Below are 57,671 nucleotides of genomic sequence, written 5' to 3'. Positions count from 1 at the left end.
CGCCGACACTATCACCAAGGGCACCGGATAGTGCGCCGACCAATGGAAGGCCAGAGAACCCGGAGCCATCCAATCCGGTAATCATTCCGACTAAAAGAATGCCAAAGCCTGCGATAAACGCATTCTCAGGAATATAGGATTGGCCTGCAAGAATCAGGTCGAACAAGAAAGAAGGTGTTTCTTCTGCCGGTGTTCCAAATATTCTTCCTGCCAATTCCCCGCTGCCGATGAAGAAAAAGCCTGCAATCGGGATGACCGGCCCCATCGCTTTAAATGCGAAGACAAAGCCTTTGACGAGATGGTCGCTCACGTTTGTAAGGGAGGTTCTCGCCTGTTTGAAGAAAGTCGCCCCGATCAGAAGGATGACGGATGCTCCCCCGATCAGTGCAGCCCCTGCGCCGCCTTCCAATGATGGCAGGACATCGGAGAATTTCGCAAGGATCATATAGATGATGATGGTTAGGAAGGTTCCAGGAACAAGGATGGCAAAAATGGTGCTGTACTTGCTTCTGGTTACCTGGGAGGCTTCGGAATCATCCCCTGCTCCTTCTGCCGTGCTTGCAATGCTGTTCCATTTAATAAGAAGGTCATTGGAAGGACGAGCTATCAACTTCCGCAATGCCAGATAGGCGAGGACGATGGCGGTCAAGCCTGTTATGAGTGATAGTATAAAAGCTTTGTCTGCAACGCTTGCAAGGTCGACCCCCGCTGCTGTAGCGGTTAAGGATGGAGCAATCTGAATGATATAGTCCGAAGAAAGTGCCATACCCTGGCCGGCCAGTGAAATTGCCACTGCCGCCCCGATTGGAGGAAGTCCGGCACGTACCGCGACCGGAATCAGCAAGGCACCAACAAGTGGCACTGCTGGTGTCGGCCAGAAAAACAGGGAGATGGAATAGGTGACGAAAACAATCACCCAGAACGATATATGTCCATTTTTCATAACACGCTGAAATGGTGTGATCATCATTTCATCTGTTCCAAGGGATTTTAATGAATGAAGCAGGGCGGTCATGATGGTGATGATGAGGAAGATGTTGAACAGTTCTCCTGCCGCTATCAAACTTGCATTAAATATAGTCTGAAGTCCGAATGTGAAAGAACCGCTAAAAATCCAACCTACCAAAAATGTGACAAGGATAGCCGGGACTACAACATTTTGCCTAAAGAGCATCGTGAGTATGATAATGACGGTGCCTGCGAGATACATCCAATGTGCAGCAGTTAAATCCATCTATGCATACCCCTTCCTTTATTATGATTTCCAAGGCTGAAAACAGGGATCTTGGTATAGTAGGGTATGCTTTGGGATGGGCACTGGTGTTGATGGTTTTAATGAATGAGGAAAAAATCTATCATACAGGGGCTTGTCCTCGTAAACTTTAGAATTCCGAGTGAAAATGTCATACTTGAACTCGTTTTAGTAAAAAGAAGGGTTAGGTCTTTCCCCTACAGAATATTATGTAAGGGAGGTGAGATACATGAAGGTAGAGGAATATGTAAGCTATGATGGCTTAGGCCTTGCCGAACTTGTAAAAGCAAAAAAAGTGTCCCCCGAAGAACTTGTCAATCTGGCTATCTCGCAAATCGATAAGTGCAACCCGTCTCTCAACGCAGTTATCCACACGATATATGATCGGGCAAAAACTTCCGCAAAAGATAATATAGAAGGTCCTTTTGCAGGTGTGCCCATGCTTCTGAAAGACTTCTCGCAGGAACTAAAAGGAGAACCTATCTCAGGCGGTTCCCGAGCACTCCGTACCTATAGATCCACTTCAGATTCCGAATATGTTACCAGATTAAGAAAAAGCGGCTTTCTTTTTCTGGGACAAACCAATGTTCCGGAGCTTGCCATCCTTGCATATACTGAACCGGTTGAATACGGGCCTACCCGCAACCCATGGAATCGTGATCATACACCCGGGGGATCTAGCGGAGGTTCTGGTGCTGCAGTGGCTTCCGGAATGGTCCCGATAGCGGGAGCCAATGATGGAGGAGGCTCCATTCGCATCCCTGCAGCGTACTGTGGATTGTTCGGGCTGAAGCCTACAAGAGGCAGAACCCCTGTCGGCCCGCAAAACGGAAGATTCTTGCACGGAGCAGCTGTGGAGCATGTGCTGACCAGGACTGTTCGTGACAGTGCGGCCGTACTGGATGAACTGAATGGTTTTGAAAAGGGTGCGGCATTTACTGTGCTTCCGTTTGATGAAAGCTATCTGCAAACCATGGAAAGGCCCCTTGATAAAAAAAGGAAGATTGCATTTTCCATCAAATCACCAATCGGTACGGAAGTGAATGCAGCGTGTATAGAAGCGGTGATGAAAACCGTGCACTTTCTGGAATCATCCGGTTTTCATGTGGAAGATGTGGATGCGCCGGTGGACGGAAAGAAAGTTGCCAAAGGCTTTCTGACCACGTATTTTGCCGAAATAAGTGCCAGTATTGCAAGAATGGAGGAAGTGTTGGGAAGGAAAGCCTCCTATCGTGATATGGAGCCCCAGACGTGGCTGATGGGGTTGATGGGCAAGGAAATCACAGCACAGGAATTCGTATTGAGTATGAGGGAATGGGATATTGCCGCATATGCAATGGAGTCCTTCCATGAAGACTATGATTTCTATATAACGCCCACCACTGCGTTTACTCCTGCCAGAATTGGGGAGCATGAACTAAAGAGAGTGGAGAAGCTGGCCCTTCAAATAACAGGGAAAATGGGCAAGGCAGGCTTCCTGAAGAAAATGGGGCTTGTCGATCAGATGGTGGAAGATGCCTTTAAAAGGGTGCCCTTTACTCAATTGGCGAATCTTACCGGTCAGCCCGCAATGTCAGTGCCGCTTCATGTCACAGAAGATGGCCTGCCTGTAGGTGTGCAATTCATGGCAGCACGGGGAAGGGAAGACCTTCTGCTGCAAATGGCGAGCTTCCTCGAGAAATCGGATTTATGGGAAAGTGTACCTAAAAAGTGTATGATTTAATATGGCAGTGTTTATTAGGGGCCTGACCCCCACTGCTTTAAAGCGGTGGGGGTCAAGCCCCTTAATCAAGATCGAAAGGTGTGAAATAGCTTTGCCTCATACTCAACAAAAGAAATCAAAGTGGAAGCAAGCTGCAAAGATTGTGAAGAATTATGTTCTTATTACGCTTGGGGCTTTGCTGTTGGCAGTAGCCATTGAAAAATTCCTGATCCCAAATCAGATGGTGGACGGGGGAATCGTTGGGGTTTCCATCATGCTCTCGGAAATCACAAATATTAAGCTTGCCATATTCCTGGTATTATTGAATCTTCCTTTTATTTTCTTAGGGTACAAGCAGATAGGAAAGACATTTGCTTTTCAAAGTGCTTATGGAATAGTTGCGGCGTCCATTTTCACTGTAGTGTTTCACCATTCCACCCCGGCAACAACAGATCCGCTCCTGGCGGCTGTCTTCGGTGGAATCATTATCGGTATTGGCGTAGGAATCGTGCTGCGCAACTCGGGAAGCTTGGATGGAACAGAGATCCTTTCTATCCTGATCAGCTCCAAAACGCCATTTTCAGTAGGGAACATTGTGATGTTCATCAACCTGTTCATACTATCAAGCGCAGGGTTTGTCTTCGGTTGGACTTCGGCGATGTACTCGCTTATCACCTATTACATAGCTTCCAAAACAATCGATGTGGTGGTGCAGGGTATGAGTGAAACCAAATCTGTACTTATCATCAGTGATGAATATGAAGAAATTGCACAGGCAATCATGGATCGACTTGGACGGGCCGTCACGTTTCTCGATGGTCAAGGTGCCTATTCCCAGGAAGACCGGAGAGTGATTTTTTCTATTATCACAAGGCTCGAGGAAGCTAAATTGAAAAGTATTGTAGACGGAATTGACGAAAATGCCTTTCTTGCCATTGCAAATGTCAACGATGTAAAGGGTGGTCAGTTCAAGAAGCGGAATATCCACTAGGGAAAAACGGCCCGGACTTGAAATGGACAAGTCTGGGCCTATTTGTAATTATTTACCCCTCTTCTCGGACACCATTTCACATACCGCATCATACATGACCGCCATCCCCGTCTCTGTCGCTTCGAAGTTATAGGCCATCTCTTTGCTGATCCCAAGGTTCCCGGCTTCCCTTTCGGAGTCGATGTTTGCTCCCATGAAAATGAACTCCCAGCTGTATTTCTCTTGTTGATGGTGAATAAGATCCCTTACCTTTGCAATAGTAAATTCTCGACTTGAATTTTCCTCACCGTCAGTAGTGATGACAAAGATTACATTATTTGGTCGATCTTCCGCTTTAGTATTGGCAAGGCGGTGGCCTACATCAAGTATGGTTTTCCCGATAGCATCGAGCAGTGCGGTCGAACCCCTGACGAAATAATCTTTATCTTTCAGGGTGACACTTTTTGCATCCACTCCATTCCAAAGGATCTCATATTGGCTGTCAAAAAGTACGGTAGTCAAAAGTGTGTCCCCTTCATGCTCGCACTGTTTTTTTATGAATGTGTTGAACCCGCCGATGGTATCCTGTTCAAGGCATGACATCGACCCGCTTCTGTCCAGTAAGAAAATAATCTCTGTTAAATTGTTTTTCATCATCTTCATCCTCCTAATATCCTTCATGCTATAATAATAGCGTGATATATCCATAATTTGGTCGCCTGCAAAGCGACATTTTGGAGGGGCAGAAAATGATCGACCATAAGCTGCTGGAGGAACTGAAGGAATACATTGATTTTCATTTGCATCTCGTAGTATATGAATCTAGCTTCAAGCTTTCGGAGCCGATATTAGAGGAATGCCATTCGTTTGAAATAGATGATTTTATCAAAAAGAATAAAAAGCCATCCTTGCAGGAGCTCCTTTTTCAATATATCGACGAAAGGGAGCTGAACGATGCGGCAGTTTATAAAAAAGCGGGGATGGACCGGAGGCACTTCTCGAAAATCCGATCCAACCCAGACTATAAACCTCGTAAAACGACAGTCATTGCACTTGCTTTGGCATTGGAGCTTGATTCCGATTGTGCGGAGGAATTCCTGAACGCAGGAGGCTACTCGCTTTCTGGAAGTGAAAGATATGACCTGGCAATCCGCTTCTTTTTGGAAAGAGGCATCTATGATATGCAAAGCATCAATGAGACTTTGGATTATTTGAGCTTGAAGACATTTTAAAAAGGTCCTGACCCCCATTGCTTTAAAGCGGTGGGGGTCAGGCACCTTTCATGTTTTGTACCCCATTGCCCGAACGGGCCCCATCAGTGTGATAGTGACTAATACTTCCGCCATTTTTTCTGGCGGGTTATTCCTGCCTTCTGCCAGCCATTGCTGCATCAGGCCGACGTTGGCACTGGTGGCGTAGGCCATGAGGTAGTCAAATGGGATCGAAAGGGTGGATGGGTCGAATTCTTCCTTTTGGGCACGAAGAAAATTACCCCGAATTAGATCTTTTAGTTTGTTAGGAAACATAGGGCTGACAGAATCAAGGAGGAGCATACTGAAAACCTCTGCTTCTTTATCCACATAGCGAAAGAGCTCAGTTGCAAACTGAAGCAAAAATTCAGGATGGCCGACGAAATGTTCCATTTTGTTTGCCAATCTTTTTGACATCAGTTCCTTTAAGGTATCAAGGAGCTCCTGCTCGATGCGTTGAAGTAAATCAAACTTATCCTGATAGTGAAGATAGAAGGTGCCCCGATTAATTTCTGCATAGGCGCAAAGGTCGCTTACACTTACCTTCGCGAAATCCTTTTCTTTTACCAGCTTAAGGAGTGCCTCCCGAATCGCCCGCTTAGTTTTTATTACTCTTAGATCCTGTTTTTCCTCCATGTTTGATCCACCTTTAATGAACAGTATTGTATCTAATGTCTATTAATCAACACATCTTTTAAATCTACATATTGAAGGACTTTTCATTCCCTATCTATAATAATAATGAACAGAGTGTTCAATAGGCAAGAGATCTGTTGGTAGAAGGTGAGGGAGTAAATTGGATGTTATTCAGATAAATGATGTCGGAAAATCCTTTGGCAAAACAGAGGTGCTCCACGATGTTTCTTTTCAAATAAAGAAAGGGGAGATTGTTGGGCTGATCGGGCCCTCGGGGTCTGGCAAAACGACGCTAGTCAAGGCGATCATCGGCATGGAGAAAGTAGATTCCGGGAATGTCTCCGTGTTTGATAAAGGGATGCCAAACCGTGAAATTCTGAGCAGGATCGGCTATATGGCCCAATCCGATGCGTTATACCTGGAGTTGAGTGCGGAGCAGCAGATGATGTTTTTTGCGAAGCTTTACAAGGTTCCAAAGAACGAAAGGAAGGAGCGAATCCTTGCTGCGATGAAACTCGTGGATTTGGAAAAGGAAATGAAAAAGCGCGTGATGAACTACTCCGGTGGGATGAAACGCCGGCTTAGTCTTGCCATGGCACTTTTGCAGAATCCGGATTTGCTTGTGCTCGATGAACCTACCGTCGGCATTGATCCAAGACTGCGAAAAGAAATCTGGGGAGAGCTGACATCGTTAAAAGAGCAGGGGAAGTCCATTCTAGTTACGACTCATGTGATGGATGAAGCGGAACGATGTGACCGGCTTGTGCTTTTGCTAGATGGAACAGTTTTAGCTTCTGGCTCACCATCTGAGTTGAAGGAAAGATTTCAAACGGATTCCATTGAGGCGATTTTCCTGCAAAAGAAAGGAAGTGAAGGCTGATGAGGACTTTTGCCATCGGAGGAAGGATCATTCAGCAGCTGATCCGCGATAAACGAACCCTTGCCCTGATGCTATTGGCACCTCTATTGATTCTGACGCTCGTCTATTTCCTTTTTCAAACGAACGCTGACAATGAAGCGGTCGTTGGTGTGACTTCTATGCCAGAGTCACTTGTAGATAGAATGGAAGAAGCGGATTTAAAGGTTGTAGAGTACGAGAATTCAAAGGATATAAAAGAAAGGATCATAGAGGATGAACTCAATGCTTTCCTCGTGTGGGACGGATCGAAGTTAATTGTCACTTATGATGCAACTGCCACCACCACTGTCGGGACAATCAAGGCAAAGCTTCGCGGCATTCAGCAACAGGGATTCATGATTGAGGTGAAGGGAGTGCTGGGAAAGGCTGCTGCAGGGGGGGCGTTAAAGCCCGGTGATATCCCAACACCCTTTGAAGTGGATGAATCTTACCTTCATGGGTCGGAGGATACCACTTATTTTGACACGATCAGCCCGTTTCTCATTGGATTCTTTGTCTTTTTCTTTGTCTTTCTGATCTCAGGCATCTCACTATTACGTGAGCGGACAACAGGGACCCTGGACCGGCTGCTTGCCACCCCGATCAAGCGTTATGAAATCGTACTCGGATATCTGCTTGGCTACGGGATTTTTGCCATCCTGCAGACATTGCTTGTTGTCACATACTGTACGTATGTGCTCGATATTCAGATAGCCGGAAGCATCTGGTATGTATTTTTGACAAATGGTCTTATTGCTTTTGTCGCGTTATCATTTGGACTACTGCTCTCCACATTTGCTGATTCCGAACTGCAGATGGTGCAGTTCATTCCGGTTGTAGTGGTCCCGCAAATTTTCTTTGCCGGCTTATTGCCGGTGGATGCCCTAAATGAGTGGCTCCAGGCCATTGCGAAAGTCATGCCGCTGTACTATGGCGGAGATGCCTTGAAGGCGGTTATGATCCGCGGCCAGGGAATGGATGCAATCCAGTTGGATTTGCTCATATTAGCAGCAATCGCGGTTGTATTGTGCGTTGTGAATGTAGCTGCTTTGAAAAAGTATCGAAAGATTTAAAAGGACTAAAGTGCCATTTCCCCACCAACCCCTAAACAGAACAAATGTTTTGGTATAGAATGGATAGGTAAATATTCTATTAAAGGTGGACACAAACGTGAATGGTACAGCACATACAGCAATTGGGGCGGCAGCGGGGTTTGTGGTAGCCAATACCTATCAGTTCGAACCGACTTCCATGGAAACCATCATTCTGGTGGGACTTGGAGGAGTAGCAGGTTTGATCCCTGATTTGGACATCGACGGGACACTGCGTGGCAGGATTACGTTATCTCATAAGGTGACGAGGACAGTGGCACAGGTAATAGGAGTACTTATGATACTATATAGTCTGTACGAAGGAACCTATATGGAGCGCTTGAGGGGAATCGGGATCGGTGCATTGATGCTGATCGTCTCTTCTTTTATCAAACAAAAGCACATGCTCACCATCTCCGGGATCGGTGTACTGATAGGGGGAGTATCCCTGCAGGAGCTATGGATGATCCTGTTTGGGGCATACATCATCATCGCCTCTTTTGTTTCGCATCGAAGCTATACACATTCTATAGTCGGCATCATTTTCTTCGGCTTCATCGCCTTTCATTTGGAGTCTTCACTGCAATACGAAGGAGTCTTCTATACATGCTTGGCAGCCTATATCAGTCATCTGGTGGCAGACCTGAGAATCTTGCCTTTCAATAAACGGGGAATCAAGCTGTTTCTCCCGATTTCATCGAAAGAATTATAGAAAAAGAGAAAGTGAGGCACGTTGCTCACTTTCTCTTTTTTAATGTGTCTATTAAACAATGCATCTGGGCAACCAGGTAGGAGAAAAACATAATAAGAAAAGAGCCTATTGATATAAAATGATTCCCTCTGAACCTTCTCCTCCTTCAAATACGATGCCCAGTGTGAAAAATAAAGTGATGCTGACTACGATTGCCAAGAAGAAATTACTGATCTACCTGGACATGGGTTCCTTCTGCTATTAAGACTTCTTTCTTTTTACCACACTATTCACTATCACATATCCCAACAATACTCCGATGATGGTATCAAAAGAGGTGGAAACTACTGTGCCGAAATACCCTCCTAAAAGAAAAGAGGCGAATGGCAGATTAGCGCTAGGTGCCGACTCAGTAATATATAGCAGTGGAACGATCCAAGCATAGAATAAAGGCAAGCCGAATACAGTGAGCTTCAGCCAATCAAAGCTCCAGCTTCCGGAGTGGAAATGTGTTCTTATGAGGTGGGGGAGGGCGAGTAGCATGCCAACCGCTACAAAGAAAAAGGTGCGAAATCGATAGAATGGGACTATATCGTAGTACTCCTTAGTTTTGGAATACAAGTACGCTTGGTACCTCAACCCGACAATTAAGATCACAGCAAAGAAAACCAGATAAACCAAGTGCAAACCTATCCGCTGCCATTTATCCATATAATTCCCCCTCAATATCTATATTTATCCATTTTAACATATTTTATTTTCTAATTGATCGGAGGGAGAATTTTCTTGGGCACACACTAAAAAGAAAATTCCTCTCTGTGTTACAATCTTACTAACGACATGTACGAAGGGGCAAGACACTTGAATATTACACTGACGAATAAGATGATCCAGGATCGCTGCGGGACTGTCTCCTTCAAAAGAGGCGAAGCATTTTACCGGGCAGATAAGGTTTCAATTGAATACTACACTCCCGATCGATGTGAAGCGAACGTAAGTGGAGTGGAGGATTTCCATGTAGCAATCGAAGGCAAGGGGGATGGTGCCTTTGTGGCGACATGCAGCTGTCCGACACTTGCTTCGGTAAAAAAGGACTGCCAGCATGTTGCTGCTGTTCTGCTGGCTTTATCTGATCAAGTTCAGGAGGAACCTTTCCTGAATCCCTTGACAGAAGGGGTGTTTACGCTTTTTCAGGATAGACCAAAGCTTAAAAGCGGGCATCAGCGTCATTTTGAAAAAAGGGAAGTCCTGGAGGTGACGTTTGTCTGCAAGCTGGTGGAACAGCGCCTCTTTGCCTTGGAGCTGATACTGGGTGGAACACCTGTAAAGGATATTCACGCCTTTTTACAAAGTGTAGAAAAGGGGCTTCCTTTTTCAGAAGTAAATTATGATCCGAGTAAGCATTGCTTTGATAAAGAAACGGACGCAGTCTTGCAATATCTGATCCAGCTTGCAGCGGATGATAATTGGCAGGGCGGTGATGAGCTTACCATCTCGTCTTCCGCTTGGGAAACGATTCAGCCTCATCTCCTGAAAGCCCCTCATGTAAAGCTGGACCAGGATGGACAGATCTATGATGAACTTTATATATCTGATGAAGCGCTCTCCCTGCAATTCATTTTTGCTGAAAAAAATGGAGGAGGCTATCGACTGTCCGTGACGGGATTAAAGCGGATGGTGGTGCTGCCCGCATACGACATGATCCTTTCTCTTTATGGAAAGCTGATTAAGGTGAAGACAGATGATTGCAGGCGGCTTTTTGAGTTGAAACAGCTACTTGAGGCATCCGGTACCAATCATATCCCGATACATGAGGATCAGCTGAAGATGTTCCTGGAAAAGGTGGTCCCGGGTTTACGCAAGCTTGGCACTGTCGAGTTTTCCGATGGTATTTTACAAAAGCTGACCAAGACGAAACTTGTTGCCAAATTGTATTTGGACCGCGTGAAAAACCGCCTGCTAGCAGGACTCGAGTTTCATTACGACAATATCATCGTCAATCCTTTGGAAAAACGTGATCCGATTGGTGCGGCTAAAATAGTGCGTGATAAGGAGAAAGAAGAGCGGATTCTCCAATTCTTCGAGGACGGCGAGTTTGCAAAGACCGAGGAAGGGTTCTTTTTACATAATGAAGAGCTTGAATATGAATTCCTTTATCATCAACTTCCAAAAGTCCAAAAGCTGGTTCATATCTATGCGACAACGGCAGTCCGGAACAGGATTGCCCGGGAGCCTGCCAGACCAAAGATACGCGTCCGTGTCAAAAAGGAGCGGACGAACTGGCTGGAATTCAAGTTTGATATAGAAGGCATTCCACAGTCGCAAATCAAGGAGCTGCTTCATTCAATTGAAGAAAAGCGGAAGTATTACCGCATGAAGAACGGTTCTCTCATGTCACTTGAAACAAGGGAAATAGAGGAGATCCAGCGTTTCCTTCACGCTGCCCCGGTGCAGGAGGAGGATCTGGAAAGTGGCTTGAATGTTCCGGTTGTCCAAGGCTTGAAACTGCTTGAAACTGTTGATGACCAGAGTATTATTAAAGCGGAATCATCCTTTCGTCAATTCCTGGAAGAAATCCTTAACCCTGGCAGCATGGATTTTGAGGTGCCAACGCAGCTTAGATCTATTTTGAGAGAATATCAGGTACAAGGCTATAAATGGCTGAAAACATTGGCGCACTATGGTTTTGGCGGGATCCTAGCAGATGACATGGGGCTCGGGAAGACCGTCCAGAGCATCACATACATCCAATCAGAGCTTGATGATATCAGGAAAAGTAAGCATCCCGTCCTCATTGTATGCCCGTCCTCGCTTACGTACAACTGGCTGAGTGAGCTGATTAAATTTGCCCCGCAAATCAGAGCGATAGTCATCGACGGCGTGAAAAATGAGCGAGATGAGCTTCTGAAAAAGGTGGAGGAAATGGATGTGGTCATCATTTCCTATCCGGTGCTAAGGAGGGATACGAAGTGGTTTGAGAGCATGAGCTTCCATACGATTTTTTTTGATGAAGCCCAGGCATTCAAGAATCCGGTAACCCAGACGGCGCGTGTTGTGAAAAGGCTGCAGGCGGATCATCGCTTTGCCCTCACAGGGACCCCTGTGGAAAATTCCATCGAGGAACTGTGGTCGATTTTCCATGTCGTTTTCCCGGAGCTGTTCATGGGATTGCGTGAATACAGCAACTTGACCCGGAAGCAGATTGCCAGAAGGATCCGTCCGTTTTTATTGCGACGGTTAAAGGAAGATGTGCTGGCTGAGCTTCCGGAAAAACAGGAGATCATTGAATCTGTGGAACTTCTTCCGGAACAGAAAAAACTGTACGCCGCCTACTTGTCCAAGCTTCGCGAAGATACATTGAAGCATCTGAACAAGGACACGCTCCGAAAGAATAAGATCAGGATCCTGGCAGGTTTGACCAGGCTAAGGCAGATTTGCTGCCATCCAGGTTTGTTTGTGGATGGTTACAATGGGGGGGCGGCAAAGTTTGATATGCTCCTGCGAATCATTGAGGAATCCAAGCTGTCCGGCAGAAGGGTACTGATCTTTTCTCAGTTCACGAAAATGCTGGAGCTGATCGGCAGGGAGCTTACCTATCAAGGGGTTCCGTATTTTTACCTCGATGGTCAGACACCTTCGGAGGAGCGGGTAGAAACGTGCCGGAAATTCAACAAGGGAGAACGGGATTATTTCCTTATCTCCTTGAAAGCGGGCGGGACTGGTCTCAATCTGACAGGTGCCGACACGGTCATCCTTTATGACCTGTGGTGGAACCCTGCCGTTGAGGAACAGGCTGCTGACCGGGCGCACAGGATCGGCCAGACCAATGTAGTGCAGGTCATCAAGCTTGTTTCCCACGGCACGATCGAAGAAAAGATAAACGAACTGCAGGATAAAAAGCGACATCTTGTAGAAGAAATCATCGACCCCGGGGAGAAGGTGTCCTCTACCCTGACAGAAGAGGATATCCGAGAGATTCTTAAGATATAAAAGGTTGGCAGGTGTTTAGAAATGGCAGAAAAGAAAAAACTGTATGAGGCAGACCTCTATAAACCGATCCAAAAGCTTTTTGTCAAAGATGGCTATCAGGTGTATGGGGAAGTGAACGACTGCGATATCGCCATGGTAAAAGGGGATGAGGTCGTGGTGGTGGAACTGAAACTTTCACTGAATGTGAACCTGCTCATCCAGGCGACCAAGCGGCAAAAGCTGACAGACCTTGTCTATATCGCCATCCCAAAGCCGAATATAAACAGAAGAACGAAACGTTGGACGGATCTATGCCACCTTATCCGCCGGCTGGAGCTCGGTTTGATCATCGTCTCCTTCTCCGGTAACCGAAAGACAACGGAAATCGTTTTTCATCCCACGCCTTTTGATCGTGGGAAAAGTATGCGTCAAAATAAAAGGAAAAGAGAAGCGCTCCTCAAGGAAATGGACGGCAGAAGCTCGAATTCGAATATCGGCGGCAGCAACAAGACGAAGATCATGACCGCCTATAAGGAAAACTGCATTAGGATCGCCTGCTATCTTGAACAATATGGTCCCCTGTCACCCAAGAAACTCAAAGAACTGGGCACAGGGGACAAAACCTCTTCCATTCTTACGAAAAATTACTATCGCTGGTTTGAGAGAGTGAAGAGAGGGACGTATAAGATAAGCGAAAAAGGAAGGCTGGAGCTCGAAGAAAATAGAGCGCTCGCGGAATTTTATCTGCAGAAGGTACCCAAAGTGGAACAAATACAAGATTGCTAGTATCAAGTAAATGCTAAGGAAAAGTGATGAATTTTAAGAAAAGATGCCTGCTCCAACCTTGGAGCAGGCATCTTTTCATATAAACAGGCTAATACCGCACAGCCTCCCCGACATTTAATCCCTTTAACTCCTTATTCCCCGTAACGAACCATTTTCCCAAGGTGCTGTCATACTCACAATAGTACATATAGTAGTATTTTTTTTGCTTCAGGGCGGGGTTGGATTGTGCTTTCGGGTCTTTCCAGCCGCTCATATAGGTTTCCACTACAGAGACGCTGGCTTTGAAGTTTTCACCGGATTGCTCCACCTTGAAGGTAGTCCCGTCAAAGGTCATATCCACAAGGTGTCCGACATAATAGACATTCCTTTTCCGCAAGTCGACGACGATATCTGTCGCTTCCTTGAGCTGTGACCCTTTTGCGCTTCGAAGGACTGATGTGTCCAGGGAGGTGATGGCTTCTATATAGGAGGTGTTGTAGTCATAAATGGCATTCAGGACATCAGGCCTTAATGCAGCAGTGTCCGACTCAGGAGATGTATCCTGCTCTGCTTCCTCTTCTTTCGTTTCCTCGTCTTCTTTTTCTGCAACCGTCTCTGGTTCATCAGGAATCTTAAATTCTATCGTATCAGACCCGGCGGCTATCACCTCTTCGGTTAAAACGTCTCTGGAAGGGTAGGTGTACCTTGCTTGGAGCGTGATTGTCTGTTCGTCTGAAAGCGGTCCGATCTCCATCGACTCTTCCGTGAACTTTCCGTATAATTTTCCGTTCACAAAAAGGTCTGCGCCTTTCTTGGAGGAGAGGATTTTTACATAATGTTCATTAAATATCAAAGACAATGGATTCTCTGGTGACTGCCAGATGGTAACGTGCTCCACCTTTTCAAACTCCCCAAATGCACCTTCCTTTGTCACTTTCAGTACATACGCCCCCGGAAGCAGTGAATCAAATGTTCGTGTTGCTTCTCCAGTCGGGGATAACATCTTATCGTTCAAAGTAACCTCTGCGAGTTCATCTGCCTGGATTTCCATGGAAACAGGGCGAAGAACAACAGCAAATTGCTTGATGACCCACCATTTCTTCTCTTCAAGTTCCTCCAGCTCAAAGACGAAGGGAGTGCCTTTGAATGGAATGGATTTCTGCATCGCTTTTTCCTGATCCCTGATATTCAAAAAGACAGTATCAAGGGCCTCTTGGTCCTGATGGAGATCCTGAAGCAACTTCTCCCAATTGGATATGGAAATCGACTCGTACGAACCGCTCAGTTTCACAAGCTTGGAAAGACTGGACGCATCCTGGGATTTTAGGGCAGTGGTGAATTCTTCTACGGTTTTTACTGGAGAAGATTCCTTTTGCACATATAAATAGCCATACCCACAGCCAGCAAGAAGAAGCAAGAATAAAATGGATATGAGGCCTATCCAAATCTTCTTCGGTTTCTTCCGAGATTGTTTTTCATGATTTCCCTTTGGCCTTTCATTACTTGCCTCCTGGCGAGTAAGGGTCGGTACAGGCTTTTCATCCCCATTGGTCGTAGATAGCTGGGTCCCGCAGTTATTGCAAAAGAGCTTTCCCGGTTTTATTTCGGCTCCGCAGGTTCTGCAAAATTTCATTGTATGCCTCCTTTTCGCTTTCATGATCTAGGAAACTAGTATCTATGTAGGAAAGAGTACATGTTAAAATATTCCTGTTGCATAAGAAATATGTCCCTGATTTGAAAGACTTCATGCACCTATTTTCTCTGCTGAAAAACTTTTTAAAAGTTAGCCCATTTAAATTAGCACCTTTTCCCAACTCCTGTTATATTAGGAACATGGATACATATATACATGACTTGAAATAAATGATGAGAGAAGGCGTTTCAGTGAGCTTTAGGAAAAAGCAATTTGTGGGATTGGGGATAACGGTCTTTTTTCTTGTATTTCTATTATCAGTAATTATCATCATGGCCAATTCCATGAAAACAAACATGCTCGAGATAGTGGAGGACCGCTATTATAAGGTAAGCAAGGCAATGGAAATAAGACAGCTATTCTATCAGACTGATAGACAGCTATTGTATGTGATCAATAGGGATGAAAATGAAAATATTGAAGAGAATCTTTCCGCCCTGCAAACCAATAGGGAGGAAGTGAGACGGGAGATTACAGAGCTTGGTACCATTTTGGATAGAAACGACACTAAAGTGCTTCTGGCAGAAATCCAAGCAAGCTATGATTCTTATTGGGAAATGGAACGGAATATTGTTGCACAGATAAATGCAGGTGCACAAAACAGTGAAGTCCAAGCCATTTATAGCGCTCAACTTGAAAACAGGCAAACCCTATTGGAGAATATCTCCGAGTTCAAAGAGCTACAGGAAGGAATAATGGAAGACAATCTGGCAGAAGCGAATTCTACCTATGAAATGCTGATTGGATCGCTACTCCTGACGGTGCTTGTTTCCTTGATAGTGATTGTCGGTACGACACTTTGGGTTATCCGCAGCACAAACAAACGCCTGGATGAAGTGAAATCCGGGATTACAAACATTGACTATGAGGATCTTTCCACTCTTCCAAGATTGGATACCACCATCAAGGATGAAATAGGTGAAATCGCCAATGCATTCAACGCGATGGCATCCTCCATCGAGGACTATCATGTAAAAGAAAAGAAATACACCGAGGAAATCAGCAGGCAGAACTGGGTGCAGACGAATTCGGGTGAGATCATCAATCTATATCACCGAAATGTCTCGATCGATTCGCTCGCAGAAAAGTTCATCAGCACACTGACTCCACTAATGGATGCAAAGCTAGGTGCCTTCTATCTGTCAGACGGGGAGGGCAAGCATTCCACCTTCACTAAAGTGGCAACATATGCAGACGGTGCCGAGGATGTCGGCGGGGAAGCATTCAAGCTGCGTGAAGGCCTGGTAGGACAGTGCGCTTGGGATAAAAAGACCATCCTGATTGAAGACGTTCCGGAAGGCTATTCATTGATTACGACCGGCCTTGGCAATACAAAACCGAAGAGCATCATCATTGCTCCGGTCATCATAAAGGATGAAGTCATTGCGGTCATCGAGATGGCGAGCTTGACTGGGTTCAACGAAACGCATAAGAATCTATTGAAGAAAGTACTTGAAACACTTGGCATCGCCATTACCAACATATTAGGAAGAATGGAAGTGGAGCGCCTTCTCCTTGAATCACAGGCACAGACAGAAGAACTGCAATCCCAGTCCGAGGAGCTTCAGGCACAATCCGAGGAGCTTCAGACACAGGCCGAGGAGCTGCGCATGATCAATGAGCAGCTTGAGGAACGCTCCCGTGATGCCGAACAGAAATCAACCGACCTTCAAAAGGCGAAAACGGAGCTTGAGGAAAAAGCGAAGCAGCTGCAGCTCAGCTCCAAATATAAATCTGAGTTCCTGGCAAATATGTCCCATGAGCTCCGGACGCCACTGAATAGTATTCTTCTGTTATCCGAAATGTTGGCTGAAGACATCGATGAGAATCTGACAGAAGAACAAAAAGAGTTCTCGAGAGTCATCAATTCATCTGGCCAGGATCTGTTGAACTTGATCAATGACATTTTGGATCTTTCCAAAGTGGAAGTGAAGAAGCTTGAGGTCATGTTTGGTGAAGTGAATGTGATGGAATTTGTGAACCGCCTGGAACTTCAGTTCACTCATATCGCGAAGCATAAGAAATTGGATTACGAAATAATCCAAGGGGATAACCTTCCGGAGGTTTTCTATACGGATGAGCAGCGCCTTCAGCAGATTGTTAAGAACCTGTTATCAAATGCCTTCAAGTTCACTGAAAAAGGGAAAGTGACAGTGGAAATCGATAAGGCGAATAGAAGGGACCTGCTTCGTGCAAAAGTTCCGGTCGAAGCAGAGACCTGGTTGAAAATCTCTGTTTCTGATACAGGTATTGGAATTTCAGAGGATAAACTTGGACTGATCTTTGAAGCGTTCCATCAAGGTGATGGGGCCACGATGAGAAAATACGGCGGAACTGGACTGGGATTATCCATCTCCAAGGAATTCTCTACGCTTCTTGGAGGAGCCGTGCAAGTTGAAAGTGAAGAGGACAAGGGCAGTACCTTCACGCTTGTCATTCCGAGCCTGCCAAACGGAATGCCACAAATGAAGGAAGTGGAAGCAGCTTGGCAGGAAGTTGCCGCGGGTAGCGATACCGAACTTTTAGAAGAAGAAAACAGACTCTCGAATATGGCTGCCGGAGCGGAGGAAGTCAAAGCTCAAAGCTACATGCCAATGGAGGAAGACCTGTCTAATATTTTGAAAGGAAAAACGGTTATTGTCGTGGACGATGATCATCGTAATGTCTATGCATTGAACAATGCATTGAATAAGGAGGATATGAACATCCTGACAGCTGAAAACGGATTGCAGTGTCTGGATATCCTTCATGAAACAGAGAATGTGGACATCATCCTGATGGATATCATGATGCCGGTGATGGATGGGTACAAAGCGATCAAGACCATCCGCAACCTGGAAAAACATAAAGACGTTCCAATTATTGCCCTTACTGCCAAAGCGATGAAAGGTGATCGAGAGAAGTGCTTGGAAGTCGGTGCTTCCGACTATATCAGCAAACCGTTGAAATTAGATCAGCTTCTTTCCGCGATGAGGGTTTGGGTTGCGAAAAATTAAGGTATAAATACGAGGGAACGGTTACAAATCTTTGGATGAGGTAGCCGTTTCCTTTTTGCAAGAATTGAGCTTTTTGGAGGAAAAAACGTGAACAAAGAGGATTTAGAACTTGAATTATTTCTGCAGGCCGTCTACAAACTATCAGGCTTCGATTTTAGAAAATATATGCTTTCATCCATCACAAGAAGAGTCGAGAACCGGCTACGCCTTGAAGGATTGGACAATATCAGCCAGCTTACGGAAAAGGTCATCCATCATGATACCTACTTGAACAAAGTGCTTGATGACTTTTCCATCAATGTGACGGAAATGTTCCGCGACCCATCATTCTTTTTGGCATTCCGGGAAAGGGTGATACCGAAACTAAGGGAGCTGACCGAAATCAGGGTGTGGCACGCAGGCTGTTCCTCAGGGGAAGAGGCATATTCCATGGCGATACTCCTACAGGAAGAAGGGCTCGGCCACAAAACAAAAATCTATGCGACGGACATGAACGAGAAAATACTCGATAAGGCCAAAAAGGGTGTCATTCCCCTTTCCAAAATGCAGGCGTATACAAAAAATTATATCCAGGCTGGGGGAAAGAATTCCTTCTCCGAGTATTATCATACCGACCATCAATTTGCCTATTTCCATCCGGAACTGTTAAATAAAATTGTCTTTGCCCAGCACAATCTGGTCACGGATCGCTCTTTTAACGAATTTCATATCATAGTATGCCGCAACGTTCTGATATACTTCAATCTGGACCTGCAGTTTAATGTCATAGAGCTTTTCCGTGACAGCCTGAGTCCGGATGGTTTCCTTGGACTGGGAAGCAAGGAAGTCCTCAGGACCGATGTTCATCCGAGCTTTGAGGAATTTGATACGATGGATAAAATCTATCGCAAAAAAGCTGAGAGCTAAGGGAGTGTTCCCTAGCTCTCAGCTTTTTTGTTATGTAATAAGTCACTTTGCCTGAATGAACACGACACACATATCATCTGCCGCTTCAGCCTGCAGTTCCTCTGAAAGGATTAGATTGATTGGCTCCTGTATATTTGGAAGGTCCCAAAGCTTCGAAGCCGATTTAAGAAATTGCGGATACTGATTGATCCCCACTTTTTCCATGGTTTCGACTACGCCATCCGTATATAGGAGAACCTGAACGGAATCATGATAGGAAATAGTCGTCTTGGTGATATCGACCTTTTCGAAAAAGCCCACAGCACATGTCCGATTGGATAGCTCCACCACTTCATCCTCATCAACGAGGGCGAACCCGGCTGGATGTCCGGCATTTACATATTCCATCGTTTTCTCTTTAGTATCAATCACAAGATAGATGGCGGTGAAATAGTAAGGGATTTGCTGGTTACGAGTGTTTAACGCGTACATCCAACGATTCAGCTCACTCATTACATATTCCGGATCTGCACAATTCCGGATGGAGTCTCGCAGGACAGATGAGATGAACATGCACACAAGGGAAGCAGAAATTCCATGTCCCATCATATCCAAGATCATCACCGCATATCTGGAATCATCAATTTTATACCAATAATACATATCGCCTGCCAACTTATAAGCCGGAACATAGGAGGCTCTGACAGTCAGGTGGTCCTCGAAGATGGGTTCACTCAGCAGGCTGTTTTGAACCTGCATGGAAAGATCCAGCTGGTTTCTGATTTTCTCCGCCTGCTTCTTGTTCTTGTCCTTTTCATGCTTAAGCCGGAGCACCACACGCATTCGTGCCAATAGCTCGGTCTTGTTGATCGGCTTCATGACATAGTCCAATCCCCCGGCATCCAATGCCTCTGCCACTTTATTGGAGTCCTCCAATGCGGTGACAAAAACAACCGGAATGTCTTTAAGGTGGGGGATCTGTTGTAGCCTTCTACATGCCTCGATCCCATCAATCTCAGGCATCATTATATCCATCAAAATGATATCGACCGGCTTTTCCAATGGTCCCGGACTATCAATCTTCAAGTAATTGAACATCTCTTTGGCAGAGGTGAAAGATTGATAGTCCTTGTAGCCGGCTCTTTTTAATATATTTTCTATGACAAACAGATTAACCTGATTGTCATCCACAATTAAAATGCCCATGAATGGTTTCTCCTCTACTATATCTATGTATTCTATTTTTCGAATGGAAGAGCCTTACTATAAATACCCTGTATGCGAAGAATGTAAACCACTATAACAATATAAAATTAGTAAAACTTTCCTCTATTTCATTGTACCTTAAGGGACCGGCTTAATCTAATTTGGAACGGTTAAGGGTGTTTAGCATGTTTTCATATAGGGTATTTCCGTATGTATCTATAAACTATAATCCTGAGGTGATGAAATGGAAGCGGCAGTTCAAGGGACGAAGGGCAAGCTGTTAACAAGAGAGAATATGACAGATCCGGGTCTTGTACCGGATTGGGTCATTCGTGAATATAAAAATTTCCATCAAGTTGTTACAGACAAAACTTTTCCATGTTATTTTGGAATGGCTGGAGAGAAGAAGGGGGAACTTCGATATTCGTATATTACACACGATGATTGGAAGCATCTCCCTGAAACGCTGAAGGATTTTAATGCCTTATTCGATCCGGATAAACCGCTTATCAGGCATGGATTGTTTTTATTTGTGGAGCCTGAGGATGAGGAAAAATCCATTCCGCATTATCGTCAATATTTCTGGGATATCCTGCAATATCTGCATCAACAGGATGACATGCCATGGCCAAAGGACTACCCGACAGATCCTGATCATCATCTGTGGGCCTTCTCGTTCGCTGGTGAGCCTTACTTTGTGTTCGGAAACGCTCCGGCATATAAGCAGCGTAAGACAAGGGACCTTGGCAACAGCTTGGTGCTAGGTTTTCAGCCAAGAAGAATTTTTGAAGGGTTGGAAGGTACATCACAAGGAGGAGCCATGTCCCGTGAAAAAGTCAGGGAGCGCGTGGAAAAGTGGGACAAGCTTCCCAAACACCCGAACATCAGTCACTATGGCGACCCGGAGCATCGGGAATGGAAGATGTACTTCATCGGTGATGACTCTAAGCCGATGGAAGGTAAATGTCCGTTCAATCATGGTGGATAATAATGAGGGGCCAGACCCCCACTGCTTTAAAGCAGTGGGGGTCTGGCCCCTACTTTTATTACACTACTTGCTTGATTTCACCAGAATCTTTCGGCTTTTCCTTCGACAGGAACCAGCCTGTTACACCGATGAGAAGGAGGACAGACCAGAAGGTGATTTTCCAAGGTGCCCCTTTTGCGAACCCATCTGAAAGGATTGCAAGCTCTGGATGGGACATGGCATAGATTCCAAGTTTCACACCAACCCAGCCTACGATGAAGAAGGCTGCCGTCTCGAGTCCAGGCCTCTTATCGAGCAATTCGACGAAAAATCCTGCGGCAAATCTCATAATGACAAGTCCGATGATTCCTCCGGCTAGGATGACAGCGAAATGGCCGCCGTCCAATCCCCCGATAGTAGGAAGGCCGGTTTCAGGAAGCATGACTGCAAGCGCAACTGCAGCCAGAATGGAGTCTATGGCAAACGCGATGTCTGCAAGCTCGACCTTTACAACCGTCATCCAAAAGCCTGACCCTTTATCCTCACCAGCCGCTTTCATGAGCTTTGGCTGAAGAACATGCTTTTTCAAAATGTGATAAATCGCAATCCCTAACAAGTAGATTGCTCCGACCGCCTGAACCTGCCAAATGTGCACCAGGTACGAGATGATGAAGAGAGATCCGAAGCGGAACAGGAAAGCCCCGGCCAAGCCGTAGAACAAAGCTTTTTTCCGTTGTTTCTCAGGCAGGTGCTTTACCATCGTTGCAATGACAAGTGCATTATCTGCAGCAAGTATTCCTTCCAACCCGATCAGGATGAGCAGCACCCATCCATATTCCAATAATAATCCAATGTCCATCTATCTTCCTCCTCATTGTAATTTAGCCAAGAACAATAATCTCATCATGGTCGTTTCTCTTAATATCATCCTCTAACACAAGTCTGGTATTTAATCGATAAGTGAGCCCCTCGGATGTAGGAGTCAGGTCTTCAGGTAGCCTATAGCTAAAAGGATATTCTGTCTTCTCCTTTGCTTCCATAGTCTCAGACATAAGGATGGTCGTGACAGAATCCACGGTTACCACCTTGTTTCCTTGCAATTCCTTCACCAAGTCACATTCCAATCTTTTGATTGCTTGCCTGTTCCATCCGTTTTCTACATGAAAGGCGCCGGAGACGGTTTCTCCAGGCTTCATTTCACTTTTTTTTAAGATCAGATCCACATTCGGGGAACCGCCTTTTATATAGCTCATCATCTTTTTTATCATGTAAAATGTACCTCCGTTTATAGTCGTTTATTTTTGCATATCATGTAAAACAAGATTCATTTAACTAGTAGGCGTCTGTATTGATAGGCTTCTAGGTGGATTATGTGCCTCTAACGTCATCATTGAAACAATGAATAATTTTATCGTTACGATAAATGTCAACCAAACTAGTAATCTTTGTTGCAAATCAAAGGTCAATTGATTCTTTTTCTCCTTTTAAATGTAGATAGAATAATAGTTAGATACCCGGTTTTACTGAATTCTAGATCTTTTTTCTCCTCCTTATAGACGACAAAAAACCTTTACCAAAATGTTGGTAAAGGTTTGAAAAGTTCAGTATTATCCCTTTACCATTATGGCAAAGGTCTCGCAAACAACGTTTAGGTTGCCAGTTAAGCCGGTGACTAGGAAATCACGTATTGTCGACATAACTGTAAGCTACTCCCCTTTGGAGTATTATAGATAGTGCAGAAAATCTTCTGCTATGAATATAGAATAATATATCCTGATTTTATCGTCAAGAATAAAGTTGCAAATTTTACAAAAAATTCATAATGATTCTAAACTCCTGAAATTTGATAAGGTAAAAGGAGTAAGCAACACACAAAAGTCCTATATTTTTTTCGAATTCTGTTATGATGTAAGAAAGAAATTAAAAAAAGGGTGACTGATCGATGAAGGATGCTTCGGAAAAATTAACCTTATTTTTAGAACAAAATGCGAAAGAATTTATATTTAATTGGCGCAAAAAAAGTGTTATTTCCGAAGATGATCCTTATCGGGAAGAAGTGATAAAAAACGGCATTCAAATGTTTCAGCTTGTAAAAATGGCACTTAAAGAGCCTTTGAAAGAGGAGGTAATGAAGCAGCTTGCCTATAAACTGGCAAGGGAACGTGTGGAGGCAAATGTTAATATCAGTGAGTTTGTCTATAACGTCAATATCGGTAAAAGTGAGATTATCAGATGGGTAGGGAATTCCGGGATCGACCTCCACGAATTGCGTCCGCTTTTTGAGAGGATCAATACACTGTTTGATGAATTTTCCTATCATACAGTCAGGAAATATACCGAAATCAAGGAACAGCAGCTTCAGGAAAAGGATTCCTATATCCATCAGACACACAAGGAACGCCTCACCATTTTGGGGCAGATGAGCTCAAGCTTCGTTCATGAATTCCGTAATCCCTTAACGGCCATTATCGGTTTTACCAAGCTGCTTCAGCATGACTATCCACATTTGCCTTACCTGGACATCATGCAGCATGAGCTGGATCAATTGAACTACCGAATCTCCCAATTCCTGCACGTTTCACGTAAAGATTTGATCGGAAGCCGTAAGGAGGAAGTAAACCTGTCCTTTTTGCTGCAGGAGCTGACAGAGTTTTTATATCCCAGTCTATTGAGCGGGGACGTTACGCTTCAGTTGGACGCCGATCCGATGCTGACCATCAACGGCAATAAGGATGAACTCAGACAGGTCTTTTTGAATCTTATCATGAATAGCATCGATGCCCTTCAACAGAAGGAATCTCCAAGGATCATTAGAGTGGAGTGCAAGGAGATAGACAATCAAATCGAACTTAAAATAATCAACAATGGTCCAAAAATCACTGAAGATGTCATTCATGCCATTTTTGAACCGTTTTTTACGACAAAGGACCTTGGAACAGGAATAGGGCTCTATATCTGCAAAAAGCTCATCGAGAAGCATGATGGGGAAATCTATTGCCATTCCACGGAAGAGCAGACAAGCTTCGTTGTAAAGGTACCGGTGTTTGTAGTTATATAATGATGAAAAAGGGCGGATACGTCCTTTTTTTTATGCGGAGAAGACGTGGAACTTTAGCACATTAACGCAGAGCGGGTCAGGCCCCTAATTTATTTTCCCCATTGACAACCCCAGGAATCTATACTATCTTTAAATATATACTTTAACACCTAAAAGCGTTTAAGCGTTTAAGTGTGTTAGTGAACTTTTTTTCAGAGGTTAGTCGAGCCGAGTAGAGTAATGGAATATAGGAAGATAGCGATTGTATTCAGTAGTCTATCATGTGGACAGCAAACAGAGACTAGATGGGGAGTGTGAATCTAGGCCAGTGGTGGATGAATTACCGTACATAGTTTTCATAAGCTATCGATTTTTACTAAAGTGAGCAAATTATTTTTGCTAATTAGGGTGGTACCGCGGAGCTTCTTCGTCCCTTATATTCAAGGGGATGGAGGGGCTATTTTTATTGGGATGATGTGCGAGTGAACTGATAGATACAGGACAAACTATTCTTATACAAACTGGAGGCTACAACATGGAACATCAACATAGAGCATTAAGTATCCGCCCTTTAGAGGCGATCGGAATTATTGCACTGATTTTATTCATCATTGGGTTATCATTATTTACATTTAAAGCGGAGCCGCACATTCCCATTTTTGTGGCGATAGTCGTACTGATGGTATACGCTTTGCTCAAGAAGCAGTCCTGGTCCTTCATTGAAGAGGGATTGAAAAGCGGCCTGAAGGAAGGGCTCATACCGATTTTCCTATTTATACTGATTGGGATATTGATAGGTGTCTGGATGCTGTCCGGAACCATTCCGACATTCATCTTCTATGGCAGCCAGATCATTTCGGTGGATTTCTTCTTACCTAGCGTTTTCATCGTGACAGCCATCATCGGGACCTGTATCGGCAGTGCTTTCACTACGGCATCAACTGTTGGGGTGGCATTCATTGCACTTGGGACAGCTATGGGCTTTAACCCGGCAATCGTGGCAGGGGCCATTATTTCAGGCGCCTTTCTAGGAGATAAAATGTCCCCATTATCTGATACAACTAATATAGCATCAGCGGTATGCAAGGTGGACTTATTCGATCATATCAAGCATATGCTGTGGACGACGGTTCCTGCATTCATCATATGTGTAGTGTTGTTCAGCTTTATCGGGAAGCCAGATGAACTAGGTTCGGTGGGGGCGCTTTCCGAGCTGCCACAAAAACTGAAGGCCGCCGGATTGGTTCATCCGCTTGCCTTGCTGCCGGCAGTGATCATGTTCGCCCTTGCCATGAAAAGGGTCCCGGCAATCTTTGTCATGATTCTTGGTATTCTTGCTGGGATATTAGTGGCATTTATCATCCAACCGGATACAACCGTCAATCAACTCATGAATGTCATGCAAAATGGTTATAAAAGTGATATAGGGGAGGAAAGCATCGATAACATCCTTTCCCGCGGTGGCATCCAAAGCATGATGTGGTCCGTTTCCCTCGTGCTATTGACACTCAGCATGGGCGGACTGATCCAGAAGCTTGGTATCATCAACAAGGTGATGCTGATGCTGCAATCCTTTATCTCATCAACGGGAAAGCTGATCGTTGCAGCTGTTGCGACAGCAATTGGGGTGAATGTCACGATCGGGGAGCAATACATGTCCATCATTTTGACAGGTCATGCTTTTGAAAAGGAATTTGAAAAGCAGGGCATCTCCAAGAAGAATCTGGCCCGGGTGTTAGAGGATGCAGGAACGGTCATCAATCCCCTGATCCCTTATGGTGTCAGCGGCGTATTCATGGCCGGTGTGCTCGGGGTGCCGGTTTTGGAATACCTTCCATTTGCATTCTTCTGTCTGCTCAGTCCGTTGATCAGCGTATTTTATGGGTTCACGGGAATCAGTATCAAAAAGCAGGAGAGAGTTGAAGGAGCATAACAAGGGTTAGGAAAATCGTATCAAACAGTCTCAAGGAGGCGGTTTGATACGATTTTTTTTATAGAATGAAATATGGGCTATACTTTATTGCTGCAATCGATCCAAATCAGCAAACAACGGCTTATTTTTCACATACAACTCCTTGAAAAGGTGGTAATGCTCCTCATAAATGACGATGTTCTTGACTGAAGGTAGAATCTCCTTCTCGATGGGGATGTACTGCTTGATTTCATCCATGGAGTTCACTTTTCCCAGCGCATAGAGACCAAGCCAGGCTGCGCCCCAAGTGATCGCATGGTCGCTCTTTGGCAGAAGCACTGTTTTATGAAAAATATCTGCTGTCATCTGCACCCATAGCGGTGATCGGACAAAGCTCCCGCTTAAGAGCAGCTTTTTTGTCGGGCCTGCTTTCTCTGTCAATGCTTCTTGTATCTCATACATGTTGAAAATCACACTTTCCATAACACTACGGATCATATCTGCACTGTTATGGGATAGAGTCAATCCAATCCATCCGCCTTTTGCTTTGGCATTCCATTTTGGAGCCCGCTCACCGGCAAGATAAGGCATAAAGAAAAGACCATTCGCCCCGGCACTTGATGTGGCTGCGAGTGATTCCAAATCAAACGTCTCTATGGTATCTCTTTTGGTGAGGGTGGAAAATTGCCTTGCCAGCCATTTTAAGGCGACAGTTCCATTGTTGGAGGCACCACCAATAATGTTATGCTCTTTTGTGAAGACATATTGGAAGGTGCGCTGGTGATCATCTGTCGTGCGTTCTGGTGTAAACCTTCTTATCGCACCACTCGAACCGATTGTCAGGGCTGTTTCATCATCATGAATGGCCCCGATTCCGATATTGGCCAGCACCCCGCCGCTGGAACCGATGATTATAGGCGTTTCGGTTGTAAGCATCAGCTCATCAGCGATTTTTGCTGATAAAGGTCCCACCACTTCGGTGCATGGGACGACAGTCGATAGCTGGGTAGGGTGAACTCCTGCAATTGCCAGGGCATCGCTGTCCCATTCTAGAGTATGGATATTAAAAAGTCCGGTTGCAGAAGCAATGGAATAATCTACCTTCCATTGTCCGCACCATTTGTATATAATATATTCTTTGATGGATGCAAATCTGCCAGCCTCATAATATGGCCCATACTGCGTTTCCTTCATCCAGATCAGCTTGACAAAAGGGGACATCGGATGAATGGGGGTGCCGGTATTTTCATAAATGCCTTTACCATAAGTTTCATTCATGATCGCAGCCTGGGGATAGCTTCTGCTGTCAGACCAGATCATCAACGGGGAAATCGGTTCGTTTTGCTCATTCATACATAATAAAGAATGCATGGAACTTGAAATGCTTACCCCGATAATGTCTGTGGCATCAAGCCTGCTCTGGCTCATCGAAGAAGTGATGGCGTCACGTGCCGCCTTTTCCACTTCCAGGGGATTCTGCTCCGACCAGCTTGGCTTCGGGTGATAGGTGGAATAGGCGCATTCATATTCTGAAACAACCTCTCCGTGTGGGGTGAAAATAACTGCGCTTGCTGTGGTTGTTCCAATATCGAGTCCGATCATAAATCTGCTCATAGCTACACTCCGTTTGCAATTTTCAATGAATACATCTATTTTACCTTAAAATGGGCAATCTCTCTCCTGGTTTGATGGATAATTTTATAGTTGGATTGGAAAATAGTTAGAAAATTTATAATTATTGTGAAATAGGTAAAAAGTAGCATGTAAATTCTGGCTTGTGAGAGCAATCATTCCGTTTTTATTAGTTATCAACAAGCAGAAGCGCTGGGAAATAAGATATGCACACGTTTATCCACATTATCAACAGGTTAAAGTGCAATTTTCGACAAATCTTTATTCACAATAATAATTTTAGTATTTATTGATATATTAGCTCTTATCCAATTTATTCACATTATCCACAAGGATGTGGATAAGACTTGTTAACATATATAAATATTTTGAACTATTTGTGAACTGTTGCTCAAACCCATTGTATGTTCTGGTAAAACGGGTTATAGTAAAGATAGAAAGTAAGTGAAAAACTTCACATACTTTCCGGAACAACTATCAGCTAGCCGGCTAATCACCAACTTCATATTTTTTTACAGGTGTTTGTGAAAATATTCACAAAATAATCCTTAGGAGGAATGAGTTATGAAATGGTTAAGAGGACCCCAAATGGCGATTCTATGGACAGTATTAAGAGTTTGGCTAGGTATCCAATGGCTGAAGGCGGGACTTCCGAAAATCGGCAGCTTTGATGCTGAAGGTTTCTTACACGGAGCCATTGCAAAAGCGGAGGGAGCACACCCGGCAGTCCAAGGCTGGTATGCAGGATTCCTTGAAAACGTGGCACTTCCAAACGTAGGACTGATCAATATACTCATACCATGGGGAGAAGTATTAGTCGGAATTGCACTTATCCTTGGCCTGGCGACCTTGCCGGCATTGATAGCAGCAGCATTCATGAATTTGAACTTCCTGCTAGCCGGAACGGTAAGCACAAACCCGATCCTTTACACAGCAGCAATTCTGCTACTGGCAGCAGGTACAGCGGCACACTTCTATGGAATGGATAGATTTGCAATCCGGATCTTGAAGGAGAAATTGGAGCAACGGAAAAATAAAGATATTAACCTTACCCACAAACATGTGACCAACCATTAATCAAAGGCACCACCCAATACTCGATGGGTGGTGCCTTCTTTGTAGTTTATCTGAATGTATCTTTTTTGCTGTTGCGCTTGATACCGGCTGCTGCTGCACGAGCCTGAGCTTCTAAGATCTCATTGTCTGCTCCGTGCTCTTTGGCGAACTCAGCATCTTGATTCTGTGTTTTCATGTTTTTTGGTACTTGAGGAAGGGAAGATTTATTCTTTCCTCCTGATTTGTGTCCACGTGAACGGCCCATTCGAACCCCTCCAGAATCGGTGATGGGCAAAAAGAAATTCCTTCATGCCCTCCCATGTAGCTTCACCAAAAAACGCTGGAGTGATAAGAGGTAGTTACTGGTTCTCCAATCTTATTAACGACGTTTTTGCGAATAGCCGCCAACACGATCAGCCGCTTTGAACTCTTTGGAGTAGGTCACTTCCTGCATGCTGCTTAATGAGTTTTTCACTCTTTCTTGACGTTTCTTTTCAGCCATTTCAAAACCCTCCTTAGAATATGTAATACCTACAGTTTCCTCTAAAGAGTGGGAAAATATACTAAAAAAATGCAAAAAAGGGGCCTGACCCTCATCGCTTTAAAGCGTTGAGGGTCAGGCCCCGTTATGGTCAACTATGCTTCGCGAAGCTGATGTTCTTCGACAACTTCGAACTGTGTGCGCATTTTGTAAAGGGTGTATAGGTCTTTTGAGATTTCGTATAGGTTGTAGATGTCTTCGCCGCCGTTGATTTCGTCAAGGAGGCTTTGGCGTGTTTCGTTTGCCAGGACTACGTAAGGCAGCTTTTCCGCTGCTTTCGTGGAACGGATGTTCACTTTGCGGATACGCATGAAGATCGATTGGATGTCGAGTTCATAGAACAATTCATCAAAGAATTGATCCTTTGCAATTTGGTTGTAGCCTTTGCCATGGTACGGCTTTCCTAGCCAAGTGCCAAGAAATCCTGCTCCGTCCTGTACATCGAAAAGATTGATCGTTCCAATTGGAGTGCCCCATTCATCAAGAATGGTACGTGAAATCAATTCTCCGCGCTCTTCCGCTTCGATTGTCTGCTTTGTCAAGAACACAAACTCATCGTGGGAATACGCTTTTTGACGCACAAAAGGGAAGACTTCAGGGTGCACCATCAAGTCATAAAGAGCCTGAGATTCGTGAGTATCACGTTTTTTAAGCATGTCTTATCCCTCCAATTGAGGGCAGAAATGTCACGTAACGTGAAGACTGGCCCACCCTCGAAATTTTTTAAATTACAAAAAATTTCGGGGTGGGAATCGAACCCACTAGAACCAGATAAAACTGGTGGCGCACCATTTGCCTTCCCTAACATTTTAGAAACAAATTGTTAGTTGATTTAATTTTGTTTACCTACGTATCATACTCTTTTTCTTTTGAAAAAGATACTACTTTTTTGTTAAATTTTTTGGTAAATTATTTCACCTTCAACCATTGTCACGACAGGCTTTGCGAGGAATTGGAAGGGGTGGTGGGACCATAGGACCAAATCGGCATCCTTGCCCTTTTCGATACTCCCGACCCGGTCCGCTACATCTATGTTTTTTGCCGCCGTGATCGTGATTCCTTCCAGTGCTTTTTGCTCATCCAGGCCTTCCCGCACTGCCAAAGCAGCACAGACATTCAGATACTGAACCGGTGTGTATGGATGGTCTGTTGTAATGGAAACTTCGACACCATTTTCTGCAAGACTCTGATAGGTCTTCCAGCTTTTATTTTTCAGCTCGATCTTTGATTTTCGGGTGAGGGTTGGGCCTACACAGACCCTCAAATTTCTATCCTTTAGTTCGTTTACAATCAAATGTCCTTCTGTACAGTGCTCAATCGTAAATTTGAGATCGAACTCCTCCGCAAAACGGATACCTGAGATGATATCATCCGCCCTGTGCGCATGGATCTTTACGGGAATCTTGCGTTCGAGTGCCATGATGATCGGCTTGACGCGCAAGTTATCCGTATTATCATAGTGTCTTGCTTGATGGAAGGCTTCCCGGAGCATGCCCATTATTCCCATCCTTGTGATGGAATCTTTGTTACCGTGGCTATGGATGCGCTTTGGATTTTCCCCGAAGGCGATCTTCAGCCCGGCGGTTTCCCTTACCAGCATCTTTTGGATATTCACCCCGCGGGTTTTGATGACTGAGGTGGTGCCCCCTATTACATTGGCACTCCCCGGCATGATGTGAACGGTCGTCACGCCAGCCTGAATGGCGTCCTGAAAACCTTGATCAAGGGGATGAACGCCGTCCAATGCCCTGATATGCGGGGTAAGGGGCTCGATGGTTTCATTGGCATCATTTCCGGCCCAGCCGGTTCCTTCGTCATACAGTCCAAGATGGGTATGAACATCAATAAAACCAGGGAATAAATACTTCCCTTTACAATCTATAATTACCCCATCAGGCGGGAGGGGTAAACCGATTCCTATCTCCATTATCTTACCGTTTTCGACCCTCACATCACAATCAAATAGTGGCGATGAGGTGATCGGATAGACGGTTGCATGCTTGAATACTACAATACTCATTATAAAGCTCCTAATTTTCTGTCTTTACTTTGATTGTAATATGTCGGACAGAGCATCTTCAAGATGAATATAAAAGAATTTATAGCCATGCTGTTCCAGTTTCTTCGGCAGCACCTTCTGGCCTTCCAACACAAGCTCGCTCATCTCACCCAATGCGATCTTTAAGGCGAAACCGGGTGTAGGGAACCAATGGGGACGGCCCATCACACTACCGAGAGTTTTTCCGAAATCCTTCATTTTCATTGGGGAAGGAGCTGTAACATTGACGGGTCCGGCCAGTTCCTTGTTTTCCAGACAGAAAGCAATGGCACCGACAACATCCATGATGTGCACCCACGACATCCATTGCTCACCGGTTCCGATCTTCCCGCCGACAAGCATCTTATAGGGAAGCAGCATTTTTGGAAGGGCGCCTTCCTCCTTATCCAATACAATCCCAAAGCGGGTAAAGACGGTTCGTACTCCATGCAGCGATGCCTGCTCCGCTTCCTTTTCCCACGCTAGTACAGTTGAGGCCAAAAAACCTGACCCTGGTGTGGTATCATTTTCGGTGAAGGTTTTATCAAGGCTATTGCCGTAAAAGCCGATGGCGCTTGCATTGACAAGAACTTCCGGCTTCTCACTGAGTGAGCCGATGATTCGATTGATTTCCTTGGTGGATGAGATCCTGCTCTCGACAATCCTTCTCTTTTGCTCATCCGTCCAGCGGCCGTTGTTGATCGATTCGCCAGCCAGGTTGACAAAAGCTTCGACACCTTCCAATTCTTTTTCCGGTGTAGTACCATCCTTCAGCCACTCCACAAACTTAACGTGAGGCTTTTGCTTTTTATTCGAGCTGTTTCGCGTTAAAATATATAGATGATGTCCCTTTTCCGCTAAATAGTCAGTCAGGGCTGATCCTACAAGTCCAGTACCGCCTGCAATCGCAATCTTCATCTTATTCATCCTCTCGCTTAAAATATCTTACTTATACTATTAGTTCTTTTCCCTAAATATCCTCTATTCAATACGGGCCAATGTGCTACATACCAAAACGGGGTGAATCTTATGCAAAAAATAACGAAAATATCGGTCCAGCAAAAAAACAAAGAACGCTTTAACATTTTCCTTGATGACGCTTACGCATTTGCGGTATACGAGTCGACCCTGCTGAAGTTTCAGCTTGTAAAAGGAAAGGAACTCGATGAGCTTGATATTGAAGAAATCCTATATAGCGACCAGATCAATAAGGCCTATCTATCTGCCGTTCACTATCTTTCCTTCCGGATGAGAACAGAAAAGGAGATAGAGGTATATTTGAAGGAAAAGGAAATCGAACCGTTTGTCATAAAAGAAATCATTGTCAAGTTGAAGGAGCAGAGCTATTTGAATGATGCAGAGTTTGCGCTGGCCTATGTCCGTACACAAGTACAGACCACTCTAAAGGGGAGACAGGTCATTTCACAGGAGTTGGTGGAAAAAGGTGTGTCGAAAAATACGATTGAAGATGCCTTGATGGAATACAGCCAGGAAGAGGAACTTGAGCATGCGGTAAAATTGGTGCATAAATACAGCCCGAAATATAAAAACGATGCCTTTAAAATTATGATTCAAAAGGTTGAGCAGGCATTAATGAGAAAGGGGTATTCTTTTTCTGTCATCAAGGAGGCCATAGAGGAAGCGGACCTTGCAGAGGATGATTCGGAAGAATGGGACGCGATTAGCAAGCAGGCAGAGAAATACCATCGCAAATACGCGAAGCTTGAGGGGTATGAATATAAGATGAAAATGAAGGGTGCCCTCTATCGCAAGGGCTTCCCGATGGAATTGATAGATCGGTGGCTTGAAGAAAATGAAGCAGTCCCGGAATAGTGGGACTGCTTCATTTTCTTTTAAGGGTCATACATTTATTTCTAATTGTGTGTCATGCTTGATGATAGTATCTGCAACCTGTTGGGGCGATTTCAAGCGGGACTTGTCCTTGATATGATCGGTTTCATCCCAGAACGGTGTGTCCATGCCGCCCATATAAGTGGCAGTAACGGTAACCCTGCCTTCAAGCTCCTTCTGAAGGCTCTCGGTAAAGCCGCGTACAGCAAATTTGCTTGCCACATAAACACTTTCATTGATTTTTCCTTTTTGCCCGGCAGTCGATATGATGTTCATGATCTTCGGCTCTGTCTGTTCCAATAGGTGTGGCAGCAATGCTTTTGTGAGATAGATGGTGCCAAGTACATTGGTCTGCACGGCAAGGTCGATGTCTTCAATTGCCAGGTCAGATAATGGTCCGAAACAGCCGGCACCTGCATTGTTGATAAGATAGGAAACTGAATGGGCATCTGTAATGGTGTCAACCGTCTTTTGAACGGACTCCTGCTTTGTCAGGTCTAGCGTATATACCTCTGCATGCCCACCGTTTTGCCGTATAAGCTCCTGAACCTCTTTTAAGGGAGTCTCGCGTCTGCCTGTAAGTATGATCGTATGCCCTTTTTTTGCATAGGCAAGGGCCAGCTCTTTACCTAAGCCTGTACCTGCACCTGTGATCAGGATGGTTTTCATGGTGTGCAACACTCCTCTATGTAAAATACTTCATGGGCAAATTCTCTTTGTTTTGCCTATTAACCATGCTATTCTTACTTTATATAGAAAACGTAGGGGGAAAGCAAGTGGAACAGGAAAAGCGCTACAGCCAGATGACATCGCACGAATTGCACCTGGAAATTTCAACATTGAAGGAAAAGGCGAGGAAAGCTGAACAGCTTGGAATCGTCAATGAATTTGCCGTATTGGAAAGAAAGATAACGATGGCAAGGGCATATATGCTGAACCCGGATGACTATAAGCCTGGAGAGATGTATGAAATCGAAGGAGACCCTGGTGTTTTCTTTGAGATAGACTATATGAACGGTGTATTTGCATGGGGACACAGAGTTTACGGAAATGTGGTAAGCAGGGAAGAAGAGGGACTGCCGATTTCCCTTTTGATGATAAAAGAGTAGCAGAGAGGGGGATAGCCCCCTTTCTACTCTTTTACTGTTACGATCTTTTGCGGGTCTGCACTTCCAAGATCTGCGTATTTTGGGCCTGTGTAGTCTGGCCGTTCACTTGGTTATACGCGTGCTTCACGCTCGCAAAAGGCTGTGGAAACGGATTTGCTTTTGTTGCGGATTGATTGTTATAAAAGGCTCTACCTGATTGTTTGCCCATGCTAAGTCCCTCCTAGGATAGAAGAAATCTAATAGGTGCCATCTTCCCTTGCGCCTGACGCACGCATTCTCTCTTGAGGATGTGTGTTGATCGTACCATTCGCGCGTTTAGATGCAAACTCGGCTTTCGCTCTGCCTTCCCCTTCAAACTTATTGTCATTCGGGTTAGGAAAGTTCTTCGCTTTGTTCCTCAATCGTATCGCCTCCCTTTGGATAGGGGCCAGACCCTCTTAGCGCTTTAAAGCGGTGAGGGTCAGGCCCCTATCATTAATATTGGATTTTCACCCCCGAAATATGTGATGATAAGTATAGTCAAATGAAACCAGAAGAGGTGTTTTTAATGGAAGAATATTTTGAGCGCTTGGCAGATCAGCTTTTGGCGAAGAATCCTGCTTTGACGTATGATAAGGCCCGGACGTGGGTCGAGCTTTTGTGGGAGGATTTTGAAAGCACGTATGCAAAGGCTGGATATGAATATAAAGGAAAAGAAATGACAGAAAGAATGGTGTCGAGCATCATTGAGCGTCATGGCGAGACGCTTCATGAGTTCCTCTCGACAAATCCGAAGTACAAGCATCTGCTTGAGAATGAGGGAGATTCCTACTCCCATTAACAAAAACCCGATCCTTGAAGTGGTTAGGATCGGGAAGTTTTTAATTTGGTATGATTTCTAGTTTTTCCCTCAGCTTATCCTCGCTGAATATCCAGCCCGTGTAAGAGCTGACGATATGAAGATCCAGATCAAGCTGTACGACTGCAACGAACGGGTAGTAGTCCTTGCTTCGATAGCGTAGATCGATGAATCGGACTTCGTAATGATCTGAGAATTCCTCCATCTCCCAGCGATATACAGGGGAGAAGGATAAAAAGGCTGAGACATTGTCATCGAATTTTGCAGCTTCAATGACGGCAGTTTCCGGTAACGGGACCTTTTCAAAAGTATCATGGATGATGATCTGATTCTTCACCGCACGAGCCACATAGAAGCTATCCTTTGCGGTGATCGCCAGGTGCCATTGATTGAAATATAGTGTAGGCGAAATGATGGTATTCGTCATATTTGGAATCACTTTCCGCACTTGCTGAATCACCCTTTGCTGCATCCAAAACCTCAGCACATAATACACGACAAGTATGACGTAGATGGCCAGGAACGTGTAGCCTGGATGAAAACCGATTCCCCACAGTATGAATCCTACAATATGGAGGCTGAATATTACCGGGTCAAATGTATTGATGATTCCAAGCGCCACCCACTTGTGAGTAAAAGGACGAAGCGCCTGTGTCCCATAAGCGTTGAAAATGTCGACAAAAACATGCAGGATTACGGCAACAAATGTCCAAATCCATAGATAGAGCAAATCCGCTTGGGGGATGAATGCATAGATACCTGCTGTAATCAAAAGCGGCCAAAGGCAGACTGCCGGGATCGAATGTGTGATCCCGCGGTGATTCCGGATATATTTTGCATTGTTTTTTAATTTTAAAATAGTATCCATATCAGGAGCTTGCGACCCGATGATTGCTCCAATCATTATCGCTGTAGCTGTTTCCGGATTGCTTGCAACATAAGGATCGATGGTCGCCATGGATCCAAGTGCAATTCCCATCACTACATGTGTTCCAGTATCCAATGGTCGGCCTCCTTCATTGTGAAATTTTTCCTTGCTGAACGAACATTCTTTTCTCTTATTGTTAATCAAAAGGGGTGTTTTCAAACATGGTAACAAAACCGTTGCAAATTTTCATCGAATATCCTATAAAAGATACTGTCATACAAAAATATGAAGATACAATGAAAAATGTCATTGGTATCATGAAAGATCTTGGTGCCGAAGAGATACGCTGGACGAAAATATCGCAGCAGGACCGCGGCCACACCTATTATACAGAAACCTTTCTCTTGCCGACCGAGTCTCATTATTTTGCAATGAAGGAACTGAGGGCCAAGGCAAGGGATGGTGTATTCCATGACCTTTCCCAATGCATGGATCCCGGAAGTGGCGCCATACATTACATCGGTTTAAAAATTATAAGCTAATCCCGGAGGTTTATTTTGAATAACAAACAAACACAACACGAGTTGCTTAAGGGTTTTATGATTGACGGCTTTCGCAATGATTTAATAGACTGGTTCGTTCAGGAACAACGTGATCTGCCCTGGAGAAAAGATCAGGATCCCTATAAGGTATGGGTTTCCGAAATCATGCTCCAGCAAACAAAGGTAGATACAGTCATTCCTTATTTTAATTCCTTTATTGAGCAATTCCCAAACATTGAAAGCTTGGCGAATGCTGCCGAAGATAAGGTGCTTAAGGCGTGGGAGGGGTTGGGTTACTACTCCCGCGCGCGAAATCTGCAGAGTGCAGTCAGGGAAGTCCACGAACGCTACGGTGGAATCGTACCCGATAATGCGGCGGAAATTTCGACATTAAAAGGCGTGGGACCATATACGACAGGTGCGATATTGAGCATCGCCTATGGAGTGCCGGAGCCGGCAGTCGACGGGAATGTCATGAGGGTCCTTTCACGTGTTCTCCACATAAGGGAGGATATCGCCAAGCCGAAAACGAGGAAGCTTTTCGAAGCGGTCATCAGGGATATGATTTCTCAGGATAATCCATCATTTTTCAACCAGGGACTGATGGAGCTCGGTGCGATCGTATGCACGCCTACATCGCCGTCCTGTATGCTCTGTCCGGTTCAGGAGCATTGCCGGGCATTCCACGAGGGAGTCCAGAGGGAGCTTCCGATAAAGTCCAAGAAGAAATCTGCAAAACAGGTTTCTCTCGTGGCAGGGATCTTCAAGAATGAACAAGGTCAATATTTAATTAGTAAAAGGCCTAGTGAAGGGCTGCTGGCCAATCTTTGGGTGTTTCCTAACTTCATTAAAATGGACGAGTTGGGTACTTCCAAACAGCAGCTTGAAAGTCTGATGAAGACCGGGTATGGCCTAGAAGTGGAGATGGGGGATTATCTCTGTGATATCCGCCATGTCTTTACCCACTTGGTTTGGGATATCAACGTATATGTTGGCACGTTTCATGGAGCACCCTCAGCTGATCGCAAGGATGTCGTGCTTGTCACGGAGGAAGAGATGCTGGAATATGCGTTCCCGGTTTCCCATCAGAACATGTGGAAGGAATATAAGAAGTTTATGTAGAGGATCTGCCCTTGTATGGGGCGGGTCTTTTTTTGACGAGAAAAGTGGAATCGCAAGAAGGTTATAGATGATCGGCGAACACACTGCCCATGGCATCAATCAATGTCCGCCGTTGATTGTCAGGAACCTTGCTCAATCATAGCTCATTCTCGTTCCATGCGTATAATCGGCTTCATTCCGTGTCAAACCGCCGCGTGCTTCGATTTCTTCCACAATCTCGCGATGGATGCTCTGACCTTCCACATTCAGGTATGGAACCATCTGTTGAAGGGAGTGGTGGAAATATGCCAACTCGCTGTCCTTCCAATCCTTCTTTGCCATCATGGATAATTCGGTCATGTCTCTGCCTACGTACAAAGCTGATACCCCCTTTATATTTGAAAAATCTACCCCTTTATTGTTCGATGAAACAAATAAGACTATACTGAAAGATATTACGTAAGTTTTATACATAAAGGAGTGCATTTAATATGACTGAAAAAGTTGCTTTAGTCACAGGAAGCAGTAGAGGAATCGGTAAAAAGATTGCCTTGGAGCTTGCAAAGCAGGGCTATAACATTGTCATCAACTATAACCGAAGCAAAACTGCTGCACAAGAAACGGCTACGGAAATCGAGCAATTAGGTGTAAAAACACTGATTGTCAAAGCGAACGTAGGTCAGCCGGAGAAAATAAAGGAAATGTTTTTGAAAATCGATGAGGAGTTTGGCCGCCTCGACCTTTTGGTGAGCAATGCCGCCTCAGGTGTTCTTCGTCATGTGATGGATCTGGAGGAATCACATTGGGATTGGACAATGAATATCAACTCCAAGGCACTACTTTTCCTTGCACAGGAAGCGGCTAAGCGCATGGAGGCTGTCGGGGGTGGGAAAATCGTCAGCATCAGTTCATTGGGTTCGATCCGTTATTTGAAAAACTACACGACAGTGGGTGTATCCAAAGCGGCCATAGAAGCACTGACCCGTTATTTGGCAGTTGAATTGGCAGATAAGAATATTGTCGTCAATGCAGTTTCCGGAGGAGCAGTGGATACGGATGCCTTGAAGCATTTCCCGAACAGGGAGGAGTTACTGGAGGACGCGAAGAAAAATACACCTGCCGGGCGCATGGTGGAGCCAGAGGATCTGGTCAATACCGTTTTATTCCTATTATCCGATCAGGCTAGCATGATTCGTGGGCAGACTATCATTGTGGATGGCGGAAGGTCCCTGCTCGTCTAAAAATATTCCAAAAGAATTTTTAATTTTTTTGACATAGTTTTATCGCCTCTTGGTTATCTTAAATTTCGTGGAGGTGATAAACAATGGCAAACAACAACCAACAAAACCAAGCAGGTAAAACTGCATCTGGTACAAGCGTACAACACGTGAAACAACAAAACGCTTCTCAAAACCAACAACAACAGTATGGTGCTGAGTTCGCGAGCGAAACTAACGCTCAACATGTGAAACAACAAAACGCTCAATCTCAAGCTCAAAAAAACCAACAAAACCAACAAAACTCTTAATATGTAACAAAGCGGGGCACTCCTTATCATACCGATGGGGAGTGCCTTTCTTCGTTGTCGAGGGGGAAATTCCTGCCGGGGTCTGGCCCCTGTTTCAATTTTTTTTATATTTTTTAATCTTTTTATATCGACAAAAGTTCTGTTGTGTCTACAGATGTTGTCAAAGGGTTTGGGGAGTGGGGGAAGAATGATACATAGGAGAGGATTACAGGTGGGAGGCGTTTACATGGATAGGTTTGATTTGGCGGTGGCGGAGCAGTTGAAGACGATGGATAGGCTGCTGTTTTTGCAGTCTGAGATAGAAAGGTGCCAAAAGGTGGAGCGTCAGCTTAGTGAAATTCAGGAGGCAGCCAATATGCTGAGGGAGCTCAAAAAAGACATATCGCAGCTGAAAGAGGATTTGCGGGACATTCAGTTGGTGTTTGAGAATCAGACAGAGGAAGCGATAAAGTCCTACCATTTTCAGGAATCGAATTGAAATAACAGCTTGAAAAGATAAAATTTTTATGAAAAGAGTGAATAATATCCAAAAAGGGGCATCTTCTCTCATAGAATGATGGCTCTTTTGTTTTAAAATCTGGTAGTTACCGTTATAATAATAGAAAAGGTTGCTTTTAAGAGATGAGGCGGCACAAATGAAAGAAGGGGAGAAGGATGGGTTGTCCCAAAGAAGGAGAAACGATTCAAATACATAGCTATAAGCACAACGGACTTATCCACAGGGTGTGGGATGAGACCACTGTGTTAAAAGGGACGCAAAACCTTGTTATTGGTGGAAACGATAAAACAATTGTGACGGAATCGGACGGAAGAACTTGGGTGACAAGGGAACCAGCAATTTGTTATTTCCATGCTAGACATTGGTTTAATATCATCGGCATGATCAGAGAAGATGGCGTGTATTATTATTGCAACATCAGCTCGCCATTCATTGCAGATGATGAAGCGGTTAAATATATTGATTATGACCTGGATATTAAAGTATTCCCGGATATGACGTTTATTTTGCTGGATGAGGATGAATATGAAAAGCACCGCAATGAAATGAAATATCCAGATGTCATTGACAAGATCCTTAAGACCAACGTAAACACGCTGATTTCGTGGATACGGCAGAGAAAAGGTCCTTTTGCACCAGACTTTATCGACCTATGGTATGAGCGTTATTTAACATATCGTGGATAATAGGCATGCTGGGAAAGAAAAGGCGGCTGGTACAAGCATTTTTTTGCACTTGCCAGGCCTTTTTTGTGTTTTATTGGGATGAATCACACACAAAAGAAAAAACTACATATGAAAGAGCGTTACTAAGGAGGAGAAATACCCTTGAGCAGTGTGAAACGGTACATGAAATTTGTCAAACCGTATCGGTGGCAGATTGTCGGTACCATCATTATAGGATTGATGAAATTCGGCTTGCCCTTATTGATACCATTATTATTGAAATATATTGTAGACGACATTCTACTGACAGATGGCAGATCCGCTGCTGATAAAACAAACGAACTGCTCCTGATAATGGGTGGGATCTTTGCTTTATTCCTTGTCCTGCGTCCGCCGATAGAATATTACAGGCAATATTTCGCCCAGTGGACAGCGAGCAAGATCCTATACGATTTGCGGGACAAGCTGTTTGATCATATTCAACGCCTGAGCCTTCGTTTCTATTCCAACAATCGTGCAGGTGAAATCATTTCGCGTGTCATTCATGATGTTGAACAAACAAAGAACTTTGTCATTACGGGGCTGATGAACTTCTGGTTGGACCTTGCTACCATCCTTGTCGTCATCATCATCATGTTCCAGGTCGATTTTACCCTGACACTTGTATCCATCATGCTTTTCCCATTGTACGGCTTTTCCATCAAGTACTTTTATAGCCGGCTAAGGGAATTGACACGGGTCCGTTCCCAGGCATTGGCCGAGGTTCAAGGGCATCTGCATGAACGTGTCCAAGGGATGCCGGTCATTCAGAGCATGGCCATCGAAGACTATGAACAGGAGCAATTTCAAAAACAGAATAGTAATTTCCTTACAAAAGCCCTTGTACATACAAGCTGGAATGCGAAAACATTTGCAGTCGTCAATACGATCACCGATATCGCACCGCTTCTGGTCATCGCATATGCGGGATACCAAGTAATAAACGGTGATTTGACCGTCGGGGAAATGGTCATGTTTGTGGCCTATATTGACCGCCTTTATAATCCATTAAGACGTCTCATCAATTCGTCGACGACATTGACCCAATCACTTGCCTCCATGGACCGTGTCTTTGAATTCGCAGATGAGAAATACGACATCACCAATAAGGCGGATGCAAAGGAAAGCCAGACCGCACGCGGAGATGTCCGCTTTGAAAATGTTTCTTTTAGATATGAAGAAAAAGAGTCTTATGTACTGAAGGATATCAATTTGCAGGTTGCTGAAGGTGAAACAATCGCCCTTGTCGGCATGAGTGGGGGAGGAAAGTCGACCCTTGTCAGCTTGCTTCCGAGATTTTACGATGTGACGGAAGGTTCCATCAAACTCGATGGAGTGGATATCCGTGATGTAACGGTACAATCGCTACGGAAGCAGATTGGAATTGTTCTTCAGGACAATATTCTGTTCAGTGATTCTGTGAGGGAAAACATCGCGCTAGGTAAGCCTGATGCAACGATGGAAGAGATCATCGAAGCGGCGAAAGCGGCAAATGCCCACGATTTCATCTCAAGCCTCCCAGAAGGATATGAAACCAAGGTAGGGGAGCGTGGAGTGAAGCTTTCTGGCGGCCAGAAGCAACGAGTTGCGATTGCCCGGGTATTTCTGAAAAATCCTCCTATTCTTGTGATGGATGAGGCGACCTCTGCACTGGACCTGGAAAGCGAGCACTTGATTCAGGAATCGCTAGAGAGACTCGCCGCTAACCGAACGACATTTGTTGTGGCACACCGACTATCGACCATTACTCATGCAAGCAGGATCGTCCTGCTGGAGCATGGTGAAATCGTGGAAATCGGCAGCCATGAGGAATTGATGAAAAAGCAGGGGAATTATTATCATCTGTTCAATATTCAGGAGATTGTATAAGAGTAAGGTGTCATATGCCCTCGGCGACGTTTGGTTGCCGGGGGCTTTTTTATTTGGACCTAGGAAGAGGTAAGTGTGTTTCGCATGAACTTTGGGTCGTTCGGCATGAACTCCCGGCCTTTCCGCACGGACTCGCCCAAATTCCGCATGAACTCCCTGCACCTTGCCCAAAACTCCGCCCAATGAAACTAAAAAACACCCCCCAACGTCATGGGGAGTGCCTCATTCATCCTATTCCTCTTCACGCTGCCCGATTTCAAATTCATTTTCGGACTTATGATAGTTCTGGAAGCTGTCGATCAGCTTATTTAAATGTAATAGCTGGTCATTGTAATCGATGATTTTGGAAACGAGCGGGAACAGGTGATACCAGACATCGCACTTTTCCTCGCACCCTTGATATTCCTCTTTATGGAGCATAAATTCATCAATGAACTGCTGTTTATTGAAAATTTCCTCTTCATACATTTCGGAAGTATTGTGAAGCTTGATTTTTCCTACAAATTTCAACAGGATCTGTTCATGAAGGTTAACCAGGTGGTCAAGCTCCGCTTTCAGATAATGCTGATATTCGCTTGGCATATGATGAAGCTCATTTTCCAGGCGATGCAGCATTTTCAATGTATGAAGTGCGCGGTTGCTCGTCAAGATCAATTGGCGGAAGATGACAAGTTTGCGAGCCTTGGAGCTTGCACTTTTACTTGTTGGGAAATACGTTCTTTCTTCCTTATATAGTAAGAATAACTGCTCTAATTTCACTAGTCGCTGGCGCAGCATTTCAATATCCGTTTTAAGTAAATTGTGTTCGGATGCATGACGCATACTTATACGGATCCATTTTAAAATATCCTCGGTCGTTTCCTTCACCTTATAGTACAGTCTTGTTTCATACTTTGGAGGCAGGAAGATCAGATTCACGAGAAATGCACACAGGATACCGATCATGACGGTGGAGAAGCGGATCAACGAGAATTCCAAAAAGTTCTCGCCGGGACTTTCCATGATCGCGATGACAGTCACCAATGCCAAGGGGATGGTGTTCTCTATTTTTAATTTTAAATTGATTCCGATAACAAAAATTGCGGTCAATCCAATGATGAACGGATCGTGTCCGAAGATCAAACCGAAAATGATCGCCAGGAAGGCTCCAATGAGGTTCGCCTGGATGTGTTCAATGATGGATTGGTAGGACTTATAGATTGATGGTTGGATAGCAAAGATGGCCGCAATTCCCGCGAAGAACGGGGTAGGTACGTTCAGCCATTGCGCCACGAACAATGCGAGCGTGATAGCTATACCTGTCTTGACTATTCTGGCACCAAGTTTCATGGTAAAGTAATTCCTTTCCTCTTCTTCCGAATAATATAACCTACTTTAGTTCTATTCAAACTTTATGTAAGAATTTCGGAAAATTTGATTGTGTCTTTAGAACACTAATGTACTATACACGGTTTCGATGTGTCCTGCAATAAGTTAATGGAAAATAAAAAAACAGATCGTCGAAATAATCCAACGCTCTGTTTGTACAACCGATTTTATTCCAATGAAGAGTGCTTGCTGAATTTCTTAACAAGACCAACAAGAGCTCGTATCGTAAACAAAGTGAAATTGACACTTGCAAAAGTGTGAAGGATGCTCCATTTTTTCCATTCAAAAAGATCGGTCTTCTTCTCCATGAACCACTGCAGGATGCTCATAGGTACACTCCAAGTCAGGCTTTTCAATAGTATGTAAGGTATTTTATCATGATAGGTCTGCCTGACCCAAAAGATACTGAGGATAGGAAAAAAGAATAGATCGTAAAGAATGTTGGTACTAAAGATTTTTGGCATAGGCCGTATCGGGTATTTTACTCTGCCTGTATTCACCACGTATGTATCAAGCAAGATCGAGAGTACGCCTTTGGAAAAGAAAACAATAAGCATTTCTTTATACTTTGGAGTTTTTACAGCAAAAGGGAACAGGGAAACACATAATAAAAATAGACCGCGAATCATCAATCTTTCCACTAGTATCAACCGCCTTAAATAAGTAATTTTTCTTACTATTTCATTCCGGCCGTGGATTTATCCTAAAGATTAACAAAAAGAAAAGGTCAGCACCTAATCGGTGACTGACCTTTTCATAATTATTACTCCGTTGAAACTGCCGGATCTGCCTGTTCTTTCATCGGATTCACCTGAAGGAAGTAGCTGCCGGGATCTTCAAGCATCTGCTTCACTTCATTTGCTTCCTCGAACTGTCCTTGCTTGAGCAGGGAACCATGGTAGATGGAGAGGAGCTCGACTACATCTGCTTTCCCTGTCACATTCAATGGTTCGATGCTGACCTTTGCACCTTTTGCGATCCTGCGCTGGAGGGCTTCTTTAGTCAAGCCCATTTCCGGCTGGTGGCGAAGATAGACTGCGCCGCCTGTCATTCCGGCACAGATCCATGGACCAGGGTCTCCCATGACAAGTCCGCGGCCATTTGTCATATATTCAAAAGCAAAGCCTTTGATGTTGGCATTGACTCCAAGGTTACCGTGTTCTTTTTCCGGAATCGGGGTTGTCACTTTACCGCCGATGATCATGTCGGCGCCGGAAAGTCTGATTCCTGCACGGGCATCTGCATTCCCTTGAACAACAAGCGCACCTTTTTGGGCGCCATAGCCGAAGCCTTTCCCGACAGAACCGTTGTAGAGGGTGCCGTCCTTGCCTTTGTATTTAAAGACGGAGATGCTTCCGCCAAAGGCTGTTTTACCGATTCCATCCTGTGCGCCGCCCTCCACGACGATGTTGATGCCGCTTGAGTTGTATGCGCCAAGGCCGTTACCTGGAATGGAGCCTTTTCTGTAGCTCAGCTCCACATCCGGAAGCTGCAGGTAGGAGCCGTCCAAGCGGCCTCGTACACGGTGGCAGGAAACTCTGCTTCCAAGTACACGCTGTTCGGCCGTAACTGCATCGAACTGTCTGGATTGATGCAGCTGATCTTCTTGATAGTCAAGATATTCTGCGCCGGCGGCAACCAGCAGCTTTTCTTTTTCCATGCTTGCTGCGACTTCTTTTTGTGCCATCTGCGGCACATCCAATGTGTGCAGAAGATTGGATAGGTCGAGTGCTTCTGTTCCGCGCACCTGTTCAAGCAGGTCGGAACGTCCGACAATGTCCTGAAGGTTGTTGAAGCCGAGTGAACCGGTCAATGCTTTCAGTTCGTCGCCAAAAGCAGTGAAAAGGTTCATCAGCCCCTGTACCGCTAGATCGGATTGACGTGGTACGAAGCGGCGCAGGCCATGATCCTTTGCCTGTGCTTCCGTTTCGATCTGGGTCGCGATCCCGACATGGCATGTATCCAGGTGACAACCGCGGCATGTCGTACAGCCGATGGCAATCATGGAAAGGGTACCGAAGCCGATGCGGTTTGCACCAAGCAGCATCACTTTCATGACATCGAGCGCACTTTTGATTCCACCGTCAGCCCAGATTTCCACTTTGTTGCGAAGGCCGGATTCGATCAAAGCATTGTGTGCAGCTTTCACCCCTATTTCCACAGGGAGTCCGACATACTGCAGGGCGTGAATCCTCGCAGCACCTGTTCCGCCGTCAAAGCCACTTATCGTAATAATGTCCGCTCCGGCTTTGGCGATACCGACCGCGATTGTTCCGATGTTCGGTACAACAGGAACTTTTACCGCGACCTTCGCCTGGTCATTGGCAGTCTTCAATTCGGCGATCATCTGTGCCAAATCTTCTATTGAATAGATGTCATGATTATTCGATGGCGAGATCAAGTCGGAACCGATTGTTGCATTACGTGCCTCGGCAATTTTCGCCGTAACTTTTGATCCTGGCAAATGTCCGCCTTCACCAGGCTTTGCACCTTGACCGATTTTGATTTCCAAAAGGTTCGACGAGTTCAGGAGCTCCGCGTTTACACCGAAACGTCCCGAAGCCACCTGTTGTCCGCGGGTTTTCGGATATTTACCAAGCATATCCTTGATTTCCCCGCCTTCACCATTGAGGCTGATCATATTCAATCGGTCAGCCGCTTCAGCATAGGCTCTGAAAGCCACCTCATTTTGAGAACCGAAGGACATCGAAGCAATCACAAATGGCAGACTATGTGCGCCAACCCCGATATTCACCTTTTCCTTAGCCACCTTTTTGTCTGATTTCTTCAGGTCGGTAAGATGACGGATGGTGATCGGATTGGTCGTTTCCTGTTCGTTCAGCTTTTCGCGATAGTCATCGTAGGTTCCATTCTTTGCAACGTCCCCGATCGCTTTCCAGATACGAGGGAAGAGGTGGAACGATTTGCCTGGGCGAGATTTCTCATCTTCAAATTCTTTTGCACGCTCTCTTGCATCCTCTTTCATTTTTGCAAAATTGTAGCCAAGCTGATCGGAGCCTAGGAAGTTGACGATGCCTAACGCATTTTCAAGCTCCACATGCAATCCGATCGCGGAGAACAGGCGCCCATAGCCGCGCAATTCATGGATACCGATGGTTGAAATGACCTTTTCCATTCCTTTTGTCAAAGCCTGGAACAAGTTCACGACAGGAGTGGAGGTTTCATCACTTACTGTTCCGAATAGCAGGTAAGGGCTGATTGCGTTTGCTCCAAGGCCCAATGCCACCATCACATCATGAAGGGAACGGATGGCACCTGAGCGAAGGACAAGCGCACAACGGCGACGATATTGCTGATTTACAAGCTCCTGGTTCACGACTGCCGTCACAAGGTGAGGATCAAGCCATAACTTTCCATCCTTGTGGGCTTGTGCGTCGTCTATCACAAGGAGGGTCTTGCCGTTTTTCACAGCTTCGACTGCTTCTGATTTAAGACGGTCCAATGCTGAAGGAATATCTTCGTCCTCCAAACAGGTAGCATCCAGATAGTAGGTCAATTTTCTTGACTGGAATTGATGAACAACCTGGTCATAGGACGGCTGCTCCAAGGCATGCACGCAATCTGCGCCAACTTGCCCCTCAATCAATAAGGGAGAGAGAAGCTCCAATGTATAATCGTTCGGCACCACATCTTCTTTTCGTAAAAGGGGTCTTGCACCAAGTACCGTTCTTGTGGAGAAATGTTCCGTCTCACGATCACGATCTATGGCAGGGTTTGTGACAACAGCCACACTTTCCTTGATGAAGTCTGCTATATTGTTTCTACCAGGGTTCATTGCAGCAAGTGGCACATCATGTCCGAGGGAACGGATAGGTTCGGCACCTTTTTCCGCCATCTGTTCAACAAGCTGAATGTGCTCGCGATCCCATCCGAATGCAGCATAGTGTCCGTTATGGACCTTTGGAATCGGAGAGACTGTGACAATTGGCTCCAATTGCGGTGTCTGCAATCTAGCTGCAAAATTGTTCAGTTCAAACTTATTGCTGAATCGGTTGTACACTTCCTCCTGGTAAGCATGATAGTCATAAACCTTGATATCTTCACCATCCCATTTCAGGCCGACCTTTTCCCCAGGGGAGAAAGGCTTCGGTTCTGCCGTATATTCGCTTGTTGGAATAATCCCGGGCTCGGACGAGAAATAATAGGATGTTTCCGTCTGTAGCATCCATAGTGGACGCAAGCCAAGGGCATCCAGGCCGAAAACCGCTTCATCCTTGTTACGGGAAATGATTCCCGCAGGTCCTTGGGAGAAGTGCCCCCATGTTTCACGGATGTAAGCATACAGGTCCTGTAGATGAGATGGGTAGCTCTTGATTTCATTTATAATCGGCGGGAACACGATATCCAACGCCTCAAAAAGGGAGAATCCGTCTCGTGCAATCAACGTTTCAATCGTTCTATTCAAATCCTGTGAATCACTTCCGCCTTTTGTGAGAGGGACGTCAAGCATTGTCGCCTCGTCACGAAGCTTTGCTATCGTATTGATTTCCCCGTTGTGGCCAAGGACGCTAAATGGCTGCACACGAAAAAAGTTCGAAAGCGTATTGGTGGAATAGCGGTTATGCCCAAGCGTCATTGAGGACGCAACCAACGGGTCGGCAAGGTCATGGTAAAACTTCGGCAGAATATCCCCGGCACCCATCACCTTGTAGACGGCATGGTAGTTTGATAGAGAAGCAACATGAACATCGTCATTCTTTTCAATTTCAATGGCACAATGGAAAAGCTGTTCCTGTGTGCAAACTTCTTTTGTAGAAACGGCTGCCACCTGCCAGAATACCGGATCCTGGATGACGGCAATGGGACCAAGAGCTTCCGAGGAAGTCACGGTGTCTGAGGAGAAGACCAATTTAAAAGACTCTTTTTCCAATAAACTAGTAATCTCTTTTTTTACAAGATCTACGTCTACATGATGGTTAATAAAAAAGTGGCCAACAATGAAATCTTCTCTTTCTGCGAGAGAGGGATTTTGGTCACTTTTTTCTAGCTTCTGTTTCCACAGGGCGCGTGGGATATCGATGTGAATGCCTACACCGTCACCTTCACCATTGATGAAACCGGCACGGTGGTTCATTTTCACTAGTGCATCTATGCAATCGTCGATATTTTTCTTTGTGGGAATTTTTTTCTTTTCGATAGCGGATACGATTCCACATGCATCATGCTCGGCATTGTGAAAATCTTTGAATGTACTTGGACTCCAATTTGTCATATTTACTTGGCTGTAAACTAGGGATTTTAAGAGGGGACCCTAACTAGCCATTCACCTCCTGTAGTATATGATAGAAATGTGGGAGCGCATTGCAGTGCGCTGTTTGATTTGCGGCTGTCTAATATTCCGAATGGACATACATTTGTCAAAAAAGGGAATTTTCAGACTTTAATCTATATACTATCACTTCTTTATGGAAAAATCAATTTTTTATACAAAGAAGGGGAGGGGAGACCTAGATTGGAAAATTGGAAGAAACGTTTATTTGTAAGCGTTTTCAATAGTTTTGATAAAAAAAGAGGAGTGTACTTGTACACTCCTCGATGTATATTTATGCATTAGCCAATTCCTTGAAAGCGTGCTCGACAGCATCAAGAGTAACCGCAACATCCTCTTCTGTATGGGCAATTGTCACAAACCACGCCTCATATTTCGATGGTGCAAGGTTGATGCCCTGATTCAGCATCAGCTTGAAGAACTTCGCGAATTTCTCTCCATCGGTGTTTTCTGCCTGTTCATAGTTCACGACCTTTTCATCAGTGAAGTAGATGGTCAGTGCACCTTTTAAGCGGTTGATTGTAATGGTGATTCCGTATTTTTCCGCTCGCGCAAGTATCCCTTCTTCCAAAAGTCCGCCGATATGATCAAGATGCTCATACAAGCCTTCCTGCTTCAGGACCTCAAGGCAAGCAATTCCGGAAAGGATGGATGCTGGGTTGCCTGCCATCGTTCCTGCCTGATACGCAGGTCCGAGCGGTGCGACCTTTTCCATTATTTCTTGGCGGCCGCCGTATGCCCCGATAGGAAGTCCGCCGCCGATGATTTTACCGAGTGCAGTCAAGTCGGGCTTCACCCCAAGCATGTCCTGCGCTCCACCGTACATGAAACGGAAAGCAGTGATGACTTCATCGTAGATGACAAGCGCACCGGCTTCATGTGTAAGTTCATTGACCTGCTCCAGAAAACCTGGCATTGGTTCCACAATCCCGAAATTGCCGACAATCGGTTCAACGAGAACCGCTGCAATTTGATCTCCCCATTTTGCCAAAGCTTCCTTATAAGGTTCGATATCATTGAACGGTACGGTGATCACTTCATTTGCGATGCTCTTTGGGACACCTGCAGAATCCGGGGTGCCCAGAGTGGAGGGGCCAGACCCCGCTGCAACGAGCACAAGATCCGAATGCCCGTGATAGCAGCCTGCAAATTTAATGATCTTATCCCGGCCAGTATAAGCACGGGCCACCCGGATCGTAGTCATGACCGCCTCGGTTCCTGAATTGACAAACCGGACCTTGTCCATGGCAGGCATCGCTTCCTTCAGCATTTTGGCAAACTTCACTTCGTGTGGGGTCGGAGTCCCGTAAAGCACACCGTTCTTTGCAGCACGTTCGATCGCCTCGGTGATATGCGGGTGTGCATGACCGGTGATGATGGGTCCATAGGCAGCAAGATAATCGATGTACTTATTCCCGTCCACGTCCCAGAAATAGGCACCTTCGCCTCGCTCCATGACAACCGGGGCGCCGCCGCCCACTGCCTTGAAAGATCTTGATGGGCTGTTTACCCCGCCGACGATATGCTGCAGGGCTTCTTCATGTATCTGCTCTGATTTGGTGAAATTCATATGTATCCTCCTAAGCTTCTAATACGCATAATACGTTATTCTAACACGAAACACGGCTTCTATAAAATTCTCTCCCATTCTATCAATAAATTTATCAAGCATACCTCCGGATCCATTGCGTATATTGTAAGGATGGCATGTCCGCAAATTGGGGGAGTACGATGCTTTATTTATTGGTGATCCTTTTTATTTTTGTTGCAATCAGCATAAGCTTTTCGAACGTTTTCGCTTCAGACAGCAGAAGTATGCCTTATGTATCAAAGGAAACCCTGCTATTATTGCTTCTCATTTATTTTACCTTGCTCATTTCATTTGGACTTTTATATACAGTGCTCCATATTGAAGGAATTCCGGTTCTTGTGGAAAATGGGGTCGAAATCACAGGGAATTATTTCAACATCTTTACTCATTCCGTCTATTTCAGTGCGGTTACGATATTGACGGTTGGATATGGGGATGTGACGCCGGTAGGGATAGGGCGTGTCATCGCAATGGCAGAGGCCCTGATCGGATTTGTGATGCCTGCTGCATTTGTAGTTCGGGTCGTACTCCATATGGACGGCAGGGAAGGGAAGAAAAAGTAAATCAAGGCATCTCAAAAGTTGAAATAGACCTCCGAATTCGATACGCTACTATATACATAGCGTTCATTCAAGGAGGAATCGATTCATGACAGTCGAAACAGGAAAAAAAGCACCTGACTTTTCTATAGAGGCAACTAATGGAGAAAAAGTAAAACTATCCGATTACAAAGGTAAAAATGTCATCCTCTATTTCTATCCGAAGGACATGACACCAGGCTGTACCACGCAGGCATGTGATTTCCGTGACCAGCATGAAAATTTCTCGGAATTGGATACCGTCATCCTCGGGGTGAGTCCAGATCCGCTATCAAAGCATGAGAAGTTCATCGAAAAGCATGGCCTTCCGTTTTTATTGCTGGTGGACGAGGACCACAAGGTTGCAGAACTGTATGATGTATGGAAGCTGAAAAAGAATTTCGGAAAAGAATATATGGGAATCGAGCGCAGCACTTTCATCATTGATAAAGAAGGGCAGCTTGTAAAGGAATGGAGAAAAGTGAAGGTGAAGGGACATGTAGAGGAAGCGTTAGCCTATATCAAGGAAAACCTGAATTGAAGAACGCCTATTTTTCCATAAATAAGGCAAACGTCTAATTCCAAAAGGTTGTCCCCGGAGTATCTTATAGTGTAGGGCATACCTCCTCAAAAGTTGACGTGTATAGAGAGTGCAAGCGATCGCAGCTTGCACTCCTTTTTTGTTGGTTGGGTTGTGGAGGGGCGGGTTGTCGAGTTGGAGTGGATGCTTATGGCTGTCTGTGCGAGAAAAATGTCGGAATGTGCGGTTTATCGATATGTGATTCATTTTCGTTGATATATTATAAAAACCATTGATATATCTTTTTTTTCGTTGATATCCGGTTCCAATCCGTTGATATATAAAGATTTTCGTGGATATATCAATTTCGCAAGAAAAAATCCAGGTTCCAATCCGTTGATATAAGCAGATTGTCAACGATAAATCAATTTCACATGATAAAACCCCACCCGTCGTAACGGGTATCAGAAAATGGGGTCATGCGAACATACTAATTATTTCTAAAATTGGTTATTTTCCGCGATTTCCTATAACCCTTCCATCTTTAAGAGATATTTATTATACTGAAATCTGGTTTTTATTCATCGTTTTTTGAAAATTTCATAGATTGAGAAAGGGGTATTACACGATGGAAACAACAAAGAAACGTGGGTTTGTCATGCGTGCGTTGGATATGATCGAACGTGCCGGTAACAAGCTTCCACATCCGGTAACATTATTCGCCATCTTTGCGCTTTTGATCATTGTGCTTTCTGGCGTATTTTCCGCCATGGGTGTACAAGTCGATGATCCGGTGAACGAAGGCGAGGTCCTTCAGGTAAAGAACTTACTTAGCGCAGAAGGAATCAAGTACATTTTTGAGAGTGCGGTTACCAACTTTACAGGATTTGCTCCGCTTGGAACGGTTCTTGTAACAATGATCGGTATCGGACTTGCTGAAAGATCAGGACTGATCAGTGCAGGGCTCCGTGGTCTTGTAACATCCGTACCAAGACAGCTTATGACTGCGGCTCTTGTATTCGGTGGTATTATGTCCTCCATGGCTGCAGATGCAGGCTATGTAGTATTGACTCCACTTGGAGCTGTACTTTTCGCAGGTCTTGGCCGTCATCCTTTAGCTGGTTTAGCTGCAGCATTTGCTGGGGTTTCCGCAGGATTCAGTGCGAACCTTCTATTGACTTCCCTGGATCCACTATTAGGATCACTTACACAAGAAGCAGCTGCTACAGTTAACCCAGAGTACGCGGAAAACATGAACTATATGATGAACTTCTACTTCATGTTCGCTTCCGTTTTTGTACTTACTATTGTAGGTACATTTGTAACGGACAAGATCGTCGAGCCGCGCCTTGGCGAGTACAAGGGTGCATATCAAGGTGATGTCAACTATCTGAAGCCTGAAGAAAAGAAAGGCCTTTGGGCTGCGCTATTTGCATTTGTAGCAACCATTGCAGTATTGGCGTTATTGGTTGTACCATCCTGGGGACCATTGCGTGGAGATGGAACGATTCTTGAAGCGCCATTCTTCCACACGCTAGTACCAGTCATTCTGATCATGTTCTTCATACCAGGTCTTGTTTATGGAATGATTACAAAATCCATCAAGAACGACAAGGATGTAGCAAACCAAATGTCGGACACAATGTCAACGATGGGTGCATATATCGTCCTTGCATTTGTTGCTGGACAATTTGTCGCATACTTCAATGAAACGAAACTTGGTATCGTTCTTGCCGTTAACGGTGCGGAATTGATTCAAAGTCTCGGTTTTGACAGCGAAAATAAATTAATGGGAATTCTTCTTATCCTTGCATTCATCGTGGTAACAGGATTCATTAACCTGTTCATCGGTAGTGCATCAGCAAAATGGGCAATCATGGCACCGGTTTTCGTACCGATGATGATGGGTCTTGGCTATTCACCGGAGCTGACTCAGTTGGCTTATCGTGTAGCTGATTCGACTACAAATATCATTTCACCTTTGATGCCATACTTTGCGATCGTTATCGCCTTCGCGCAGAAATATGATAAAAAAGTAGGAATCGGAACATTGATCTCTACAATGATTCCATACTCAGTATTCTTTACTATCGTATGGGTGGCAATGCTGATCATCTGGATGCTTACAGGTCTTCCAATCGGACCGAACGCTCCAATCGACTATGTTGGATAAAATAAATCAAAAACCGCCTGCTTGTCTTTGGACATGCAGGCGGTTTTTTGTTTATATAGAAGAAAAGCACTTTATTGGAGGATGGAAAGATGCTGGTCGTTTCCACATTTATACCGGATCAACAAGAGTTGGTCGAAAGGTTGAAGATCCATTTTCCTGCCGTCACCTTTTCCTTTTATGAAAATATTGATCTGGTCCCTTCCGAGGAATGGACAACAGCAGAGGTATTGATAACATATGGAGAGGATCTAAAACCGCACCATATCCACGATGCTTCCGCCCTCCGATGGATCATGGTCACCTCAGCGGGAATGGAACTAATGCCATTGAAAGAATTGGACCAACGAAACATATTGGTTACCAATGCAAAAGGCATACATAAAATACCGATGGCAGAATATACCCTAGCCATGATGCTTCAAACAGCACGCAACACCAAAAGGCTGATTGCAAGTGAAATCGAGGGGAAGTGGGATCGGAACACACCGATATCCGAACTCAATGGAAGGACATTGACGATATTGGGTGCCGGATCAATCGGAGGGGAAATTGCCCGTTTGGCATCCGCATTTTCCATGCGGATCCTAGGTGTGAATAGCAGTGGACGTGGAGTTCCGTTCATAGATGAAATGTACACCTTGAACGAGCTTGACATAGTGTTGCCTCAATCTGACTATGTCGTCAGTGTGTTGCCAAGCACAATAGAAACGCGAAGACTCCTTAAAGAGAAGCACTTTTCCTTGATGAAAAATAGTGCGGTTTTCATAAACGTTGGTCGTGGAGATCTAGTGGACGAAAAGATGTTGATGCATGCATTGGAGCATGGCGAGATTGCCCATGCAGTCCTCGATGTATTCGAAGTGGAGCCATTGCCGCAGGATCATCCCTTCTGGAAGATGGAAAATGTAACCGTTACACCCCACTTATCCAGCAGAACAAAAGGCTACCAGCCACGTGCCCTCGAAATATTTCAGCACAACTTACAAGTGTATCTGCAGGGTGGTTCCGATTATCAAAACATAATTAATGTGAAAAGGGGATACTAAACATGAAAATCTACACGAAAACCGGTGACAAAGGGCAAACATCTTTAGTGTATGGGCAGAGAGTGGACAAAAATCACGAAAGAGTGGAAGCATACGGGACATGTGATGAAGCGAATTCCATGATCGGGTTGGCAATCTCCTATTTAAGGGATGAAAAGTTCGATAAGAAGGATAAACTGCTTCAATCTTTCCAAACCATTCAAACCATCCTGTTCCATGTAGGAGCGGAGCTTGCGACACCAGCTGGGAAGGAAGTACGCTGGAAGCTGAAAGAAGAGCATGTTGCGAAGCTTGAAGAAGAATTGGATACGTTGGATGCCACGTTGCCGCCACTTAAGAACTTCATTCTGCCAGGCGGAACAAAAGCGGGTGCGGCACTGCACTGTGCACGAACCATTGTAAGAAGGGCGGAGAGATCGGCGGTCAGTCTTAGCAGGGAACTTTCCCCAAATGTCCTGGCCTACTTGAATCGTTTATCCGACTATCTATTCGTGGTTGCCAGATACGTCAATGTTCAATTGAAACAGGAAGAACCGATACTAAAACCTGAACTTTCATAATAACTATAGTATAGAAGAATATTGACAAAAAGATGAATTTAGAGGTACACTATTTATAAATATTATAAAGTAAGAATCTTTATGAAAAGTGAGGTGCATGACTGTGGCAAACGAACAATTAAAAGAAGCGCTCGAAACATTGAAGCAAACTGGAGTTCGAATCACTCCACAGCGTCATGCGATTTTAGAGTATCTTATACAATCTATGTCTCACCCAACAGCTGATGATATATATAAAGCGCTCGAGGGGAAATTCCCTAACATGAGTGTCGCTACCGTTTATAACAATTTACGCGTGTTTCGTGAGGTTGGTTTGGTAAAAGAACTAACATACGGAGATAACTCTAGTCGTTTCGATTATGTAACAACCGACCACTACCATCTGATCTGTGACGACTGCGGCAAGATTGTCGACTTTCATTACCCGGGTCTTGATGAAGTGGAGGCTCTTGCAGCCCATGTCACAGGATTCAAGGTAAGTCGCCATCGCATGGAGATTTACGGAGTATGTCCTGAGTGCGATAAAGGCGCACATTAAAGCTAAATAAAAAAGCTGATAGGAATTCCTATCAGCTTTCTTTTTTGTGGTTGTAGCTTTCGTCAAACTCTTTACCCGCCAAGCTTGGATCCATAGTCAGCGGCTCGTTGCAGAACATGCACATATCCACTCGACCAAGTACCTTGGTAACCTTGCCGCAACTCGGGCAAACTACTTGGACCGCTTTTGTCGAAATCAAGCCGATCCATAAATACACTACGGTAGAACCTATAATGCACAATAAGCCAAGTATCATAAACAAAGTCATCACAAGCATATTCGTCTTAAAGAAAATCCCGATATACATGACGAAAAAGCCAATAAAAACAAGACTTAATGCGAAGGTTCTAATTCTATTTATCTTATTGGAATATTTACCTGCCATCTGCATAACCTCCTAAATCATTATAATATCACAAAAAAGGACAAAAAGTGGATGGCAACCTTCTACATATATCTACAGATTTATGACAATGCAGTTAACAGAAAGTTCTGGATTACATTCAGATAGAAGGTTTTAAACAAAACGTGTCGAATAGTAGGGGAAACTCTTATTAATTGGAGGTCTAATTGATGGAAGATTTACTTCGTCCCATATACCAAGAACGAGCAAGCCAATGGAATACACAAGGGATCTTAATGATAGAAAAGAAAAATCCGATCAGTCCCAACACAGATAAATTCGATGTCATCCTTTTCATGATTGTCCGAGAGCAAGAAGTTCCTTTGTTTGTAAAGCACTACGAATTGCAGGATAAAAAGGCTGCACTTTATATAGCAAGCGAAGAACAGCTTGCTGAATGGATTACCATTGGAACCAATCGCCGTGTGATAGACTGGATCATCAATGGTAAAGTTCTGTTTGATCGAAATGAATTTATCCATCTGCTTCGGGGCAAGCTTCTTGATTTCCCGTTAGAGGATAGAAAATTGAAAATCGGTATTGAATTTTCCAAGCTGATCAGAAGATATTTGGAAGGTAAGGATTTCTTTGATAGCAAACACTATCTGGATGCCTACAACCATATCGTGCATTCCCTTCATCATCTAGCAAGGCTTGCAGTAATCGATCATGGTTTCCATCCGGAGCTTACTGTCTGGAGTCAGGTGAAAAAAATCGAGCCGGAAATCTATAAATTATATGAAGAGCTCATCGCAGGAGACGAGCCTATCGATAAAAGACTGGAACTGCTTTTCCTGGCAAGTGAGTTCCTTATCTATTCGAGGACCAAGACTGGAGCCAAGCATCTCTTGGAGGCGATGGCTGAAAAAGAGGAGTCCTGGTCCTACCATGAACTGTTGCATCATTCCGAGCTATCCAAATATTCGGTGGACCTGAGCGTTCTAGTCGGATATCTTGTAGAAAAAGGCTACATCGAAGTTGAACAGATCGAGACGAAGGGCAAGGGTGTGTACCACCGAAAATATAAGGTAGTAGAATAACAAAAAAGCTATTTCAATCAAAGAACTCCAGAAATACTTATTCTTGAATGGATATCTATAGTAGGATATTGTTTCTGGAGTTTCACTCAAGAAAAGATCTTCGAAAAATTATTTTAAAAAAGTTTAAAAGTGTTATTGACGTGTATAAATAATCCGTGGTATATTAGTATTCGTCGCCGCAAGAGAAAACAACTTGCGAGACAGACGAAAGAAAAAAGTTAAAAAACATGTTGACTTAAAACGATGAAACATGTTATATTAATAAAGTCGCTTCTGAGCGATTGGCTGATTGAAATGATCTTTGAAAACTAAACAAAACAACAGCGTCCACGTTAATCTCATAGAGATTAACAAAGAACGAAAAAGTAATACAAAGCTAGTCAACATTTGAGCATAAGCTCAAACTCTTTATTGGAGAGTTTGATCCTGGCTCAGGATGAACGCTGGCGGCGTGCCTAATACATGCAA

55 protein-coding genes and 1 rRNA gene (1 of these 56 running past the window's edge) are annotated in these 57,671 nt (G+C 44.6%); 32 read left to right on the top strand and 24 right to left on the bottom strand.

The genetic code is table 11. The annotated features are described in order from the left end of the window. Positions 1-1,234 carry the 5' portion of a hypothetical protein gene (locus JOC95_RS07235; RefSeq protein ID WP_204414799.1) on the bottom strand. The gene continues 197 nt to the left of window position 1, outside the view, so the window shows 1,234 of its 1,431 coding nt (coding positions 1-1,234); its start codon is at positions 1,232-1,234; its stop codon lies beyond the left edge, outside the window. 247 nt (positions 1,235-1,481) lie between these two features. Here JOC95_RS07235 and JOC95_RS07230 point away from each other — a divergent pair, with 247 nt between their 5' ends. Continuing rightward, positions 1,482-2,975, top strand: a complete 1,494-nt coding sequence (locus JOC95_RS07230; RefSeq protein ID WP_204414797.1) for an amidase — start codon at positions 1,482-1,484, stop codon at positions 2,973-2,975. A 91-nt stretch (positions 2,976-3,066) separates the two neighbouring features. Continuing rightward, positions 3,067-3,945 (top strand): YitT family protein, encoded by an 879-nt coding sequence (locus JOC95_RS07225; RefSeq protein WP_239582772.1) that lies wholly within the window; start codon positions 3,067-3,069, stop codon positions 3,943-3,945. A gap of 48 nt (positions 3,946-3,993) precedes the next feature. On the opposite strand, the gene JOC95_RS07220 is transcribed toward JOC95_RS07225, so the two are convergent. Beyond that, positions 3,994-4,581 (bottom strand): vWA domain-containing protein, encoded by a 588-nt coding sequence (locus JOC95_RS07220; RefSeq protein ID WP_239582771.1) that lies wholly within the window; start codon positions 4,579-4,581, stop codon positions 3,994-3,996. 92 nt (positions 4,582-4,673) lie between these two features. Between JOC95_RS07220 and JOC95_RS07215 the strand changes: the two genes are divergently transcribed. Further along, positions 4,674-5,156: a hypothetical protein gene (locus JOC95_RS07215; RefSeq protein ID WP_204414795.1), complete on the top strand. Its 483-nt coding sequence runs from the start codon at positions 4,674-4,676 to the stop codon at positions 5,154-5,156. 48 nt (positions 5,157-5,204) lie between these two features. Here the strand turns inward: JOC95_RS07215 and JOC95_RS07210 are convergent, their stop codons facing one another. Next, entirely contained in the window at positions 5,205-5,810 is a 606-nt protein-coding gene (locus tag JOC95_RS07210; protein WP_204414794.1) for a TetR/AcrR family transcriptional regulator, read from the bottom strand. Positions 5,811-5,970: 160 nt separating this feature from the next. Here JOC95_RS07210 and JOC95_RS07205 point away from each other — a divergent pair, with 160 nt between their 5' ends. The 3 genes from JOC95_RS07205 to JOC95_RS07195 all read left to right on the top strand — a co-directional run bounded on the left by JOC95_RS07205 (position 5,971) and on the right by JOC95_RS07195 (position 8,511). Next, on the top strand, positions 5,971-6,690 hold the full coding sequence (locus JOC95_RS07205; protein WP_204414793.1) for an ABC transporter ATP-binding protein: 720 nt from the start codon (positions 5,971-5,973) through the stop codon (positions 6,688-6,690). Then, positions 6,690-7,781, top strand: coding sequence for an ABC transporter permease (locus JOC95_RS07200; protein WP_204414792.1), 1,092 nt, complete (start codon positions 6,690-6,692; stop codon positions 7,779-7,781). Before JOC95_RS07205 ends, JOC95_RS07200 begins: the two co-directional genes overlap by 1 nt. 97 nt (positions 7,782-7,878) lie before the next feature. After that, positions 7,879-8,511 carry a metal-dependent hydrolase gene (locus JOC95_RS07195; RefSeq protein WP_204414790.1) on the top strand — a complete coding sequence of 211 codons (633 nt, stop codon included), beginning with the start codon at positions 7,879-7,881 and terminating at the stop codon, positions 8,509-8,511. Between the two features lie 240 nt (positions 8,512-8,751). On the opposite strand, the gene JOC95_RS07190 is transcribed toward JOC95_RS07195, so the two are convergent. Further along, entirely contained in the window at positions 8,752-9,201 is a 450-nt protein-coding gene (locus tag JOC95_RS07190) for a hypothetical protein (protein WP_204414788.1), read from the bottom strand. Positions 9,202-9,351: 150 nt separating this feature from the next. Between JOC95_RS07190 and JOC95_RS07185 the strand changes: the two genes are divergently transcribed. After that, positions 9,352-12,480, top strand: coding sequence for a DEAD/DEAH box helicase (locus JOC95_RS07185; protein ID WP_204414786.1), 3,129 nt, complete (start codon positions 9,352-9,354; stop codon positions 12,478-12,480). Positions 12,481-12,501: 21 nt separating this feature from the next. Continuing rightward, positions 12,502-13,245, top strand: coding sequence for a DUF2161 domain-containing phosphodiesterase (locus JOC95_RS07180; RefSeq protein WP_204414784.1), 744 nt, complete (start codon positions 12,502-12,504; stop codon positions 13,243-13,245). A gap of 88 nt (positions 13,246-13,333) precedes the next feature. Here JOC95_RS07180 and JOC95_RS07175 read toward each other — a convergent pair whose 3' ends face one another. Then, positions 13,334-14,857: a TcaA 3rd/4th domain-containing protein gene (locus tag JOC95_RS07175; RefSeq protein WP_204414783.1), complete on the bottom strand. Its 1,524-nt coding sequence runs from the start codon at positions 14,855-14,857 to the stop codon at positions 13,334-13,336. Between the two features lie 251 nt (positions 14,858-15,108). On the opposite strand from JOC95_RS07175, the gene JOC95_RS07170 reads away from it, so the two are divergent. After that, the gene (locus JOC95_RS07170) at positions 15,109-17,913 is read left to right on the top strand and encodes an ATP-binding protein (RefSeq protein ID WP_204414782.1); all 2,805 of its coding nucleotides are present in this window, start codon (positions 15,109-15,111) and stop codon (positions 17,911-17,913) included. Between the two features lie 87 nt (positions 17,914-18,000). Further along, on the top strand, positions 18,001-18,819 hold the full coding sequence (locus JOC95_RS07165) for a CheR family methyltransferase (protein WP_204414781.1): 819 nt from the start codon (positions 18,001-18,003) through the stop codon (positions 18,817-18,819). A 42-nt stretch (positions 18,820-18,861) separates the two neighbouring features. Here JOC95_RS07165 and JOC95_RS07160 read toward each other — a convergent pair whose 3' ends face one another. Beyond that, positions 18,862-20,004, bottom strand: coding sequence for a fused response regulator/phosphatase (locus tag JOC95_RS07160; RefSeq protein WP_204414780.1), 1,143 nt, complete (start codon positions 20,002-20,004; stop codon positions 18,862-18,864). A gap of 244 nt (positions 20,005-20,248) precedes the next feature. On the opposite strand from JOC95_RS07160, the gene JOC95_RS07155 reads away from it, so the two are divergent. Continuing rightward, positions 20,249-20,992, top strand: coding sequence for a YqcI/YcgG family protein (locus JOC95_RS07155; protein WP_204414779.1), 744 nt, complete (start codon positions 20,249-20,251; stop codon positions 20,990-20,992). 58 nt (positions 20,993-21,050) lie between these two features. Here the strand turns inward: JOC95_RS07155 and JOC95_RS07150 are convergent, their stop codons facing one another. Continuing rightward, positions 21,051-21,830, bottom strand: a complete 780-nt coding sequence (locus JOC95_RS07150; protein WP_204414778.1) for a TerC family protein — start codon at positions 21,828-21,830, stop codon at positions 21,051-21,053. 22 nt (positions 21,831-21,852) lie between these two features. Next, positions 21,853-22,239 (bottom strand): sporulation protein, encoded by a 387-nt coding sequence (locus JOC95_RS07145; RefSeq protein WP_204414777.1) that lies wholly within the window; start codon positions 22,237-22,239, stop codon positions 21,853-21,855. A 674-nt stretch (positions 22,240-22,913) separates the two neighbouring features. Here JOC95_RS07145 and JOC95_RS07140 point away from each other — a divergent pair. Both JOC95_RS07140 and nhaC read left to right on the top strand, forming a co-directional pair. After that, positions 22,914-24,029 (top strand): histidine kinase N-terminal domain-containing protein, encoded by a 1,116-nt coding sequence (locus JOC95_RS07140; protein ID WP_204414775.1) that lies wholly within the window; start codon positions 22,914-22,916, stop codon positions 24,027-24,029. 514 nt (positions 24,030-24,543) lie between these two features. Beyond that, positions 24,544-25,941 (top strand): Na+/H+ antiporter NhaC, encoded by a 1,398-nt coding sequence (nhaC, locus tag JOC95_RS07135; protein ID WP_204414773.1) that lies wholly within the window; start codon positions 24,544-24,546, stop codon positions 25,939-25,941. 84 nt (positions 25,942-26,025) lie between these two features. Here nhaC and JOC95_RS07130 read toward each other — a convergent pair whose 3' ends face one another. After that, complete coding sequence (locus JOC95_RS07130) at positions 26,026-27,534, bottom strand: gluconokinase (protein WP_204414771.1); 1,509 nt, start codon at positions 27,532-27,534, stop codon at positions 26,026-26,028. A gap of 582 nt (positions 27,535-28,116) precedes the next feature. Between JOC95_RS07130 and JOC95_RS07125 the strand changes: the two genes are divergently transcribed. Then, entirely contained in the window at positions 28,117-28,629 is a 513-nt protein-coding gene (locus JOC95_RS07125; RefSeq protein ID WP_204414769.1) for a TQO small subunit DoxD, read from the top strand. A 46-nt stretch (positions 28,630-28,675) separates the two neighbouring features. Here JOC95_RS07125 and JOC95_RS07120 read toward each other — a convergent pair whose 3' ends face one another. The 5 genes from JOC95_RS07120 to JOC95_RS07100 all read right to left on the bottom strand — a co-directional run bounded on the left by JOC95_RS07120 (position 28,676) and on the right by JOC95_RS07100 (position 32,105). Continuing rightward, positions 28,676-28,873 (bottom strand): YfhD family protein, encoded by a 198-nt coding sequence (locus JOC95_RS07120; protein WP_204414767.1) that lies wholly within the window; start codon positions 28,871-28,873, stop codon positions 28,676-28,678. 114 nt (positions 28,874-28,987) lie between these two features. After that, positions 28,988-29,110, bottom strand: coding sequence for a YfhE family protein (locus JOC95_RS07115; RefSeq protein WP_204414765.1), 123 nt, complete (start codon positions 29,108-29,110; stop codon positions 28,988-28,990). Positions 29,111-29,244: 134 nt separating this feature from the next. Next, positions 29,245-29,805 carry a GNAT family N-acetyltransferase gene (locus JOC95_RS07110; RefSeq protein ID WP_204414762.1) on the bottom strand — a complete coding sequence of 187 codons (561 nt, stop codon included), beginning with the start codon at positions 29,803-29,805 and terminating at the stop codon, positions 29,245-29,247. Positions 29,806-30,041: 236 nt separating this feature from the next. Beyond that, complete coding sequence (locus tag JOC95_RS07105) at positions 30,042-31,169, bottom strand: amidohydrolase (RefSeq protein WP_204414760.1); 1,128 nt, start codon at positions 31,167-31,169, stop codon at positions 30,042-30,044. Between the two features lie 24 nt (positions 31,170-31,193). Next, a complete protein-coding gene (locus JOC95_RS07100; RefSeq protein WP_204414758.1) occupies positions 31,194-32,105 on the bottom strand; it encodes a TIGR01777 family oxidoreductase in 912 nt (303 codons plus the stop codon). 111 nt (positions 32,106-32,216) lie between these two features. Between JOC95_RS07100 and recX the strand changes: the two genes are divergently transcribed. Continuing rightward, positions 32,217-33,020 carry a recombination regulator RecX gene (gene recX / locus JOC95_RS07095; protein ID WP_204414756.1) on the top strand — a complete coding sequence of 268 codons (804 nt, stop codon included), beginning with the start codon at positions 32,217-32,219 and terminating at the stop codon, positions 33,018-33,020. Positions 33,021-33,047: 27 nt separating this feature from the next. On the opposite strand, the gene JOC95_RS07090 is transcribed toward recX, so the two are convergent. After that, a complete protein-coding gene (locus JOC95_RS07090) occupies positions 33,048-33,707 on the bottom strand; it encodes an SDR family NAD(P)-dependent oxidoreductase (RefSeq protein WP_204414754.1) in 660 nt (219 codons plus the stop codon). Between the two features lie 107 nt (positions 33,708-33,814). Between JOC95_RS07090 and JOC95_RS07085 the strand changes: the two genes are divergently transcribed. Then, positions 33,815-34,147: a YfhH family protein gene (locus tag JOC95_RS07085; protein WP_419096227.1), complete on the top strand. Its 333-nt coding sequence runs from the start codon at positions 33,815-33,817 to the stop codon at positions 34,145-34,147. Between the two features lie 37 nt (positions 34,148-34,184). On the opposite strand, the gene JOC95_RS07080 is transcribed toward JOC95_RS07085, so the two are convergent. Together JOC95_RS07080 and JOC95_RS07075 are read right to left on the bottom strand one after the other, a co-directional pair. Beyond that, positions 34,185-34,355 (bottom strand): YpzG family protein, encoded by a 171-nt coding sequence (locus JOC95_RS07080; RefSeq protein WP_204414752.1) that lies wholly within the window; start codon positions 34,353-34,355, stop codon positions 34,185-34,187. Positions 34,356-34,383: 28 nt separating this feature from the next. Next, positions 34,384-34,548 carry a small, acid-soluble spore protein K gene (locus JOC95_RS07075; RefSeq protein ID WP_204414750.1) on the bottom strand — a complete coding sequence of 55 codons (165 nt, stop codon included), beginning with the start codon at positions 34,546-34,548 and terminating at the stop codon, positions 34,384-34,386. A gap of 146 nt (positions 34,549-34,694) precedes the next feature. Here JOC95_RS07075 and JOC95_RS07070 point away from each other — a divergent pair, with 146 nt between their 5' ends. Continuing rightward, complete coding sequence (locus JOC95_RS07070) at positions 34,695-34,967, top strand: YfhJ family protein (protein ID WP_204414748.1); 273 nt, start codon at positions 34,695-34,697, stop codon at positions 34,965-34,967. Positions 34,968-35,007: 40 nt separating this feature from the next. On the opposite strand, the gene JOC95_RS07065 is transcribed toward JOC95_RS07070, so the two are convergent. Beyond that, positions 35,008-35,988, bottom strand: coding sequence for a metal-dependent hydrolase (locus tag JOC95_RS07065; protein WP_204414746.1), 981 nt, complete (start codon positions 35,986-35,988; stop codon positions 35,008-35,010). Between the two features lie 86 nt (positions 35,989-36,074). Here JOC95_RS07065 and JOC95_RS07060 point away from each other — a divergent pair, with 86 nt between their 5' ends. Together JOC95_RS07060 and mutY are read left to right on the top strand one after the other, a co-directional pair. Continuing rightward, the gene (locus JOC95_RS07060; RefSeq protein WP_204414745.1) at positions 36,075-36,395 is read left to right on the top strand and encodes a hypothetical protein; all 321 of its coding nucleotides are present in this window, start codon (positions 36,075-36,077) and stop codon (positions 36,393-36,395) included. 57 nt (positions 36,396-36,452) lie between these two features. After that, the gene (gene mutY / locus JOC95_RS07055; RefSeq protein ID WP_204415491.1) at positions 36,453-37,517 is read left to right on the top strand and encodes an A/G-specific adenine glycosylase; all 1,065 of its coding nucleotides are present in this window, start codon (positions 36,453-36,455) and stop codon (positions 37,515-37,517) included. A gap of 132 nt (positions 37,518-37,649) precedes the next feature. Here mutY and JOC95_RS07050 read toward each other — a convergent pair whose 3' ends face one another. Beyond that, positions 37,650-37,874 (bottom strand): hypothetical protein, encoded by a 225-nt coding sequence (locus tag JOC95_RS07050; RefSeq protein ID WP_204414744.1) that lies wholly within the window; start codon positions 37,872-37,874, stop codon positions 37,650-37,652. A 113-nt stretch (positions 37,875-37,987) separates the two neighbouring features. Between JOC95_RS07050 and fabL the strand changes: the two genes are divergently transcribed. The 5 genes from fabL to JOC95_RS07025 all read left to right on the top strand — a co-directional run bounded on the left by fabL (position 37,988) and on the right by JOC95_RS07025 (position 42,096). After that, positions 37,988-38,737 (top strand): enoyl-[acyl-carrier-protein] reductase FabL, encoded by a 750-nt coding sequence (gene fabL / locus JOC95_RS07045; RefSeq protein ID WP_204414743.1) that lies wholly within the window; start codon positions 37,988-37,990, stop codon positions 38,735-38,737. An 83-nt stretch (positions 38,738-38,820) separates the two neighbouring features. Next, on the top strand, positions 38,821-39,024 hold the full coding sequence (locus JOC95_RS07040) for a gamma-type small acid-soluble spore protein (protein WP_204414742.1): 204 nt from the start codon (positions 38,821-38,823) through the stop codon (positions 39,022-39,024). A 226-nt stretch (positions 39,025-39,250) separates the two neighbouring features. Continuing rightward, positions 39,251-39,502, top strand: a complete 252-nt coding sequence (locus JOC95_RS07035) for a YgaB family protein (RefSeq protein ID WP_204414741.1) — start codon at positions 39,251-39,253, stop codon at positions 39,500-39,502. A 176-nt stretch (positions 39,503-39,678) separates the two neighbouring features. Further along, complete coding sequence (ntdP, locus tag JOC95_RS07030; RefSeq protein ID WP_204414740.1) at positions 39,679-40,209, top strand: nucleoside tri-diphosphate phosphatase; 531 nt, start codon at positions 39,679-39,681, stop codon at positions 40,207-40,209. Between the two features lie 141 nt (positions 40,210-40,350). Beyond that, entirely contained in the window at positions 40,351-42,096 is a 1,746-nt protein-coding gene (locus tag JOC95_RS07025; protein ID WP_275580525.1) for an ABC transporter ATP-binding protein, read from the top strand. Positions 42,097-42,327: 231 nt separating this feature from the next. Here the strand turns inward: JOC95_RS07025 and JOC95_RS07020 are convergent, their stop codons facing one another. The 4 genes from JOC95_RS07020 to JOC95_RS07005 all read right to left on the bottom strand — a co-directional run bounded on the left by JOC95_RS07020 (position 42,328) and on the right by JOC95_RS07005 (position 50,324). Beyond that, the gene (locus JOC95_RS07020; RefSeq protein WP_204414738.1) at positions 42,328-43,425 is read right to left on the bottom strand and encodes an FUSC family protein; all 1,098 of its coding nucleotides are present in this window, start codon (positions 43,423-43,425) and stop codon (positions 42,328-42,330) included. A 206-nt stretch (positions 43,426-43,631) separates the two neighbouring features. Further along, positions 43,632-44,105, bottom strand: a complete 474-nt coding sequence (locus tag JOC95_RS07015; RefSeq protein WP_204414736.1) for a CBO0543 family protein — start codon at positions 44,103-44,105, stop codon at positions 43,632-43,634. A 122-nt stretch (positions 44,106-44,227) separates the two neighbouring features. Beyond that, complete coding sequence (locus tag JOC95_RS07010; protein ID WP_204414735.1) at positions 44,228-48,697, bottom strand: glutamate synthase-related protein; 4,470 nt, start codon at positions 48,695-48,697, stop codon at positions 44,228-44,230. 331 nt (positions 48,698-49,028) lie between these two features. Next, a complete protein-coding gene (locus tag JOC95_RS07005) occupies positions 49,029-50,324 on the bottom strand; it encodes a glutamate-1-semialdehyde 2,1-aminomutase (RefSeq protein ID WP_204414734.1) in 1,296 nt (431 codons plus the stop codon). Positions 50,325-50,485: 161 nt separating this feature from the next. Here JOC95_RS07005 and JOC95_RS07000 point away from each other — a divergent pair, with 161 nt between their 5' ends. From JOC95_RS07000 to perR, 6 genes are all read left to right on the top strand, one after another. Beyond that, a complete protein-coding gene (locus JOC95_RS07000) occupies positions 50,486-50,908 on the top strand; it encodes a potassium channel family protein (protein WP_204414733.1) in 423 nt (140 codons plus the stop codon). 85 nt (positions 50,909-50,993) lie between these two features. Next, a complete protein-coding gene (gene bcp / locus JOC95_RS06995; RefSeq protein WP_204414732.1) occupies positions 50,994-51,464 on the top strand; it encodes a thioredoxin-dependent thiol peroxidase in 471 nt (156 codons plus the stop codon). Between the two features lie 607 nt (positions 51,465-52,071). Next, the gene (locus tag JOC95_RS06990) at positions 52,072-53,616 is read left to right on the top strand and encodes an AbgT family transporter (protein WP_204414731.1); all 1,545 of its coding nucleotides are present in this window, start codon (positions 52,072-52,074) and stop codon (positions 53,614-53,616) included. 89 nt (positions 53,617-53,705) lie between these two features. Next, on the top strand, positions 53,706-54,662 hold the full coding sequence (locus JOC95_RS06985; RefSeq protein WP_204414730.1) for a D-2-hydroxyacid dehydrogenase: 957 nt from the start codon (positions 53,706-53,708) through the stop codon (positions 54,660-54,662). Positions 54,663-54,664: 2 nt separating this feature from the next. Next, positions 54,665-55,222: a cob(I)yrinic acid a,c-diamide adenosyltransferase gene (locus tag JOC95_RS06980; RefSeq protein ID WP_204414729.1), complete on the top strand. Its 558-nt coding sequence runs from the start codon at positions 54,665-54,667 to the stop codon at positions 55,220-55,222. Between the two features lie 103 nt (positions 55,223-55,325). Beyond that, positions 55,326-55,760, top strand: a complete 435-nt coding sequence (gene perR / locus JOC95_RS06975) for a peroxide-responsive transcriptional repressor PerR (RefSeq protein WP_204415488.1) — start codon at positions 55,326-55,328, stop codon at positions 55,758-55,760. A gap of 31 nt (positions 55,761-55,791) precedes the next feature. Here perR and JOC95_RS06970 read toward each other — a convergent pair whose 3' ends face one another. Continuing rightward, positions 55,792-56,145, bottom strand: coding sequence for a YgzB family protein (locus JOC95_RS06970; RefSeq protein ID WP_204414727.1), 354 nt, complete (start codon positions 56,143-56,145; stop codon positions 55,792-55,794). Between the two features lie 188 nt (positions 56,146-56,333). Between JOC95_RS06970 and JOC95_RS06965 the strand changes: the two genes are divergently transcribed. Together JOC95_RS06965 and JOC95_RS06960 are read left to right on the top strand one after the other, a co-directional pair. Beyond that, positions 56,334-57,203, top strand: a complete 870-nt coding sequence (locus tag JOC95_RS06965) for a nucleotidyltransferase-like protein (protein WP_204414726.1) — start codon at positions 56,334-56,336, stop codon at positions 57,201-57,203. Positions 57,204-57,611: 408 nt separating this feature from the next. Further along, positions 57,612-57,671: ribosomal RNA gene (locus JOC95_RS06960) — 16S ribosomal RNA — on the top strand; the annotation flags it as partial.

This window comes from Sutcliffiella tianshenii (assembly GCF_016908565.1).
GTDB classification, from domain to species: domain Bacteria; phylum Bacillota; class Bacilli; order Bacillales; family Bacillaceae_I; genus Sutcliffiella_A; species Sutcliffiella_A tianshenii.
This window is presented reverse-complemented; position numbering and strand designations above follow the sequence as displayed.

What these genes read in the sequence shown, in the direction of transcription:
- JOC95_RS07070 (WP_204414748.1), top strand. Translation starts at nt 34,695, where the DNA reads ATGGAAGAATATTTTGAGCGCTTGGCAGATCAGCTTTTGGCGAAGAAT.
- bcp (WP_204414732.1), top strand. Translation starts at nt 50,994, where the DNA reads ATGACAGTCGAAACAGGAAAAAAAGCACCTGACTTTTCTATAGAGGCA.
- JOC95_RS07120 (WP_204414767.1), bottom strand. Translation starts at nt 28,873, where the DNA reads ATGGGCCGTTCACGTGGACACAAATCAGGAGGAAAGAATAAATCTTCC.
- JOC95_RS07210 (WP_204414794.1), bottom strand. Translation starts at nt 5,810, where the DNA reads ATGGAGGAAAAACAGGATCTAAGAGTAATAAAAACTAAGCGGGCGATT.
- JOC95_RS06985 (WP_204414730.1), top strand. Translation starts at nt 53,706, where the DNA reads ATGCTGGTCGTTTCCACATTTATACCGGATCAACAAGAGTTGGTCGAA.
- fabL (WP_204414743.1), top strand. Translation starts at nt 37,988, where the DNA reads ATGACTGAAAAAGTTGCTTTAGTCACAGGAAGCAGTAGAGGAATCGGT.
- JOC95_RS07190 (WP_204414788.1), bottom strand. Translation starts at nt 9,201, where the DNA reads ATGGATAAATGGCAGCGGATAGGTTTGCACTTGGTTTATCTGGTTTTC.
- mutY (WP_204415491.1), top strand. Translation starts at nt 36,453, where the DNA reads ATGATTGACGGCTTTCGCAATGATTTAATAGACTGGTTCGTTCAGGAA.
- JOC95_RS07140 (WP_204414775.1), top strand. Translation starts at nt 22,914, where the DNA reads ATGAAGGATGCTTCGGAAAAATTAACCTTATTTTTAGAACAAAATGCG.
- JOC95_RS07105 (WP_204414760.1), bottom strand. Translation starts at nt 31,169, where the DNA reads ATGAGTATTGTAGTATTCAAGCATGCAACCGTCTATCCGATCACCTCA.
- JOC95_RS07060 (WP_204414745.1), top strand. Translation starts at nt 36,075, where the DNA reads ATGGTAACAAAACCGTTGCAAATTTTCATCGAATATCCTATAAAAGAT.
- JOC95_RS07115 (WP_204414765.1), bottom strand. Translation starts at nt 29,110, where the DNA reads ATGGCTGAAAAGAAACGTCAAGAAAGAGTGAAAAACTCATTAAGCAGC.
- ntdP (WP_204414740.1), top strand. Translation starts at nt 39,679, where the DNA reads ATGGGTTGTCCCAAAGAAGGAGAAACGATTCAAATACATAGCTATAAG.
- JOC95_RS07220 (WP_239582771.1), bottom strand. Translation starts at nt 4,581, where the DNA reads ATGATGAAAAACAATTTAACAGAGATTATTTTCTTACTGGACAGAAGC.
- JOC95_RS07150 (WP_204414778.1), bottom strand. Translation starts at nt 21,830, where the DNA reads ATGGACATTGGATTATTATTGGAATATGGATGGGTGCTGCTCATCCTG.
- JOC95_RS07125 (WP_204414769.1), top strand. Translation starts at nt 28,117, where the DNA reads ATGAAATGGTTAAGAGGACCCCAAATGGCGATTCTATGGACAGTATTA.
- JOC95_RS07180 (WP_204414784.1), top strand. Translation starts at nt 12,502, where the DNA reads ATGGCAGAAAAGAAAAAACTGTATGAGGCAGACCTCTATAAACCGATC.
- JOC95_RS06980 (WP_204414729.1), top strand. Translation starts at nt 54,665, where the DNA reads ATGAAAATCTACACGAAAACCGGTGACAAAGGGCAAACATCTTTAGTG.
- JOC95_RS07020 (WP_204414738.1), bottom strand. Translation starts at nt 43,425, where the DNA reads ATGAAACTTGGTGCCAGAATAGTCAAGACAGGTATAGCTATCACGCTC.
- JOC95_RS07080 (WP_204414752.1), bottom strand. Translation starts at nt 34,355, where the DNA reads ATGGGCAAACAATCAGGTAGAGCCTTTTATAACAATCAATCCGCAACA.
- JOC95_RS07110 (WP_204414762.1), bottom strand. Translation starts at nt 29,805, where the DNA reads ATGCTTAAAAAACGTGATACTCACGAATCTCAGGCTCTTTATGACTTG.
- JOC95_RS07010 (WP_204414735.1), bottom strand. Translation starts at nt 48,697, where the DNA reads ATGACAAATTGGAGTCCAAGTACATTCAAAGATTTTCACAATGCCGAG.
- JOC95_RS07040 (WP_204414742.1), top strand. Translation starts at nt 38,821, where the DNA reads ATGGCAAACAACAACCAACAAAACCAAGCAGGTAAAACTGCATCTGGT.
- JOC95_RS06970 (WP_204414727.1), bottom strand. Translation starts at nt 56,145, where the DNA reads ATGGCAGGTAAATATTCCAATAAGATAAATAGAATTAGAACCTTCGCA.
- JOC95_RS07005 (WP_204414734.1), bottom strand. Translation starts at nt 50,324, where the DNA reads ATGAATTTCACCAAATCAGAGCAGATACATGAAGAAGCCCTGCAGCAT.
- JOC95_RS06965 (WP_204414726.1), top strand. Translation starts at nt 56,334, where the DNA reads ATGGAAGATTTACTTCGTCCCATATACCAAGAACGAGCAAGCCAATGG.
- JOC95_RS07090 (WP_204414754.1), bottom strand. Translation starts at nt 33,707, where the DNA reads ATGAAAACCATCCTGATCACAGGTGCAGGTACAGGCTTAGGTAAAGAG.
- JOC95_RS07145 (WP_204414777.1), bottom strand. Translation starts at nt 22,239, where the DNA reads ATGATAAAAAAGATGATGAGCTATATAAAAGGCGGTTCCCCGAATGTG.
- JOC95_RS07035 (WP_204414741.1), top strand. Translation starts at nt 39,251, where the DNA reads ATGGATAGGTTTGATTTGGCGGTGGCGGAGCAGTTGAAGACGATGGAT.
- JOC95_RS06990 (WP_204414731.1), top strand. Translation starts at nt 52,072, where the DNA reads ATGGAAACAACAAAGAAACGTGGGTTTGTCATGCGTGCGTTGGATATG.
- JOC95_RS07155 (WP_204414779.1), top strand. Translation starts at nt 20,249, where the DNA reads ATGGAAGCGGCAGTTCAAGGGACGAAGGGCAAGCTGTTAACAAGAGAG.
- JOC95_RS07000 (WP_204414733.1), top strand. Translation starts at nt 50,486, where the DNA reads ATGCTTTATTTATTGGTGATCCTTTTTATTTTTGTTGCAATCAGCATA.
- JOC95_RS07200 (WP_204414792.1), top strand. Translation starts at nt 6,690, where the DNA reads ATGAGGACTTTTGCCATCGGAGGAAGGATCATTCAGCAGCTGATCCGC.
- nhaC (WP_204414773.1), top strand. Translation starts at nt 24,544, where the DNA reads ATGGAACATCAACATAGAGCATTAAGTATCCGCCCTTTAGAGGCGATC.
- JOC95_RS07230 (WP_204414797.1), top strand. Translation starts at nt 1,482, where the DNA reads ATGAAGGTAGAGGAATATGTAAGCTATGATGGCTTAGGCCTTGCCGAA.
- recX (WP_204414756.1), top strand. Translation starts at nt 32,217, where the DNA reads ATGCAAAAAATAACGAAAATATCGGTCCAGCAAAAAAACAAAGAACGC.
- JOC95_RS07160 (WP_204414780.1), bottom strand. Translation starts at nt 20,004, where the DNA reads ATGGGCATTTTAATTGTGGATGACAATCAGGTTAATCTGTTTGTCATA.
- JOC95_RS07100 (WP_204414758.1), bottom strand. Translation starts at nt 32,105, where the DNA reads ATGAAGATTGCGATTGCAGGCGGTACTGGACTTGTAGGATCAGCCCTG.
- JOC95_RS07175 (WP_204414783.1), bottom strand. Translation starts at nt 14,857, where the DNA reads ATGAAATTTTGCAGAACCTGCGGAGCCGAAATAAAACCGGGAAAGCTC.
- JOC95_RS07215 (WP_204414795.1), top strand. Translation starts at nt 4,674, where the DNA reads ATGATCGACCATAAGCTGCTGGAGGAACTGAAGGAATACATTGATTTT.
- JOC95_RS07130 (WP_204414771.1), bottom strand. Translation starts at nt 27,534, where the DNA reads ATGAGCAGATTTATGATCGGACTCGATATTGGAACAACCACAGCAAGC.